Source organism: Sedimentibacter sp., from assembly GCF_038562225.1.
Taxonomy (GTDB): domain Bacteria; phylum Bacillota; class Clostridia; order Tissierellales; family Sedimentibacteraceae; genus Sedimentibacter.
Window position 1 is genome coordinate 403,701 of record NZ_JBCFAS010000003.1, and the last position, 57,671, is coordinate 461,371.

49 protein-coding genes, 1 tRNA gene and 1 pseudogene (2 of these 51 cut by a window edge) are annotated in these 57,671 nt (G+C 41.2%); 46 read left to right on the forward strand and 5 right to left on the reverse strand.

The genetic code is table 11. The features are described 5' to 3' along the window. Positions 1-84: the final stretch of an ABC transporter ATP-binding protein gene (locus tag AAGU76_RS13700; protein ID WP_342486071.1), read on the forward strand. The gene continues 663 nt to the left of window position 1, outside the view; only the last 84 of its 747 coding nucleotides appear in the window; the start codon falls outside the window, past its left edge; its stop codon occupies positions 82-84. Between the two features lie 123 nt (positions 85-207). Here AAGU76_RS13700 and AAGU76_RS13705 read toward each other — a convergent pair whose 3' ends face one another. Then, a complete protein-coding gene (locus tag AAGU76_RS13705) occupies positions 208-1,107 on the reverse strand; it encodes a LysR family transcriptional regulator (RefSeq protein ID WP_342486072.1) in 900 nt (299 codons plus the stop codon). 179 nt (positions 1,108-1,286) lie between these two features. Between AAGU76_RS13705 and AAGU76_RS13710 the strand changes: the two genes are divergently transcribed. From AAGU76_RS13710 to AAGU76_RS13830, 25 genes and pseudogenes are all read left to right on the forward strand, one after another. Further along, positions 1,287-2,519 carry a dicarboxylate/amino acid:cation symporter gene (locus AAGU76_RS13710; RefSeq protein ID WP_342486073.1) on the forward strand — a complete coding sequence of 411 codons (1,233 nt, stop codon included), beginning with the start codon at positions 1,287-1,289 and terminating at the stop codon, positions 2,517-2,519. Between the two features lie 48 nt (positions 2,520-2,567). Beyond that, positions 2,568-3,851 (forward strand): aminotransferase class V-fold PLP-dependent enzyme, encoded by a 1,284-nt coding sequence (locus tag AAGU76_RS13715; protein WP_342486074.1) that lies wholly within the window; start codon positions 2,568-2,570, stop codon positions 3,849-3,851. Between the two features lie 332 nt (positions 3,852-4,183). Beyond that, the gene (locus tag AAGU76_RS13720) at positions 4,184-5,191 is read left to right on the forward strand and encodes a glycosyl hydrolase family 18 protein (RefSeq protein ID WP_342486075.1); all 1,008 of its coding nucleotides are present in this window, start codon (positions 4,184-4,186) and stop codon (positions 5,189-5,191) included. Positions 5,192-5,430: 239 nt separating this feature from the next. Beyond that, positions 5,431-6,162: a redoxin domain-containing protein gene (locus AAGU76_RS13725; protein WP_342486076.1), complete on the forward strand. Its 732-nt coding sequence runs from the start codon at positions 5,431-5,433 to the stop codon at positions 6,160-6,162. Positions 6,163-6,383: 221 nt separating this feature from the next. After that, positions 6,384-7,799 (forward strand): LuxR family transcriptional regulator, encoded by a 1,416-nt coding sequence (locus AAGU76_RS13730; RefSeq protein WP_342486077.1) that lies wholly within the window; start codon positions 6,384-6,386, stop codon positions 7,797-7,799. Positions 7,800-8,040: 241 nt separating this feature from the next. Then, positions 8,041-10,164 carry a hypothetical protein gene (locus AAGU76_RS13735; RefSeq protein ID WP_342486078.1) on the forward strand — a complete coding sequence of 708 codons (2,124 nt, stop codon included), beginning with the start codon at positions 8,041-8,043 and terminating at the stop codon, positions 10,162-10,164. 8 nt (positions 10,165-10,172) lie between these two features. Then, a complete protein-coding gene (locus AAGU76_RS13740; RefSeq protein ID WP_342486079.1) occupies positions 10,173-10,727 on the forward strand; it encodes a hypothetical protein in 555 nt (184 codons plus the stop codon). Then, positions 10,720-11,127 carry a hypothetical protein gene (locus tag AAGU76_RS13745; protein WP_342486080.1) on the forward strand — a complete coding sequence of 136 codons (408 nt, stop codon included), beginning with the start codon at positions 10,720-10,722 and terminating at the stop codon, positions 11,125-11,127. Before AAGU76_RS13740 ends, AAGU76_RS13745 begins: the two co-directional genes overlap by 8 nt. Positions 11,128-11,203: 76 nt before the next feature. Next, entirely contained in the window at positions 11,204-11,875 is a 672-nt protein-coding gene (locus AAGU76_RS13750; RefSeq protein ID WP_342486081.1) for a response regulator transcription factor, read from the forward strand. After that, positions 11,872-12,918 (forward strand): HAMP domain-containing sensor histidine kinase, encoded by a 1,047-nt coding sequence (locus AAGU76_RS13755; RefSeq protein ID WP_342486082.1) that lies wholly within the window; start codon positions 11,872-11,874, stop codon positions 12,916-12,918. Before AAGU76_RS13750 ends, AAGU76_RS13755 begins: the two co-directional genes overlap by 4 nt. A gap of 133 nt (positions 12,919-13,051) precedes the next feature. Then, positions 13,052-14,764, forward strand: coding sequence for an efflux RND transporter periplasmic adaptor subunit (locus tag AAGU76_RS13760; protein WP_342486083.1), 1,713 nt, complete (start codon positions 13,052-13,054; stop codon positions 14,762-14,764). Beyond that, a complete protein-coding gene (locus tag AAGU76_RS13765; RefSeq protein ID WP_342486084.1) occupies positions 14,761-15,489 on the forward strand; it encodes an ABC transporter ATP-binding protein in 729 nt (242 codons plus the stop codon). Before AAGU76_RS13760 ends, AAGU76_RS13765 begins: the two co-directional genes overlap by 4 nt. Beyond that, positions 15,486-16,679: an ABC transporter permease gene (locus tag AAGU76_RS13770; protein ID WP_342486085.1), complete on the forward strand. Its 1,194-nt coding sequence runs from the start codon at positions 15,486-15,488 to the stop codon at positions 16,677-16,679. Before AAGU76_RS13765 ends, AAGU76_RS13770 begins: the two co-directional genes overlap by 4 nt. A gap of 27 nt (positions 16,680-16,706) precedes the next feature. After that, positions 16,707-18,590, forward strand: coding sequence for an S-layer homology domain-containing protein (locus AAGU76_RS13775; RefSeq protein WP_342486086.1), 1,884 nt, complete (start codon positions 16,707-16,709; stop codon positions 18,588-18,590). Positions 18,591-18,816: 226 nt separating this feature from the next. Next, positions 18,817-18,889 (forward strand) — tRNA-Arg (locus tag AAGU76_RS13780). Between the two features lie 338 nt (positions 18,890-19,227). Further along, positions 19,228-19,847, forward strand: a pseudogene (locus AAGU76_RS13785) (integrase core domain-containing protein). Positions 19,848-20,033: 186 nt separating this feature from the next. Beyond that, entirely contained in the window at positions 20,034-20,897 is an 864-nt protein-coding gene (locus tag AAGU76_RS13790; protein ID WP_342486087.1) for a MurR/RpiR family transcriptional regulator, read from the forward strand. 417 nt (positions 20,898-21,314) lie between these two features. Beyond that, a complete protein-coding gene (locus tag AAGU76_RS13795) occupies positions 21,315-22,700 on the forward strand; it encodes a hypothetical protein (RefSeq protein WP_342486088.1) in 1,386 nt (461 codons plus the stop codon). A 213-nt stretch (positions 22,701-22,913) separates the two neighbouring features. Then, positions 22,914-23,780, forward strand: coding sequence for a 4-hydroxy-2-oxovalerate aldolase (locus tag AAGU76_RS13800; RefSeq protein ID WP_342486089.1), 867 nt, complete (start codon positions 22,914-22,916; stop codon positions 23,778-23,780). A 461-nt stretch (positions 23,781-24,241) separates the two neighbouring features. Further along, the gene (locus tag AAGU76_RS13805) at positions 24,242-25,156 is read left to right on the forward strand and encodes a LysR family transcriptional regulator (RefSeq protein WP_342486090.1); all 915 of its coding nucleotides are present in this window, start codon (positions 24,242-24,244) and stop codon (positions 25,154-25,156) included. A gap of 128 nt (positions 25,157-25,284) precedes the next feature. Next, complete coding sequence (locus AAGU76_RS13810; RefSeq protein WP_342486309.1) at positions 25,285-26,655, forward strand: Na+/H+ antiporter NhaC family protein; 1,371 nt, start codon at positions 25,285-25,287, stop codon at positions 26,653-26,655. A 9-nt stretch (positions 26,656-26,664) separates the two neighbouring features. Further along, complete coding sequence (locus AAGU76_RS13815) at positions 26,665-27,828, forward strand: M20 family metallopeptidase (protein ID WP_342486091.1); 1,164 nt, start codon at positions 26,665-26,667, stop codon at positions 27,826-27,828. Between the two features lie 293 nt (positions 27,829-28,121). Then, positions 28,122-29,354, forward strand: coding sequence for a S41 family peptidase (locus AAGU76_RS13820; RefSeq protein ID WP_342486092.1), 1,233 nt, complete (start codon positions 28,122-28,124; stop codon positions 29,352-29,354). A gap of 172 nt (positions 29,355-29,526) precedes the next feature. Further along, on the forward strand, positions 29,527-31,467 hold the full coding sequence (locus AAGU76_RS13825; protein ID WP_342486093.1) for an FAD-dependent oxidoreductase: 1,941 nt from the start codon (positions 29,527-29,529) through the stop codon (positions 31,465-31,467). Positions 31,468-31,540: 73 nt separating this feature from the next. After that, positions 31,541-32,314: a hypothetical protein gene (locus AAGU76_RS13830; protein WP_342486094.1), complete on the forward strand. Its 774-nt coding sequence runs from the start codon at positions 31,541-31,543 to the stop codon at positions 32,312-32,314. A 77-nt stretch (positions 32,315-32,391) separates the two neighbouring features. On the opposite strand, the gene AAGU76_RS13835 is transcribed toward AAGU76_RS13830, so the two are convergent. Both AAGU76_RS13835 and AAGU76_RS13840 read right to left on the reverse strand, forming a co-directional pair. After that, complete coding sequence (locus tag AAGU76_RS13835) at positions 32,392-32,787, reverse strand: DUF2500 domain-containing protein (protein WP_342486095.1); 396 nt, start codon at positions 32,785-32,787, stop codon at positions 32,392-32,394. A 9-nt stretch (positions 32,788-32,796) separates the two neighbouring features. Continuing rightward, the gene (locus AAGU76_RS13840) at positions 32,797-34,515 is read right to left on the reverse strand and encodes a stalk domain-containing protein (RefSeq protein ID WP_342486096.1); all 1,719 of its coding nucleotides are present in this window, start codon (positions 34,513-34,515) and stop codon (positions 32,797-32,799) included. A gap of 190 nt (positions 34,516-34,705) precedes the next feature. Here AAGU76_RS13840 and AAGU76_RS13845 point away from each other — a divergent pair, with 190 nt between their 5' ends. Further along, entirely contained in the window at positions 34,706-35,293 is a 588-nt protein-coding gene (locus AAGU76_RS13845) for an HD domain-containing protein (RefSeq protein WP_342486097.1), read from the forward strand. Positions 35,294-35,300: 7 nt separating this feature from the next. On the opposite strand, the gene AAGU76_RS13850 is transcribed toward AAGU76_RS13845, so the two are convergent. Next, positions 35,301-36,479 (reverse strand): glycoside hydrolase family 3 N-terminal domain-containing protein, encoded by a 1,179-nt coding sequence (locus AAGU76_RS13850; protein WP_342486098.1) that lies wholly within the window; start codon positions 36,477-36,479, stop codon positions 35,301-35,303. Between the two features lie 374 nt (positions 36,480-36,853). Between AAGU76_RS13850 and AAGU76_RS13855 the strand changes: the two genes are divergently transcribed. The 14 genes from AAGU76_RS13855 to AAGU76_RS13920 all read left to right on the forward strand — a co-directional run bounded on the left by AAGU76_RS13855 (position 36,854) and on the right by AAGU76_RS13920 (position 50,345). Then, positions 36,854-37,879 (forward strand): energy-coupling factor ABC transporter permease, encoded by a 1,026-nt coding sequence (locus AAGU76_RS13855; RefSeq protein WP_342486099.1) that lies wholly within the window; start codon positions 36,854-36,856, stop codon positions 37,877-37,879. A gap of 13 nt (positions 37,880-37,892) precedes the next feature. Then, the gene (cbiQ, locus tag AAGU76_RS13860; protein ID WP_342486100.1) at positions 37,893-38,702 is read left to right on the forward strand and encodes a cobalt ECF transporter T component CbiQ; all 810 of its coding nucleotides are present in this window, start codon (positions 37,893-37,895) and stop codon (positions 38,700-38,702) included. Then, positions 38,699-39,457 carry an ABC transporter ATP-binding protein gene (locus AAGU76_RS13865; RefSeq protein WP_342486101.1) on the forward strand — a complete coding sequence of 253 codons (759 nt, stop codon included), beginning with the start codon at positions 38,699-38,701 and terminating at the stop codon, positions 39,455-39,457. Before cbiQ ends, AAGU76_RS13865 begins: the two co-directional genes overlap by 4 nt. Positions 39,458-39,484: 27 nt before the next feature. Further along, positions 39,485-40,297: an ATP-dependent sacrificial sulfur transferase LarE gene (gene larE, locus AAGU76_RS13870; protein ID WP_342486102.1), complete on the forward strand. Its 813-nt coding sequence runs from the start codon at positions 39,485-39,487 to the stop codon at positions 40,295-40,297. 9 nt (positions 40,298-40,306) lie between these two features. Further along, positions 40,307-41,053, forward strand: coding sequence for a nickel pincer cofactor biosynthesis protein LarB (gene larB / locus AAGU76_RS13875; RefSeq protein ID WP_342486103.1), 747 nt, complete (start codon positions 40,307-40,309; stop codon positions 41,051-41,053). Next, a complete protein-coding gene (gene larC, locus AAGU76_RS13880) occupies positions 41,050-42,495 on the forward strand; it encodes a nickel pincer cofactor biosynthesis protein LarC (RefSeq protein WP_342486104.1) in 1,446 nt (481 codons plus the stop codon). Before larB ends, larC begins: the two co-directional genes overlap by 4 nt. Positions 42,496-42,548: 53 nt before the next feature. Further along, the gene (locus AAGU76_RS13885; RefSeq protein ID WP_342486105.1) at positions 42,549-43,145 is read left to right on the forward strand and encodes a TetR/AcrR family transcriptional regulator; all 597 of its coding nucleotides are present in this window, start codon (positions 42,549-42,551) and stop codon (positions 43,143-43,145) included. Positions 43,146-43,397: 252 nt separating this feature from the next. Continuing rightward, positions 43,398-43,868 (forward strand): hypothetical protein, encoded by a 471-nt coding sequence (locus AAGU76_RS13890; protein WP_342486106.1) that lies wholly within the window; start codon positions 43,398-43,400, stop codon positions 43,866-43,868. Further along, complete coding sequence (locus tag AAGU76_RS13895; RefSeq protein WP_342486107.1) at positions 43,852-45,345, forward strand: hypothetical protein; 1,494 nt, start codon at positions 43,852-43,854, stop codon at positions 45,343-45,345. Before AAGU76_RS13890 ends, AAGU76_RS13895 begins: the two co-directional genes overlap by 17 nt. Positions 45,346-45,399: 54 nt before the next feature. After that, on the forward strand, positions 45,400-46,962 hold the full coding sequence (locus AAGU76_RS13900; protein ID WP_342486108.1) for an AMP-binding protein: 1,563 nt from the start codon (positions 45,400-45,402) through the stop codon (positions 46,960-46,962). A 9-nt stretch (positions 46,963-46,971) separates the two neighbouring features. Further along, on the forward strand, positions 46,972-47,973 hold the full coding sequence (locus AAGU76_RS13905; protein ID WP_342486109.1) for a 3-oxoacyl-ACP synthase: 1,002 nt from the start codon (positions 46,972-46,974) through the stop codon (positions 47,971-47,973). Positions 47,974-47,975: 2 nt separating this feature from the next. Further along, positions 47,976-48,611 carry a flavodoxin family protein gene (locus tag AAGU76_RS13910; protein ID WP_342486110.1) on the forward strand — a complete coding sequence of 212 codons (636 nt, stop codon included), beginning with the start codon at positions 47,976-47,978 and terminating at the stop codon, positions 48,609-48,611. Further along, positions 48,598-49,320: a beta-ketoacyl-ACP reductase gene (locus tag AAGU76_RS13915; protein WP_342486111.1), complete on the forward strand. Its 723-nt coding sequence runs from the start codon at positions 48,598-48,600 to the stop codon at positions 49,318-49,320. Before AAGU76_RS13910 ends, AAGU76_RS13915 begins: the two co-directional genes overlap by 14 nt. 113 nt (positions 49,321-49,433) lie before the next feature. After that, positions 49,434-50,345 (forward strand): AEC family transporter, encoded by a 912-nt coding sequence (locus AAGU76_RS13920; protein ID WP_342486112.1) that lies wholly within the window; start codon positions 49,434-49,436, stop codon positions 50,343-50,345. Positions 50,346-50,407: 62 nt separating this feature from the next. Here AAGU76_RS13920 and AAGU76_RS13925 read toward each other — a convergent pair whose 3' ends face one another. Beyond that, complete coding sequence (locus tag AAGU76_RS13925) at positions 50,408-51,718, reverse strand: copper amine oxidase N-terminal domain-containing protein (RefSeq protein WP_342486113.1); 1,311 nt, start codon at positions 51,716-51,718, stop codon at positions 50,408-50,410. A 207-nt stretch (positions 51,719-51,925) separates the two neighbouring features. Between AAGU76_RS13925 and AAGU76_RS13930 the strand changes: the two genes are divergently transcribed. The 5 genes from AAGU76_RS13930 to AAGU76_RS13950 form a co-directional block, all read left to right on the forward strand. Continuing rightward, positions 51,926-52,150, forward strand: a complete 225-nt coding sequence (locus AAGU76_RS13930; RefSeq protein WP_342486114.1) for a DUF1858 domain-containing protein — start codon at positions 51,926-51,928, stop codon at positions 52,148-52,150. A 14-nt stretch (positions 52,151-52,164) separates the two neighbouring features. After that, on the forward strand, positions 52,165-53,364 hold the full coding sequence (locus tag AAGU76_RS13935) for a DUF438 domain-containing protein (RefSeq protein WP_342486115.1): 1,200 nt from the start codon (positions 52,165-52,167) through the stop codon (positions 53,362-53,364). A gap of 115 nt (positions 53,365-53,479) precedes the next feature. Then, entirely contained in the window at positions 53,480-54,982 is a 1,503-nt protein-coding gene (glpK, locus tag AAGU76_RS13940) for a glycerol kinase GlpK (RefSeq protein ID WP_342486116.1), read from the forward strand. A gap of 128 nt (positions 54,983-55,110) precedes the next feature. Beyond that, positions 55,111-56,349 (forward strand): aminopeptidase P family protein, encoded by a 1,239-nt coding sequence (locus AAGU76_RS13945; RefSeq protein ID WP_342486117.1) that lies wholly within the window; start codon positions 55,111-55,113, stop codon positions 56,347-56,349. Positions 56,350-56,396: 47 nt separating this feature from the next. Then, positions 56,397-57,671, forward strand: partial view of an SLC13 family permease gene (locus AAGU76_RS13950; RefSeq protein WP_342486310.1) — the 5' portion only. The gene runs 81 nt beyond the window's last position; 1,275 of the gene's 1,356 nt are visible here — the first part of the coding sequence; the start codon lies at positions 56,397-56,399; its stop codon lies off the right edge, out of view.

Below are 57,671 nucleotides of genomic sequence, written 5' to 3' on the forward strand. Positions count from 1 at the left end.
ATTTTCCTGGGCAGGTACGAAGAAAAAAACACTCAGGAGAGAGAGGAAAAAATGACGCGCTTCCTCCTGAAGCAAGGGTTTTAGTGATAGGATAATTGCACTGGGAATTTTCATTACCTGGTGCTGGTTGAAATTATCTGTAATATGTAAATCAATATCATAGCAGCCGTCTCTTAAATAAGTGTAAAAGAGCCGGCTGTTTTTATGTTATTTTATTATCGCCATGAAATGGTCGCTTTTCAGAAATGATTTCAAGTGCTCATCAAAGATTTCCAAAGGTTTTGTCTTGCTCGGCAGAGGATATTTGTTTGTAATTTGAAAGCATATTCTGTCAGGCGGTGCGTCAAGTATTTCTGATATTTTTATAGGCTTTTTCTTTATGAGGTTTCTTGCAATTGAAATAGGAACTATTGACCAAAATTCCGCCAAATCGAAAAAATCACTTAGCAAGGCAATTGTATCAACAGAAGAATACTCCCTTTTAGTATTGTCCCACCAGTAGTCGTGCCATGATTGGAAGCTGGGACCGCAATAAAGGTAAATTTCATTTTGAGGGTTCAATTCCTTTGGGTGGACCTTGTCAGGAAAATTAGAGGAAATTGATGAAATCAGAACCATTCTTTCACTAAACAAAGGCTTGCTTATAATATTGTTTGACGGTATCTGCCACAGTACAAAACCTACATCCGTTTCGTAATTTTCTATGAACTTGTGTATTGTGACTGTCCAGTGAGTGCCTACATTTAAAATCATGGGGGTGCTGCTTCTAAGCAGTCTCTTGTAAAATTCAGAGAAAATACAAGTATTCAGACTATCGACGCTTCCTATTTTTAACTTGTTGAATGTTTTTTGGGATTTCCATGAATTTGTGTCTTTCAGCAAAGCCATCCACATATGTGCAATGCTAATGAATTCCTCACCCTTTGGAGACAATGTTACAACACTTTTGCCCTGCTCTCTTATAATTAACTGGTTTCCAAGTTCCTGTTCAAGTGATTTTAACCTGTAACTCACAGTAGATTGGGATAAATACAGTTTTTCTGCTGCTTTCGTAAGACTTCTGTTTTCAGCTATTGCCAGAAATGTTTCAATTTCAGAATAATTCATGCATGCCTCCCACATTGAATATCGAATTATTAGATATTATACTGCTAATTAATTCATTTTACAAATGTTTATATCTTGATTATAATACTTATAACGAATTCGTTATAAAGTTGCTTGAAAAGAAAACATTTGCAATTTACTACAGCAATGTAAAAATCATTATGGAAAGGGAACGTCTTATGGAAAAAAACAAAAAAATGAAATTGAGTACCAAGACATTTATCGGTTTTGGACTGGGAATTCTGTTAGGCATAATTTTCAAGGAAAAAATAGTCGTTATAAAGCCTGTTGGAGATTTGTTTTTAAGACTGATAAAAATGATAGTTGTACCACTTGTATTCTTCTCAATAATAAGCGGAGTTGCAAGTATAGGGGATATACAGAAGCTGAGACGAGTTGGCGGCAAGACATTAGTTTACTTTATTCTGACGACTTCAATTTCAGGAGCTGTCGGTATGGTTGTAGGCAGAATCATAAAGCCTGGTCTCGGATTTTCAATGGCTGATTTAGCAGCTGGGCAGTATGAAGCACAGCAAGTGCCGAAGATTACCGATACCATATTAAACATGGTGCCTACAAACATAGTTGAAGCTCTGTCAAAAGGAGATTTGATGCAGATAATTGTATTTGCAGTGTTCTTCGGAATTGCTATGACCATCATAGGCAAAAAGGCTCAGATATTTAAGGATTTCTGCGAAACAGGAGCCGAGATTATGTACAAATTGACATCTATAGTCATGGAGTTCTCTCCTATCGGAGTTACTGCGTTGATGGCAGCTTCTGTAGGACAATACGGAATAGAAATCTTCGGGCCTTTGGGAAAATTGATATTAGCAGATTATATCGGACTTGCCCTGATAGTTATCACATTGTATACATCAATGCTTAAATTTATAGCCAAAATAAGCATAAAAGATTTCTTTAAGCATATTGTAGAGGTTTGGGCTGTTACTGCAAGTACAACGAGCAGTTCAGGGACATTGCCTGTCACAATCAGGGTTACAGAGGAAAAATTCAATGTTAAGGAAGAATTGGCCAGTTTCTCTCTCCCACTAGGTGCAACTATGAACATGAATGGAGCAGCTGTTTATTATGCGGTTGCTGTAATATTTGTATCTCAGATATACGGAGTGGAGTTATCTTTATTCCAGCAAATCATGATTATATTACTTACTACATTAATATCAGTCGGCTCACCAGGCATACCCGGCGGAGGTATTGTAATGACAATAATGCTTCTGACTACCATGGGGCTGCCGATAGACATAGTCGGACCCATAGCAGGCATGTACAGGGTTATAGACATGGGACATACAACGCTCAATGTAACAGGTGATGTTGTCAGTACCTTATGCATAGCAAGAACTGAAAATATGTTTAAAACGGAAGATGAAAATAAGCAATTGATTTAAATATATAAGCTTAAATTGAATGACATAATTTTACCTGGAGGTTTTTAATTGGAAAATATAAAAAATGAGGGATGTCTGTTTGATGAAAAGCTGTCCGAAGATATTAAGGATAGATTTTATCATGTGGATTATGATCCTGTACATAAAACGGAAAGGATCTTCTTTGACAATGCAGGCGGAGCCTTAAGGCTGAAAACAGCAAATGATAAATTCAAGGAAATCGATGAGCTCCCAGATTGTCCTGAACATTCAAATAAAACTGCAAAATGGCTGTTTGAAATTCAAGAAAAGGCAATTGAAGATTTGAAAATAATTTACAATGTGAAATCCGGCTCATTTTTGACTTCTCTGACAGCTTCGATGGTTATGTTTGACATGGTAGGGTCAATCATTGAGAACGTACCCGGTTCTAATGTTGTTACAACGGCATTGGAACATCCATCTTCTTTTGATGCTGTTACTTCATATGCTAAGAAATATGGAAAAGAAATCAGGATTGCAGAAGCAAATCCTGTTACAGGCGGTATCGATACAGAAGAAATTTCTAAGCTTGTTGATGAGAACACATGCGTGCTGAGTGTAATTAATGCTTCAAACATATCAGGCTCGGTAATAGACATTGAAAGTGTAGTAAAGGAAGCCAGAAAAATAAAGCCAGATTTATATATTGTCTGCGATGCTGTTCAACATATGCCGCACAATGCAGTCGATCTTAAAAAAACACCTGTCGATGCAATGAATTTTGCACCCTATAAATTTTTCGGACCAAGAGGATTCGGTATAGGTTATATGTCTGAAAGAGCTTCTAAGCTGCCCCATAATAAATTAATCGCAAAACCTGTTGATGAATGGGAACTTGGAAGTCCAGCAGCCGCACATTTTGCAGCAGTCACTGAAATCGTAGATTATGTCTGCTGGATTGGAAGTAAATTTGCAACATCGTCAGACAGAAGGGAACTCTATGTTGAGGGAATGAAAAGAATCAATCTTCATGAAAGGGCTTTGATGCATAGAATGCTTAACGGTTCAGACAAGATAGAAGGACTCAGGGACATTAAAGGGGTGAAGGTTCATCTTGATTATGACGACCTTTCAACAAGGGACTTGATCATGGCAATAGAATTTGACAATATTGACTTCACAAAAGCCGTGGAAGAGTATGAAACGGAAGGCATCATAGTATTTGAAAGAGTAATTTCAAGTCTTTACTCCGAAAGAATGCTTAAGTCACTAAAAATTGACGGCGCTGTGAGAGTGTCACCTTTGCATTGCCATACTGTGGAGGATATCGATAAGTTTCTGATAGCAACAAAGAAGATAGCAAGTAAGTAGGTACGTCAGACTCTCATTATTATCAGGAGATTCTTCGTTGCCGTTCAGAATAACAATTAGTAATTTATGAATAGTCTGGGAAGAGAATCAATCTCTTCTCTTTTTTTGTAATTAATTATTCAATAATCAATAACTTTTAAATCTTCCTAATCATCAGAAGCAATTTTATTAGTGATGCAAAATTGTGGTTTATTAAAAATGCAGGTGAAATTCAACAGCGAGGATGCAGTATATGTAGCATATGTGAAAAAATTACATATCTTGAATTGAGAAGTTCTGTTGTTTTAACAGCAGTCAGCTTAGTTTATCGTTAGTTTATCAGGAGGAAATTCATGCAATGGTATAATGTTCGTGCTTCACAAAATAGACCCATTATAGTAAATGGATATGCATATCCGTTTATAAATCAATCGGTTTTTCAGCAATGGACAAAAGATTTGACTTACGTATCCTCATTCAGCTATGGGTTTGATGAAAATGGTAATTTAATTCCGCTGTTTGATGAGAGTTTGATACTGGCAGCATACAGAAACGGTGTTGCGCCTCTCATGGTTATAACGCCGCTGGATGCAGCAGGCAACTTCAGCAATGAACTGGCAAGCAAGGTATTGAACAATGAGGTTGCAAGAAACAGACTGGCAAGCAATATTTATGACACAGTTATCAGAAAAGATTATTTTGGTGTGGATTTTGATTTTGAGTTTCTCTTTGCGGATGATGCAGATGAATATGTTCAGTTGGTTTCACAGGTGGAAAGGATGCTTAACTCAATAGGTGCCGTTACTTTGGTTGCGTTGGCGCCTAAGACATATACGGAACAACCCGGGCTTCTGTATGAAGGACACGATTACAAGGGGTTGGGTGAAGCAGCCGACCTGGCGCTTTTAATGACATATGAATGGGGATATACCTATGGCCCGGCAATGGCTGTTGCCCCCATAAACAAAGTCAGGGAAGTTCTGGATTACGGCATAACCCAGATACCGCCTGAAAAGATACTGATGGGCATACCCAACTACGGGTATGATTGGACATTGCCTTTTGTGCAGGGACAATCGGCTGCCGAAAATCTTTCAAACCCCGAGGCTGTTCAAAGAGCGGCAAATGTAGGGGCACAGATACAGTTTGATGAGACGGCTCAAACACCGTTCTACAGGTATACTGACTCCCAAGGACGCCAGCATGAGGTTTGGTTCGAGGACGAGAGAAGTTTAAGGGCGAAGCTTGAACTGGTAGAAGAGTACGGTCTTGCAGGAGTAAGCTTCTGGACAGTAATGAATCCGTTCCCGGCTGCCTCAAGGCTCATAAGTCAGATGTACAATGTTACAAAAGTGATTTAGTTTTAATTTGGAAATATCTTTTCAAAATAGTCAAGACAGTGAGAATTGAAGAGCGGGATATAATTAAAACAAGTACCGGTGAATTAGGAATAGTTGCATCTGTACTTGTTTTATTTTATAATGCTTGGTTGAAGTTGAAGTACTTTGAGTCATTAATCTGATTTCCTATGTTATCTTTTACTTTAACCAAAGATAATCATCCGCATATATATGATAGTATATTGAATTTGGAGGAAATCATGAGTGTCATTAATGAAACCGTCAATAGCGACAAAGTTGAAACAGGCTGCATTACATTGGGAAGAGTAGCTCCGGATTTTACCGCTTTATCAACTGATGGATATATAACATTGTCACAATTTAGGGGAAAGTGGGTAGTCTTAGTAAGTGAACCCGGTGATTTCGCGGCTACATCCACAACATCAATTATAGAATTAACAAAGCATTACGAAGAATTCAGAAAAAGAAATGTTGAGATTCTGGTTGTTACAATAGACAACAATTTTGCAAACATTGAGTGGCTGGTAAATATTTATGAAAATCATGGAATAGTGGTTCCGTTTCCCCTGTTGGAAGATTTGAAGGCAGAGATTGCTCACAAATACGGAATGGTTAATCCGGACAGGGTATATGCCGAAAGTGTAAGAGATCTGTTCATAATAGGGCCTGAAGGAAAAATACGCGCAATATTGACATATCCGGTTTCCTGCGGCAGAAATACATATGAAGTTCTAAGGATTATAGATTCGCTTCAGCTGACAGAAGCCTACAATGTCTATACTCCTTCCAACTGGATGCCTGGAGACCTGGTCATGGTCCCAACAACTCATACATTTAGGGATGCAATGATAAGAAAAGAAAGAGGTTCAAACTTCGGATTGGATTGCGTAACATGGTATAACTGTTACACGGAATACGACTCGCTTAGAGATACCAATCGATTTTTAAATATTATAAATAGAAATAATTGAACTAAATATTTAGATTATCTGCACTTGATATAAGCAAAACCTTCAACAATAATATGCACAAGCATAATCAGAAACTTACCTCAAAGGATGGTAAGTTATTCTGTTACTGGAAACTGATTCGTGGTTTTCAGGAATTCTAATTATCATCAGTTAATTAATATTGTTTTTTTTGTTATTCTAAAGTATAATTTTTTATAATGAATTTAATTACAGGTGGATTTATGTCAGGCGATGAAAAACACAAAATTTATAAATTGAACGAGCGGGACTTGTCAGTTCTTGTCTTTTCATTATTTTTTTCATGGCTGTTGGCATTTCCGTTTGAAGGGCAGGTCTTGTATGCTTATCTTGATAAATATGACATGTATGCCTCAAGAATTATTTTTGAATCAATAATAGCACATTTGATTGGAATGCTGATTTGCTCGTATTTTGTCAGGGACATTGAAGATGCAAGGAAGGTTATCAAGATTTCCATAGCAGTATGTATAGCAGGGACTTTAATTTTTTTTGTGAAGACCATATTTTTGTGGAGGATTTCATTGGTTGTATGTTCCTTTATGGCAGGTTCATCTGTTGCTGCATGGGGATTCTATTACAAGGAGTGGTCCAAATCAAACGAACGTATTTATACGGCAGCAGATATATTGATTTTTTCAAATATCCTTATGATAGCTATCAATGTTACGGCAATCAACTTATCCGTTAACGCCGGAATATTTTTATCCTTGACATTTCTTTCGGCTGCGTATGTTTTGCTGCATAAACTTCCTAAGCATTGTGACAGTATTAAAGAATTCAGCGGAAGTGACTGCAGTAAATTAAAAATTAAAAAGCCTTTAATTTTATTATGTATCTTTATAGTAATAATAACAATCAATGCAGGCTTGATGTATCAGGTTATTAATCCGGAATTTGAACATCTCAAGTTGCTAACAAGCTGGTATTGGGCAGTTCCTTACATTGCTGCCATATATGTAGTTAAAAGACTTCCTGAAAAAACAAGCAGGACTTATGCGTTATATGTTTCCATAGCGATGATAGGCTTGTCATTTATTTCTTTTATGGTCCTTGACCGCTCTGCTGGCAGTTATATTCTGATTGACACTCTTATGATGGGGGCATTCGGTGTTTACGATTTGTTTTGGTGGAGCATAATCGGAGAAATGCTTGATTACACAGTAAATCCTTCAAGAATTGTTGGAATAGGATTGTCAGCCAATGTTCTTGGTGTCCTTGTGGGCGGCATGACCGGAAGTGCCATACGAGGTACAAGCTTCAGCAGCCTTAATTCGTCAATACTTGCGCTCATAATTGTATTTGTCATACTCATCATATTGCCTGTTCTCCATAATCAACTGTCAAGATTGTTGAAAAACCATGCATATTTGACTTCTGTCCAGGAAGGGGAAAACAACCATGAAATTGAGGACAGACAGGCTGTAATGAATGTACTCACGGGCAGGGAGAATGAGATTGTAGACTTGCTTCTGAAAGGCAGGACATACAAAATGATTGCAGAAGAATTGTACCTAAGCGAAAATACAGTTAAGACACACATTAAGAACATATATTCAAAGTTGGGAATAAAAAGCAAGACTGAACTTATCAGGATGTTTGTTGATAAAACAATATGATTTCAAATAACAAGCACTGTCACCCGAAAAAGGTGATGGTGTTTTTTAATTTCACCCTTTAATAATGATTGCAGGCTTGAATCTAAAATATATAATGAAATACGGCATTCTTTGGAGAACATGCGAATGGCAAACGGATATTTTAGCATGAAAAGGCTTATTGCTTTGAAATAAACCTAATATCATGAGTGCTGCAATTTTGCAGGTATGGTTTTTATTATTACATGAACAGGGAGGCATCATGAAACAATTTAAAATATTATTATTGGGTGGAATTTTATTACTCCTGTCCGGATGTGCAAAGCCGGCGAAAAGCATCAATGAAGTAACATCAGCTGAAACATCAAAGTTCATTGAACAAGATGTTAATTCAGGTGAAAAAGCAACAGTAGGTGATGTTGTTGCTGATGGGGCTTCGATTATTCTTTTGGAAAATACCTTTGATGAAGATGTTGTAATGACGCTTGAAGTGCTATCTGATTACCAGGCTGAAGGTTTTCAGTTTTTTGGTCAGCCTGTTTCGTTGACTGTAAAGGGAAAAGAAACGGTTATGCTCAACCAGCCTGCTGCTGTGATTTTCAAAATACCCGAGGACCAGCTGAGCTCCATAGAAAAAGAGGAAAATATATTTGCTGCTTATTACAATGGTGAAAGCTGGGAATATTTCAGACCGGACAGTGTAAACATCGATAGCGGGATTGTGGAGTTTACAACTTATCATTTCAGCGATTATGCTGTTGGCCAGCTGTCACGGGAAGAGCAGCTGAGGTTTTATGCTCAGCAAATGGCTGCCAATACATGGGCCCAACAGGAGCAGGAGAAAAACTTCATAGCAAAGTTTGAAGGGTATCTGAACGATACCCTGACAGAAGCATATGGAATAGAGAACAAGGAAACCACAAGAAAAATTCTTCAGACCATGGTGAAGGAAATACCTTATATGGGAGGTATGCTTGTAAGTGCGGCAAACGGAGATGAGCTTGAATTTGCAGAAAACTTTGCTTCTGCAACAGGCAAGGTCATACTTGATCAAATGGAACTGGACGGAGATTTCATGGGCGACTCGGTAACCATATCAAGCACCTACGGCAAAATAGCCGGTGATATGTCTGAAAATGATTATGAAGAAGCGCTGAAAAATATCACTAAAGGGCTGGCTACAGCAATCATCAGCAAAAATATTGCAGGAAAGATGCTTGTTGCAGGCGCTGAAATCATTGATGTTGCAATAACAGACTGGAAGGATAAAAGTATTGAGGATGCGTATCAGGCATATAAGAACGGATCTTCCGGCGAACACGGTTACGACTTGGATGCAGGAGATTTTGAACAGCTCAGACTCCAAATGAAAGGTATAAATCATAAAATATACTATGACGGCATTGAAGCATACTGCAAAAGAAACAAAATCAGCGCTGCTGACCTAACAAAAGAACAGGAGGAATCCATAAGAAAAAGCATAGATACAAAGCTGAAGCAGGAATTCGACAACAGAATTGCCAAAGAAGGCGATGTAGATAAGCAAAAATCATACCATGAAAAAGTTTTAAAAATGTTTGATGAAAGAGGGCTGCTGAAAGAAGGCTCATTTGGGTATGCTGTAGGCATGACATTGGAAGACAGAATTGAAAAACTGTATCTTGTCATGGGAAAAATTTTAAGCCATACGGACAAGAAATTAACTTTAAGCGCAACAGCAGGCGAAGGTGAAATATCAATTGAAGATGTATGCAAGCTTATGGGCGTTTGGTATTCAGACAGAACTAACGGCAAGACAAAGTATTTTGAGGCACTTAAGGAAATGGGGCATGCCAGGGAGGAAAAGAAAACGACAGGAGATTACGCCTGGGTATTGGTTGAAGTGATTGACGGATCCAATGACAGAGAATGGGATCTACAGAATCAATCAGAAACCTACACGTATTCACCCAGCTATTCAAGAGGGGCATATTCAGTAACAACAACATACATAGGTGAATCAGACGATTATTACGATCCGCCCTATGTTAACGGTGAGTCGTTGACAGTTCAGGCAAACTGGAGCATACCTCCTGAAGTAATCCAAAAAGACGATGTGATTTCGTTAAACGGATCAATAGCAACCACGGCGAATACGCAGTCTGCATATAAGTTTTCAGGCTCAACCGGAGCTTGGTTAGACAACACAAGGCTTGCCACCGAAGATGGCAAGACCACCTTTGAAACAAACTTCGACAACAACTATGAATCTCAAAGCGGAACAGTTACAGCAACATTTGGGGAAGGAAGCGAAGGATCCAAAAAGGTAATCGAAATAAATTTATACAGCAGCAATAAAATGTTTACACAGTTTGTCTATGAGTGGAAGGCAGTCGGTTCTGATTAAGGTGTTATATGGATGAAGATGTGAATGTATTATTAAGGTGGAGAGTCAATGTTCCAATTTTCAAGAGTTCTATAATCATAAAGCAATTGGGAATTGCTGTAGGTATACCATTTGGTCTTGTGCTTGTGTTCATTTTGTTTTCATCTGGAATGAACAAAGATACATTATATGCAGTTGCTCTGATAGTTGCATTGCTGGTTTTGACCTTTTGTTTTGTGGCAGTTGTTTATGGCGGGAAATATAACGTTGAATATAACATTGTTGATGAAGGAATTAAATGTTTTTATGGGGGAAAACATGCTGCCAAGAACAAAGTGGTTAACAATCTGACAGTGTTGGCTGGAATATTGTCTGGTAAGCCGGCTGTAACAGGTGCCGGCTTACTGGCACAATCGAAAGGTGCTATATTTATGCCATGGAAAGGCATAAAAAGTATAAGGTATTTGGAAAATGAAAGGGCAATATTAATTTATGGGGGATTTTCAAAAAGAATTTCATTGTTTTGCACAACAGAAAATTACGAGGAAGTTAAGAAAGTAATTAGAGGAAAAACAAATGCATAGGAAGGCATTAGGAAGGATCATTGTTTCCTTGATCGGTGCTTCATTGATAATGTACTCAGTAAGTACAATTTTACTTGGAATAATAGGTGAAAGTAGTTCTGCAGCAATAACAAACGTGAGAAGAGAAGCAGGAGAATTGAACAGTTCAAGATCAGGTTACTATATGTACAATATAAGCTATTCCTTCACACTTCCAAACGGTGAAACAGTCGAAGGCTATGACAGGAAGTTCAGTGACGGAGCATATGTAAAAAAGCTAGGCACCATAGTCATAGTAAGATACCTTGAGAAGTTCCCTCAAATAAATGCAGTAGAAGAAGATACACAGTTGAACCTGGGAAAAATGGTTTTGGTGTCAGCTGGTTTATGCTTGATATTTATCATAAATAAGAAGGAATGATAATCAGACAAAATTAGTGCAAATTATGGTATAATGGAGTATAATTAAGCATCATGAGGAAATGTCGGAGGCATCTATGTTTAAGATTTTAGTGGTTGAAGATGATAAGCATGCTAGAAAGCTGATGGAAGCAGTCTTAAAGAGGGACGGCTACCAGGTTTTCACTGCCGCAGATGGGGAGAAGGCGCTTGAACTGATGGATTCGGAGCACATTGATCTTATCCTGCTTGATATCATGATGCCTCATATGGACGGATATTCTTTTGCCAAAGAGCTTCGGGGCGCAGGAGATATGACTCCCATACTGATGACTTCCGCAAAGCAGCTGCCTGAGGATAAAAAACTGGGTTTTCTCGTGGGAACGGATGATTATATGACAAAGCCCATCGATACGGAGGAAATGCTCCTAAGAATCAAGGCACTTCTGCGCCGCTCACAGATTGTCAACGAACGTAAACTGGTAATAGGCAGCGTTACCCTGGATTATGATGCATTGACTGTCACTCGCGGTGATGAAAAACATACGCTGCCTCAAAAGGAGTTCTATCTGCTGTACAAGCTGCTTTCCTATCCGGACAAGATATTTACACGAATTCAGATTATGGACGAAATATGGGGAATGGAAACGGAAAGCGGAGATACGACTGTGAATGTACATATAAACAGGCTGCGCAAGAAATTTGAGGGATATCCGGAATTCGAACTGGTATCAGTCAGAGGTCTCGGTTACAAGGCGGTGAAAAAATGAAAAAAATGAGGTTCAACAGAATTGGCTTGACCATTGCGTTTTCGTTTCTGACGTTTTCTATATTTTTAATTACTTCAGCAATTATTTCCTTTATTGTGCTTTTGTCGGTTAAGATGGGGCTCATAGACGTGACCCAGCCCCATAACCGCATTTTTTTCATGATTATTCCACTTCTTTTCAGTGTTGCAATAGGAACAATGGTGTCTTTTATAACGGGACCTGTTTTCCTGAAGCCCATAAGAAAGATAATAGATGCCACAAACAAGCTGGCGAGAGGTGATTTCTCCGTGAGGCTGAATATTACCAAGCCGCCTGAACTTGTGGAGCTCTCTGACAGTTTTAACCAGATGGCGGAGGAACTTGGAGGCATAGAGGTTTTGCGCTCGGATTTCGTCAACAACTTTTCCCATGAGTTCAAGACGCCCATAGTGTCCATAAAGGGTTTCGCAGAAATGCTCAAACACGATGATTTAACACAGGAAGAAAGGGATGAATATCTGGATATCATCATTGATGAATCCGTAAGGCTTGCTTCTCTGGCCACCAATGTGCTGTACATGTCTAAAATCGAAACGCAGTCAATTCTGACAGAAAGAAATGATTTCAATGCAGGAGAACATCTGAGACAATGCATTCTCATTCTTGAAGCGAAGTTTTCCAAGAAAAATGTTGAAATAAATGCAGATATACAGGATTTCAACATGCGTGGCAATAAGGAGATGCTCAGTCAGGTATGGGTTAACCTGCTTGATAACGCCATAAAATTTTCAGATGAAGGCGGAACTGTGGAGGTGGTGCTCAGGCAGGAAGCAAATGAAGCGGTAGCCCTGATCATGGATAACGGATGCGGCATCGATGAAAACTCTAAAAATCATATTTTTGATAAGTTTTATCAGGCCGATAAGTCCCATGCTACTTCCGGCAATGGCATAGGACTGGCTGTTGCCAAGAAGATAGTTGATTTGCATGGAGGAACAATCACCTTTGAAAGTGAGCCTGACAGAGGAACGGTTTTCTGTGTCAGACTTCCTGTGGGCTGTTGAATAAAATAAAAACGCATTGCATTGAAAAATAGTGATGCGTTTATTTTTTTGCCTCAGTTTATTTACAGTTTATTTTTCTGTTGTAATATATGGCGTACAGAATAAGCATGCAAAATATGGAGGAGGTTTTAACATGTCCAAAAATAAATCAGATGACAAGGGCAAAGATGTGTTCAATTCTGCTGTTGATGAAAATAAAGAATATCCGGGTGAAAGCGGTGACGCTGTAAAGAAAAACAAAGCTTTCATCATGAGAAAAATCCGCTTAAGCAACAAGAAAGGTGTGATTTTCATCGCTGCAATCATACTTGTAGGAGCAGTCTGTTTGACTGCATTCGGTTTCGGCAGGGAATCATCTTCCCAGGAGGGCAGCAGCTATGCAAATTATGCGGTGGGCAAAAAGGACATAACTCAGACGCTAAGCGGAACCGGCACACTGAAGCCGGCAGATTCATATACCGTAACGACGCTGCTATCAGGTGAGATACTCAATGCTCCTGTTGAAGAAGGCGACGTGGTTGACAAAAATACAATTCTTTTTGAAATTGACAGTTCAGACATATCCATAAACATTGAACAAAGCAAGCTGTCACTTTCTCAGAGCCAGAGAAATTACAGTCAGAAGCTGAGCTCTCTTGATGACCTGAATGCCAAGGCAGGTGAATCAGGAACGGTCACAGAGCTTCTTGTGGATATAGGAGACAAGGTTACAGCCGGACAGACTGTTGCCCGTGTAAGAAACAGCACCGCAATGAGTCTGGTGATTCCCTTTGGCACCAATGACGCAGTAAATCTTACTGTTGGTCAGACTGCCGTTGTTACGCTTGACAGCACCTTTGAGCAGATAAACGGCAGGGTTGAAGATATAAGTGCTGTGGATGAACGTCTTGACGGCAATATGCTTGTTCGCTATGTCACCATCGAAGTGCAAAATCCCGGAGGAATCTATCCGGATCAGGCAGCCACGGCTATGGTTGGCGACGTTGCCTGCAACGGGAGCGGAACGTTCGCATATAAAAGTGAATCAACTGTTACAGCTGGTGTTTCAGGAGAAGTTAAAGCCATATATTATGAAGAGGGAGACAGTGTTTCCAAGAATCAGACAATTCTCGCCCTGTCAAGCGACAGCCTGGAGACTGACGTTGCCAACAGCGGAGACTCTCTTCAAAGCAGCGAGCTTTCCCTGGAAAACCAATACAGGCAGCTTGAGGATTACACCATAACTTCTCCTATTGCCGGTACGATTATTGAAAAGAACTATAAGACGGGGGATACAATGGAAGCAGGGGAAACCCTGTGCGTAATATTTGATCTTTCATATCTCACCATGACTCTTAATGTGGATGAACTGGATATTGCAAAGGTCAAGGTGGGTCAGCAGGTCAAGGTCACCGCTGAAGCCCTTCCCGGAGAGACATATGAAGGGGTGGTGACAAAGGTAAACATCAACGGTACCACCAGCAATGGAACCACTTCCTATCCTGTAGAGATACGCATTGATGAAAAGGAGAATTTGCTGCCGGGAATGAATGTGCAGGCTGAGATAGTGGTTGCATCGCATTCAAATTCCATTGTGGTTCCGGTGGATGCACTTTCACGGGGAAACAGGATTCTAGTTAAGACAAATGCTGCTTCACAGGAAGAAGGTGTACCTGCAGGCTTTGAATACAGGCAGGTTACCACAGGAATAAGTGACGATGAATACATTGAAATCACCGATGGTCTAAAAGAAGGGGATGTAATTGCATACATGGAAGATTCAGTTCCTGAGACTACCGGTTTTGCATTCCCGCAAAGGGGCGGGCAGGAAACACCGGCAGGACCGGGCGGGGGTAATCTGCAATGAAGCCGCTTATTGAGTTGAACAGACTTTCAAAATTATATCATATGGGAGATACTGTCGTCCGGGCTGCTGATGAAATATCCTTTAAAATTCATGCTGGAGAATTTGTGGCTATCGTGGGGCAGTCAGGTTCCGGAAAGTCCACCTGCATGAATATAATCGGCTGCCTTGACGTACCCACATCCGGCGAATATCTTCTCAACGGAAGAAACGTAGGCAACATGGATGACAGGGAACTGGCCCTCATAAGGAATAAAATGATAGGGTTCATATTTCAGCAGTACAATTTGCTGCCTAAGCTTAATGTAATTGAAAACGTGGAACTGAGCATGTTCTATGCCGGTCTGTCTGATAAGGAAATGCGTGAGCGGGCCTTGAATTCGCTTGAGAGAGTGGGTTTGTCGGGTAAACTGAAAAACTACCCCAATCAGCTGTCCGGCGGTCAGCAGCAGAGGGTCTCCATTGCACGTGCTCTGGCAGGAAACCCATCTGTGATTCTTGCCGATGAGCCTACCGGTGCCCTTGACTCCAAGACGGGTGTAGAGGTACTCGGACTGCTAAAGGAATTGCACAAGGAAGGTAACACTATTGTGCTTATTACCCATGACAATTCCATTGCCATGCAGGCGCAGCGGATAATCCGGCTGCAGGACGGCAGGGTTATCCATGACGGTCAGACATCTGAAGAAAAGACATTTAATGAACCATCGGAGGAAATGACATCATGAAAATAACGCGGACTTTCAAACTTGCCATTCGCAGCATTTTAAGCAGCAAGGCACGGTCTTTTCTTACCATGCTGGGCATCATCATCGGTGTGGCGGCGGTAATCATCATAGTAGGGCTAGGCAACGGCATGGAAAACTACATGGTGGATAACTTCAAGAGCATGGGAACGAACATCCTGACAGTCAACGTGTCCGGAAGAAGCAGCAACAGAAGTATTTCCGTCGATGATATGTATGCTGCGGCTGACGGAAATCCTGAACTTTTCACATCCATGTCACCTACTGTGAATGTAATGGGAACGGTAAAGGTCGGCAGCGAGGAGCTGGAGGACACCAGTGTTTCAGGAGTAAGCGAGGATTACCGCGAAATGAAGATGTTTACCATGGCCACGGGACGCTTCATAAAGTATGCCGATGTGCTGAACCGTACCAGGATGTGCGTCATAGGCAGCTATATTTCTGATGAATGGTTTTCCGGCAATGCGCTGGGGCAGACCATTAAGATCAATAACGACTATTTTATAATAACCGGCGTACTCGATGAGATTGCTGACAGCACGGAAGGAAGCAGCGATGACTGCATTTTCATTCCATATACTACGGCAGCCAAGCTCACAGGAACAGGCACCATAAGCAGTTATTCCTTTGCCATGGTCACAGAGGATAAGGTCAAGGAATCAAAGGATGCCTTGAATGCGGTGCTGTACAAAAAATTCGGCAGCACGGACGCATATTCTCTGATGAGTATGTCTGAGATGCTTGACATGATGACCAGCATGATAGACATTGTCGTAACTGTATTGACTGTGATTGCTGGCATATCACTACTTGTAGGCGGCATAGGAATCATGAACATCATGCTGGTGTCCGTTTCCGAAAGGACAAGGGAAATCGGCATACGCAAGGCTCTGGGTGCCCAGTACGGCAACATTTTACTCCAGTTTGTAATTGAAGCAGGAACAACCAGCGCCATAGGCGGTGTAATAGGCATTGCCATCGGCTACATGCTGTCATCACTGGGGAGTGTTGTCATTTCAAGGATGATGTCGGCTGATCTTGTTATTACGCCGTCCATGTGGTCTGTGCTGCTGGCTTTTGGCGTATCTGTAGGCATTGGCATACTGTTTGGATATCTGCCTGCACGAAAGGCAGCAAGGCTCAATCCCATAGACGCTTTGCGCTATGAGTAACTATAAAACATTAAGGAGAAATGAAATATGAAAAAAATAATTGCAGCTGCCATTTGCCTTTGTTTTGTTTTGTCAGCAGCATCCACTGCATATGCAGCGACAGATTACAAAACAGCGGAGCAAACCGTGATTGCCTTAGGAATAATGACAGGGGACGGAAGCGGAAATCTGAACCTCTCGAATTCTGTTACCCGGGCAGAATTTGCAAAAATGCTGGTATCAGCATCGGTTTACAGGGATACCGTCGAAGACAGCTCCGGATTTTCACCGTTTAAGGACGTTAAGTACAGCCATTGGGCTTCGGATTACATCAGGACTGCAGTAGACGAAGGGTGGATGCTGGGCTATTCGGATGGAACATTCCGTCCCGACAACACTATAACCTATGAGGAAGCTGCTTCTGCAGTTCTGAAGATCCTTGGCTATGAGTCGTCTGATTTAAAAGGAACCTACCCCGGCGCTCAGATTTCAAAGTTCAAATCACTGAAGCTCAATTCAGGAACAGCTCTGGTGCAGGGATGTGTCCTTACCCGAAACGAATGCATGTATATTTTTTACAACCTGATGGGTGCAGTGGACAAAAATGGTGCAGTTTACGGCACAACACTTGGATATACGGTTAATTCCAACGGTGAAATAGACTATTCGGATTTGCTGAAAAAAGACATTGAAGGACCTTATGTCGTCAAGGATATAAATCTATCATTGATACTTCCGTTTGACATTTCTGGAGCTTCTGTCTACCGCAACGGAAAAATATCATCTGACAAATCTGCCGCCCAGTGCGATGTGATTTACTACAATACCAACACCAATACAGTTTGGATATATTCAGAACGAATCGTCGGTACTTATACAGCTGCGTCGCCGGGGACTTTTGCACCCGATACGATTACGGTTGCCGGAAACAGCTACAGCCTTGGTACTTCTGCAGCAAAACTAAAGGTTTCCTCTTCCGGTGAATTTTCCATCGGAGATACTGTAGCCCTGCTCATGGGCATGGACGGCGATGTTGTTGACGTTGTAGAGTACGGAGACGTGGATTCTTCAAATTACGGGGTTGTCGTTTCGGATTCAAGGCTTTCCACTTACAGTCTAAACAGTTCTTCCAGCAAGGCAGATTACGTCGTATCTGTTGCCTGCACAGACGGTGTGGTTCGAGAATACCCGGTGACAAACAATTATTATAAGACAGGAAACGTAGTGACTGTAAGCAATACGAAGGGTGAACTTACCGTGACGAAAACAGGAGCCAAAAGTCTTTCAGGCACCATAAGTTCAACCGGAGCAAAACTCGGAGGATATGCTTTTGCAGATGATATAAAAATATTGGATGTTGCTGATGACGGGGAATGGTCTGTTGTTTATCCATCGAGACTTTACGGAGCAAAAATCCAGTCAGATAATGTATCTTACTACGTATTGAATGATAATAAGGAGATCAGCCATCTCATACTGAAAGACGTCACAGGAGACATGTATTCATATGGTCTGATAACCGATGCAGAAAAATCGGAAACTACTTCACTTGGCGAAGACCTGCTAATGAGCGGAACATACAAATATATTGTTAACGACGTTTCAGGAGTTCTCAGCACAACCAACAAGCTTTACAATGTCAGCAGGGGAGCAGCTGTCTTTTACTATACCAACGGGCAGATAACAGGCATGAGAAATCTTTCAAGCACAGCTCTTAATGAAGTTTCTGCTTTATTGGCATCAGGCGAAAACAGAACTTACAAGGTATCCGAAAATGTTCAGGTATACCTGCGTTCTTCCGAGACAAGTTCGGAGTTCAGCCTGACACAGCTTTCGGCAATCAACACGGGCTCATACACCCTTACAGGATATTACGATACACTTTATCCGGCAGGGGGACGCATAAGGGTCATAGTCGCAGTTGAAAAATAACATAGACTTCGCCGGTATGCAGCAGCTGATTTTGCGAAGTAATATTGTTGTTAGATTCAAGTGTAATTATAGAAGGTAAAATACTGTAAGCGCTGGTATTTTGCCTTTTATATTTTTTATATGACTTTTTTAACAGTATATATTTGAGCAACAATTCAAAACATGAAATATTTATTGCAATAACTATTGAAATTATCATGGCTTTGTAATATAATCTATTAGTCACGGGCCATTAGCTCAGGGGATAGAGTGGCAGACTTCGAATCTGTTCGTCGGGGGTTCGAATCCCTCATGGCTCACTGATTGCAACAAATAGAAGGTGTTAAGTAACATGCAAACATGTTATTTAACACCTATTGTTTTAACGCCTACAGGGAATAGTTTTGAATTTAGTGAAAACTATTAAATTCTAATTAAATTATTTACGATAATAAAAATAATTTTTCAAAACAATTTGATTAGCTAAATAGTTAATACAATGTAACTGATTAGTGATGACGTTTCTTTGTAAATTGTATGTTGGTAATTATATTCATAAACAGTGTGACTTTATTTAATATGGTGTTAGTATATAAGTGTGGACACGAAAAGTTTAACACGATAAAATATAAATACAATGAAAGGTGCGTGTTAAACAATGTCCAAAAATGGTACCCGTTATACGGATGAATTTAAACAACAGATTGTAGATTTGTACAATTCAGGAAGCTCAGTAGCTTACCTGAGCAGTGAGTATGGTGTAGCAACAGTAACGATATATAAATGGATTAAACAATTAACTCCAGTCAAGGTCGCTGATAATGAGGAAATGACCGCTAAGGATTACCAAGCAATGAAAAAACGCATTGTTGAACTTGAGATGGAGAATGAAATCCTAAAAAAAGCTACCGCCATATTCGCAAGAAAACGATAAAAGAAGTCGTTGCTTATAGAACAATACAAATCAAAATATATACAAAAGGCATTATTCTGCACAGCGACTTAGGTACACAGTACACCAGCCGTTTGTTTGAGGACTATTTATCCTCAAAAGAAATTATCCATTCCTTTAGTAGGAAAGGTAACCCCTATGATAATGCATGCATTGAGTCTTTCCATTCCATACTTAAAAAGGAAGAAGTAAACCATCACAGATACTTTGATTTCAATGTTGCCCGCAAGGCAATATTTGAATATATTGAATCCTGGTACAACCGTAAAAGGATTCATGGTGCTATAAATTATATGACTCCACAGGCTGCTCATGAAGCTGCCTGAGTGGTATCAAAAAAGTTAATCTTTTTGTGTCTACTATATTGACACAGATCCAGATTTGAAATATAACAATTTGTGAAGTATTATTTTAATTAGTATAAAAACTTGAATGTATAGAACGTTAAATATAAATTTTCTGTATATAATGAAGGTTTGTTATTTTTTAATCAAAGACAAGGAGGATGATTTATGAACACAAATAAATTAAACAAATTTGATCAATTATGTAATATTAGTGATTCCTTTGACAGTATGCCTAGGACCTATAAAAAAATTGTTACATATTTAAGAACACATGATTCTGAAGTATATAACCTTTCTATTACTCAACTTGCAAGAAAATTGAATATTGACTCAGCAAACATAACGAGATTTTGCCAACAACTTGGATATTCAGGATATTCTGATTTTAGGTTTTCATTAAAGCATAACATAGCTTCAAACCTAGTTAATAGTACTAATATATTTCAAGAAAGTGATAATATTTCAGAAACTTTAAAAAAAACAAAAATAATCTATCAACAAATGATAGGGGATGTTTTTGATTTGCTTGATCCAAAAATAATTGAATATGCAGCTCAAAAAATTTACAAAGCAAAAAAGGTATATGTATACACACAAGATGGAAATATAACCGCAGCTCAATTTGCTCAATTTCTTTTTTGGCAAATTGGAATTCCATGTTATACCTTTTCAGATCCTAATCTTGCTTTGACATCTGCTGCTCATATAAGCCATGAAGATGTTGCTATTGGAATTGCTTTTTCTGGGGACGCTAAACTTACTGTTGACGCAATTGAAATTGCTAAAAGTCATCATGCAGCGATAATAGCTATAACTGGTTTTAATACGTCAAAACTTGCAAAAATATCTGATGTACTTCTTTGCTATAATTCAAGGATTCCAGATGACATTAGATGTATTCCAGTTGCTTTTATTTGTGAAGTCGCAATAATAGGATCTTTACAAGCTTCAATTATTAATTTACATCATGATGAACTCACAAATTATCTTGGTCACTCTGTTTCAATCACACAAAATAATAGATATTAATCTTGCCTAAATTTGGTTTATCCAGATATATCTATTAATCATCTATGCTTTTCGAACACCCAAATTTTGGAGTCTTTACAACACTACCTTATGACTTTTCGTTTAATTAATCCTTTGACTGTTATGTTTAGCGTATGAATATCCAACATATAATACTTCTAGATCTATATAATTCTCTGCTGCAAATCTAACATTCTTTTCTTTAAGGTTTCTATGGACAAATTCTGTTCGAGTTTCTAAATACTATGTTACATGATTCAAATATTTGAATATACAATTGATGTAAAAATCAAACAATTGCAGTATTGCAATGTTTTTATTTACTTATAGTAATGATTTTGATAATATTGGAACATAAAATCATGATTTTATTCAAGCATTTGATTTCTTGTACCTAAAATTTAAGGAGGTTAAAATATGATTGGAGTAGTAGGAACGATTTTTTCATTAGCTTTGCTTATTTTCCTTGTTTACAGAGGATGGGGAGTTATACAGACTTCATTTTTGGCTGCTATTGTTGTAATCATTACAAATAACACAAGTAGTAATTTTTCAAACTTTTTTACAGCTTTCAAAAGCTACTTTTTAGGAATTCCACAGCTTTTAGAAGGTGGAACATATTCTGCTGCTACCGGATTATCTGGTTTTATTTCATCAAATCTATTTATTATCATTACGGGAGCTCTATTTGGTACTATTATGGCTGAATGTGGAGCAGCAAAATCAATTGCTTATGGTGTCAGTAAAAGATTTGGTGCTAAAAATGCAATTATGATTACAATAATTGCCTCAACAGTTTTGACGGCTGGTGGTATCAGTGCTTTTGTTTGTATGTTTACTGTATTTCCTTTAGTAATAAATTTATTTAAAGAAGCAGATATTCCAAGAAAGTATTTAATTGGCGCTTATTTTACAGGAGCTTCCACTTTTACGGTTTGTACATTACCTGGAATACCAACTGTACATAATCTAACACCAACACCGTATTTAGGAACAACAATTATGGCGGCACCTCTTACGGGAATTATTTGCTCCGTATTTACATTTACTGCTTGTTATATATATCTTAAAACGAGTTCTAAAAGAGCAATAGCAAGGGGTGAACATTTTGTTGTAAACAATGATACAGATGCAATTCATTTAAACGATGTAAACAGTACTGAAGAACTCCCGCCTTTTTTTCTATCGCTTATAGCACCTATTATGACCATTGTGTTATCTATTATTTCAAACTATACAGTGGTTGCTAATGGTATTTGTTCTTCGAATGATGCTGTTTCTTTTGCGCTAATTTTGGTAACACTTTACTGCATTGTCGTTTTCAGAAAATTTATACCAGATATAATGGGTACCATAACAAAAGGGATTCAGTCTGGACTTGGTCCAATATTCTTTATTGGTTCTGTTGTAGCATTTGGTACTGTTGTATCCTATACTGAAGCATATAATATATTCAGAAACTTTGCATTAAATTTGAGAATAAGTCCTTACTATTCTACTGTGATATCTGTGAATATTCTTGCAGGTATTACTGCATCAGGGTTGGGTGGCCTAAGGATATTTATGAGTTCTTGTTCAGAACATTTTATTAAGTTAGGACTTGACCCTCAATTGTTTCATCGTGTTGCTTGTATGTCATGCGTAGGATTGGATTCACTACCGCATAATGGTGGACTGGTGACAACTCTAAAAGTTATGGGTAGCGATTATAAAGAAAGTTATTTTGTTACATTTATTGTTACAACGATAATAACTCTTGCTGCCGCATTTTTAGGTGCTACGATTGCTACAATAATTACTTAATTATTTAATTATTATATTTTCTATAAATTGACAGTCTAGATTTATAAAATTCAAATAGAATATATAAAAATTTATATTGATACTAAAAAAGTTATTGTTGGAACATAAAGTTCAAACAAAACAGTATGGTTGGTTATTATTTAAAGGGTAATATTATTAAGTTGGTTGAAGATAAGTAGTCAAATAAATCAAGCAAATAGGAGAATAATTAAAATGAAAATTAAGGTAATAGATACTACATTACGTGATGGAAACCATGCACTCAATGAACAACTTACACCGGGTCAAGTAAAAAATATTTGTTCCCAGCTTGACAATGCTGGACTCTATGCTGTTGAAGTTGGGCTTGGTACAGGGTTAGGAGGTAGTATACCACATAATTGTACAAATACAATTGACCTTTTAAAGGCAGCAAGAGGAGTATTGAAAAAAACTAAATTAGCAACGCTCTTTGTTCCTGGAATAGGTGATCTTAACGATTTAAGACAAGGAGCAGATGTTGGTTTGGACTTGGTTAGAATTGCTGTACTTTGTACAAAAGTTGATAGTGCAATACCATTTATACAAGCTGCAAAAAAAATGAATTTACAGACATGTGTTTTCCTCATGGCTTCTCATATACTCCTTCCGAATGAATTAGCAACACAAGCAAAAATAGTTCAGGATGCGGGTTCCGATTTTATTTACATTGGTGATTCAATAGGAGCTATGACTTCTAAAGATATTTCCGATAGGGTTTGCGCAGTTTCAAAGGCAGTTACTATACCATTAGGGATTCACACTCATAATTCCCTTGGACTAGCTGTATCAAATGCTGTAGAAGGTGTTAATGCAGGATGTAATTATATTGATGGAACGCTTGAAGGGTTAGGCGAAGGAGGTGGAAATGGAAACTTGCAAGCAATCGTTGCGGTTTGTGAAAAATTGGGGATACACACCGGAGTTGATTTTAATTTACTAAACCATATAGCTGAAAAAAGTTTGCGACCTCTTATGCTTAAGCCCCAGGAATTAAGAAGTAATGAAATTGCCGAAGGTTTCTCGGGCGAATTGCCTCAAATATTAAAGAATCTGGAATAAGCTATATTGTCCGATATCATTGGATGTTGTTTCTTAGATAGAGACAGCACTATAGTAATATAGAAAATAATTCAAAAGGTAAAAAATAGATAGTTTTAGGTTGCCGCCGAATATCTCGTCGGCAATTTTTTGTTAGAAATACGATAATTCAAAATGAAGTTGGACATATGTTATAGGCAAATGTATACTTATATATCTTGATTAATTGAGAATTAATGGATTACTTTAACGTAAAATTTATTTGAAGTTTAAAGTCAAATGATACTATCTTTATAAGAATACATATTAGATGCTCTTTAACAAAATTAATTTGTAATGGACGTATTTTGAGTTTTTATGTTATACTAAGTCAAACTTTAATGACCGTTACATAAATTCATTGTATGCGAATGAAGATATATGTTTTATTTATGGCAGCTATAAATTTGCATTATATTTCTATTGAACGAGAAGGTGATGAAATGTATTTGAAGGAACAGACATATGTCTGCACTCTGGCTGAAACGGGAAACATCTCCAAGGCTGCAGACCAGCTGTATATCACACAGCCGGCACTGAGCACGTATATCAGCAACCTGGAGCAGAGTCTAGGGGTTCAGCTTTTTGTTAAGGTAAAAAATAAGCTGGTATTGACATACATGGGCGAAAGGTATGTGGAGAAAGCCAGGGAAATGTTAAGGCTTCAGGATGAGTTCAACCTGGAACTGAGCCTGTACGGCAAAGGGGTTACCGGAAGGATTAGAATAGGAGTTCAATCCAGGAGATCTCCATTTATAGTAGCCGACTTAATATGTTTTTTTAAACAAAACCACCCGAATATTGAAATTGTTTTTGAGGAGGGGGATATTTCAACACTGGAAAAATTGATAGAAGAAAACAGGCTGGATTTAATCATTTATACTTGCCTTGATAGAAAATCTAATCTGGTATACGAACGAATTAAGGAAGATAAGATTCTCGTTGCCATCAACAGCTTAAGCAGCTTAAGGAGCAAAACCATCTGGAATCAAACTGACAAGTATCCATGGATAAACATAGAGGACATAAAGGATGAAACACTGATTCTCCCGCACAAAGGACAAAGCCTGAGAGATATATGCGAGCTGCTCTTTAAAAGTGAAAATTTCAAACCTGAGAAAATTATAGAAATAAAGAACATAGAGACCATTATAACCATGGTTTCAAGAAATCTGGGCGTTGGCTTCAACAGGGAAAGCTATGCGGACAACATGAACGTATATAATGTTATGTACTTAAACATAAAGCAGGACAAAACCCCATCAGAGCTGGTCATTGCTTATACGAAAAACAGCAGCCGGATACCGAATTTCATGAATATCGTGGAATCTATAAAAACATTGCTGCTCAATAAATAAATGTAATAGCAGCTATAAATTTGAAAACATTTACAAAAATTTTTTTCCATTATAGACTGTCAGTAGCTTAGCTAAAACTATTTAAAGGAGTTGTTATATTGGAAAAAATTAAAAAAGGCAGCTTTAAGATGCCGCACTCATTGGTAATTGTTGCAATCGTTGTTATTTTTGCCGCAGCTATGACCTGGATTATACCGGCAGGACAATATGCAAGGGTAGAAAATGCTCAAGGTATGAAGGTAATAGACCCCAATACATTCGAGTACGTTGAAAGCGCACCTGTTAATCCATTAAAAATACCGCAGTTTGCCGTTGAAGGCTACATAAAAACTGCAAGTCTTATTTTCGTAATACTATTTTCCGGTGCAGCTTTTGACGTGATAACCACTTCAGGAGCATTGCAGTCACTGATAGCAATGTTTGCGAAAAAGTATTCAACTAAGGAGTCGGTGTTCATACCGGTATTGGCGCTGGTTTTTGCTTTGATATGCACTACTCAGGGAGTCAATACATTCATAGGATTCGCACCAATCATGGTAATGATCGCCAGGGGGTTTGGCTTTGACTCTATTGTGGGCGCAGGCATAATACTTCTTGGAGGTGCAGTAGGTTTTTCAACCGGAACTCTTAATGTAAGCACAACCATAGTGGCTCAGAAGATTGCTGAAGTACCGCTGTACTCCGGAATAGGATACAGGACTGTGAGCTTTGTGGTATTCTTTATCATAACCAGCATATACCTGGTGAAATATGCAAAGAAAATAAGACTTAACCCTGAACTGAGCCCCATGTATGATCTGGATAAACTGGACAGCAGCCAGAGCAATGCTGAAAGCTTTGATGAACCCATGACCACAAGAAAGTGGATGGTTATACTTACATTGTTTGCTGTCTTAGGAGTTATCGTTTACGGCGGAATCAAGCTGGAGTGGGACCTGGAAGAAACAGCAGCAGCATTTGTATGGATGGCAATCATTGCCGGAATAGCAGCAGGATATGGACCCAGCAAAATTGCCAAATGTTTTGTAAACGGTTCTAAGAGGATGATCGGGGCTGCTTTGATAATCGGTCTTGCAAGGAGTGTATCAAGTGTTCTAACTGCAGGGGTCATAATGGATACGACAATACATGCATTCGCACAGGCTTTGGGATCACTTCCGAAATATCTGCAGGGTCCGTTCCTTTATATAGCAAACATAATTATCAACATGTTCATCACTTCAGGAAGCGGACAGGCAGCTGCTGTAATGCCAATATTTATTCCACTGGCTGACATGATTGGAATGACAAGGCAGACATCCATACTTGCCTTCAACTTCGGTGACGGATTCTGCAACTACATTCTGCCCACATCAACGGCTCTCATGGGAATATTGGGTGCATCAAACATCCCTTACGACAGATGGATGAAATTCATGTGGAAGCTGTTCCTGATTTGGGTTGCAACAGGCAGCGTGCTGATGCTCGGAGCACAGATCATCAATTTAGGTCCAATCTAAGGAGTTTAAATGAAAGAACAATTATTTGAAAGCATACTTGCGCAAAAAGACAGATTAACTGAAATAGCAGATTATATATTTGACAACCCTGAATTGTCCTTCAATGAAGTAAAGGCAAGCAAGGTCCTTGAGGATTACCTGGAAGAAGAAGGATTCCAGGTCGAAAGGGGATTGGGAAGTCTAAGTACCGCTTTCAGGGCAGTGTATGAAAACGGCCAAGGCGGTCCAAACATAGGACTTCTTTGTGAATATGACGCCTTGCCCATGGGGCACGGATGCGGTCACCACATGCAGGGGCCTGCAATATTGGGGGCTGCCTCTGCAATTAAACATTTATGCTGCGGCAAACATTTTAAGCTTACTGTTTACGGAACTCCGGCCGAAGAAGGCGGAGGCGGGAAAATAATTATGCTTAAGGAAGGATTCATCAAGGAGCTGGATGTTGCCCTTATGATGCATGGCGGACCGTCGACCCAGGTGGACGTGAAATCCCTGGCTGCTGAAAGCATCAAGGTCACATACCACGGAACCAGTTCACATGCGGCCTTAAAGCCTGAGCAAGGCAGAAGCGCGCTGGATGCTCTGCTGCTGACATTCAATGCAGTGGAATTTTTAAGGGAACATGTGGCGGAAGATACCAGAATGCACTATACGGTGCTGGATGCAGGAGGATCGGCCAATGTTGTGCCTGGCAAAGCTGTGGGTTCATTCAGCCTCAGGTCCTACAGTTCAAGGTATCTGGATGAAGTTAAGGAAAGATTCAACAAGATTGTTCAGGGAGCTGCTTTAATGACTGAAACTACCTTTGAGATTGAGACTGAAAAAAGGCTGGAAAGCAAAGTACCGTCGTACAAGCTCAATGATCTTATGATGAAAAATGCAGAGCTGATAAATGCTCCTGCAATGAAATCTGCCAGAGAAAAAACCGGTTCCACGGACTTCGGCAATGTTACATACCTGCTGCCCGGAGCTGTCATCAGGATTGCATTTGTGGATGAAAATGCGTCATCTCATTCCCAGGATTTCCTTGATGAGGGGAAGACAAAACGCGGTCACGATGCTATGATAAATGCTTCAAAAATACTGGCTGCAACTGTTTATGACCTGGTAGAAACAGACAATTTAGTAAATGAAATAAAAGAAGAATTCAGTAAAACCAAATCCATGATGTGATCACCGGGTCATATGGCGGAATGCAACATTCATAGTCATGGTAGATTTGGTTACGTAGTTTAAAAGAAAAAGGTGTTAATTATATTATAGTATGATTGACACCCTTTTTATTTTAAGAAGAGGTGAAATTAAATGAATTTAAAATACTGTTTTACTTATTTTTAAACTATGCTATAATTACAATTATGTTGTTTTGCATTGTTCCAATTATCTATGATAAAAAAGCGCAGTGCGGCATATAAATAAGTATAAGCGCAAAAATGGGCTTAACATTAATTGTCGGGAGTGAGTATATGGTATCTAGAAAAAAATATATTCTTACTATTATCGTGGTTGTTCTTGTCACTTCCTTTCTGACTATGACTCTGGGGAATGTGTTCCTGGTTGAAATAGGACAAAAGGTTGTTTTATCAAAAGATGCTTACACTGAATTGAAGGGTATGTATGACAAGTATGCGAAGCAGGAAAGCATAATGCAGATTGCTAAAAATGATTTCTTGTATGAGGCTGATGAGGACGTGATGCTTGAAGGGGCTCTTGAGGGTACTCTGCAGGCTTTGAAAGATCCTTACACGCAGTTTTTGTCCAAGGAGGAGTTTGCTGCCTTGATGCAGGACACAGAAGGGTCATACGAAGGAATAGGTGTTTACATAACAGCAAGTGATGACAATAAGATAGTTATTGTATCTCCGATAGAAGATACACCTGCAGAAAAGGCGGGTCTTAAGACAGGAGACAAAATCATCAGAATAAACGGCACTGAATACACCGCCGAGCAAATTGACGATGCGGTGAAAGTGATGAAGGGAGAGCCGGGAACCAGCGTCACCATTACAGTTCAAAGAGAAAATTCCGACGGCGGACAGCAGGTTTTCGACATTCAAATCAACAGGGAAAAAATAAGGATCAAGACTATAAAGCCGGCAATGCTGGAAGACGGAGTGGGTTACATAAGAATAACCACCTTTGACATGCAGACTGCGGAAGATTTCAAGGTTGCATACCAGGATTTGAAGAATAAGGGAATGAAGAGCCTTGTAATAGACTTAAGATACAACCCCGGAGGAATCATTGACGCAACTGTTGACATTTCTAACATGTTCATGGGTGAAGGCGTTGTGACATACACGAAGACCAAGGCCGGCGAAATGGAGTATTTCAAGTCTGATAAGGAAGCAGAAGACCTTCCTATAGTGCTTCTCATCAACGAAGGAAGCGCCAGCGCTTCGGAAATAATGGCAGGAGCTTTGAAGGATACAAAAAGAGCAACGCTTATCGGAACAAAGTCTTTCGGAAAGGGAATAGTTCAAAGGGTTCAAAGGTTCGGCAGCGATGGGGAAGGAATCAAGATGACCGTGTCTGAATACTTCACTCCCAACGGAGTCAACATCCACGGCATAGGAATTGAACCGGATATTGAAATCAAGCTTCCGGAGGATGCAAAGGGATACGGTTACGAGTTTTACTCCACCGACAACCAGCTCCAAAAGGCAGTTGAAGTTTTAAAAGGAAAAGTAAGTCAATAACATTTAATGAGCATCTGTAAAGGGTGCTCAATTTTTTTGATAATGTCTGAGCTAGATTTATTTTGTCTAAACCAGACCGGTGCATGCTTACCTAGAAGAAAATAGATAAGCTGATTGTGATAAAATTATCACTGCATAAGACTTGCGAATTTTATTTTTAGGGAGGATTATAGTGAAAAAAATATTGAAGAGAATTGGCGTTGTTTCGCTGTGCATGGCAATGGCACTTTCATTTGCAGCATGCACAAAACAGGAAAGCAAATCCGTTTACAAGGAAGGCACTTATACATCAAGTGCAATTGGGAAGAACGGAGATGTCAAAGTAGAAGTTGTATTCACAGGAGAAAAAATCGATGCGGTAAAAATACTTGAACATAAGGAAACCGCTGGAATAGCAGATGCTCCTGTTAAGGTTATTCCGGAAAAAATAGTTTTAAATCAGTCGCTGGCAATTGATGCTGTCAGCGGCGCAACAGTAACGAGCCAAGCAATTTTATCAGCTGTGGAGGATTGCGTGAAACAGGCTGGAGGAGACGTGGAGTCACTGAAGGCAGCAAAAGTGAGTGCAGCATCAGACAAGGTGGAAGAAGTATCCTATGATGTGGTGGTCATAGGTGCAGGCGCTGCCGGCAGTTCAGCAGCACTGGCTGCAAGCGAAGGATCAAACAGTGTATTGCTGCTGGAAAAGACGGCCAGCCCAATGGGAGCAGGCACACTGGCAGGCGGAATGTTTGCAGCTGAAAGTTCGCTGCAGCAAGAAGCCGGCAAGACTGTAGACAAGCAATGGCTTTTTAACGAATATATGAAGGCTTCTGCCGGCTACATGAACTCTGTCCTGGTTCGAACAATTATTGATGAATCCAGCGAGACCGTTGACTGGCTCATAGAAAACGGAATGCAGCTAAACCTGGTGGATGCAGGAAGCGGATTCAGTTTTGCCAACATAGGCAGGCCTTCTACCCTTCACGGATACAATGAAGGAGGAATAACAGCCATCACGAAGCTCATAAAACAGTTTGAAAACAACAATGGCACTGTAATGTTCTCCACTCCTGCATCTGAGCTAATTACAGACGCAGACGGAAAAGTAACGGGAGTAATTGCGACAAAAGAGGACGGCAGCAAACTAAAGATAAACGCAAAAGCTGTTATAATAGCAACCGGCGGTTTCGGCGGAAACGTGGATATGCTGAAAGAACAGTTCGGTGACAAGTATACTATCGGTGAAGTGGCTTCATGCACAGGCGATGGCATAAAAATGGCTTGGAGTGCAGGAGCCGCAGAGTACGGCACCGCAACAGCCCATTACTTCTGGGAGACATTTACCGGCGAAGAGTTTGGAGCTTTAATAAGCGCATTGGGCGATGATTTCTTTTCAGTGACGGATTTTACGTTTTATCCGCATTTGAGGGTCAACAAGCTTGGTCAGAGATTCTGTGATGAAACCACGGTTACTGATTTTGCAACCCACGGTGCACAGGTGCATATGCAGCCAAATCAAACTGAGTACCTGGTTTTGGATACAGGCGTACTGGAACAGATTGCTGAAAAGGGCTATGTTTCTGTGGAAGATCACTTCGGATCATTCAAGGGTAACAGAAATTTCTACATGGAGTTTAACGAGCCAAATGATACGGACCAGCTGATTGAAAAAGAAAATACACCGAAGGATTATGCTCCTCTGCTGGAGGCAGCAACAGGCACAGGGGTTGTTTTCAAGGGAAACACATTGGAAGAGCTGGCTCAGAACATGGGAATTGATGAAGGCACTTTTGCTGAAAGTGTGGAACAATACAACACAGCAATCAGGTCAGGCAAAGATGACATGTTCTTTTCAGACACAAACAGTTTTATTCCTGTGCAGAAAGGACCATATTATGCAGTAAAGTATGTGGCGCGTAACTTAAGCACTTTAGGCGGTGTTGCCATCAATGAAAAAATAGAAGCAGTTGATGAAAACGGAGCTGCAATTTTGGGGCTGTATGTAGCAGGAGCAGATGCAGGCGGAATGTACGGAAAATCCTATGTGAACTTCGAGGGAGGAACTTTAGGATTTGCATATACTTCGGGAAGACTGGCAGGTCAGAACGCAATAGCTTATCTGAACAAATAATTTCTTTGATTGTTTTATCATGAAATGATATAATGTTAAAAATTTTAATCAGTTATTTTTTCCGGAGGAACAGATGATAAACTTGCTGGGACTTATACAAATGTACAACACTTATGACCACAAAAGCATTTTTCACAGTGTGGCAAAATGCCTTGTGAAAAACTACAGGCTGCTGGACGCGATGACATCCGCAGAAATAGCGGATTTATGCAACGTCTCGCTGTCTACCTTAAACCGTTTCTTCAGGATGATGTCGTATCCCATGACAGTGTCAAAGCTGCCGCTGCTGGCAAGCCAGACCAAGGACAACTATATGTTTGACGGCAATTACATTCCTGTGCATGCATCAAGAAACAGTACAGGGTGCAGCATAGATTATTATATGGACAGCCTGCAGGAGAGAATAACATCTTTGCATGAATCAATCGACAAGGAGCAAATCAAAAAATTGGCCGAGGACATCAATTCGTGCAGGAAGGTTGTGTTTTTAGGATGTCCCATACCTCAGGGCGTCTGGAGGCTTCAGATGGATTTGACCTTGCGAGGAATAGAAAACAGCGCATTCATGGATCCCAACTACCAGTATGAAGAGCTGGACTGTCTTGAAGACGGCACAATTGTTTTCTATACGCAGTATTGCAGGATCGGGGACAATGTGTACAAGAAGGGAATAATTTCCGGAAAAGATAAGATTAAAAAAGTAGTCCTGCTTACGAACAGTACCGTTCATCCATTGTCATCGCTAGCTGATTATTCATTTTGCTTTGAGGGGAACGGTACAGAGCAGGACAACATTCTAATGAACATCTATATCAATTTGATTGCCCTGACATTTCGCCAGAGCTAGTTTTCTGTATACGTGAATTTACATTAAGCATAATAAAAGGTACAGCCGGGCTGTACCTTTATTTTGTCGTTTTATCATTACATCCTTGCAAAGCTCACAAATCTGGTTCCCTGGAAGGAAAGTGTTCCGTAGTCCCCTTCGGCCAGCATTCCAAATTCGTTTGAAGGAATCTGAAATTCAAGCCTTTCACCGTTGTTAAGCTCAAAGGTTGCGTAGTAGCTGGTGCTGCTGGTATGAAATCCCGGTGATGCAGCATCCGCTGTTGTGTGCTGGTGGTGAGTTGATACATTGTATCTTTTCGATACTATTTTTGCTTCAACCGGGATGACAGGCTGCCTGCTGTTGTGCATGCTGACTGAAATGTTCCTGATGATGGTAAATATTATGACGCCAAACACTATCATGAACATTATTGGGAAAAAGGCGAACATGAGTCCGAATCCAGAACCAAAGGGACTGTAAAAATCTGTCATTATTTCCTCCTAATATATCAGCACTGTTCTGGCATCATTGTCCCAGATAACTGTCTTGTGGATTGCTTCGCTTATGAAACGAAGAGGAACCATTATGCGGTCATTGACCATCTTTGCAGGCGCATCTAGGCTTTTTGCAATTCCGTTCACATAGGCCGTGCTGCTGTTGGCAGGAATGAGTATCTTGGTGGAATCATTCTTAACCACCGCGGTTCCTGTTTCCTGGTCCCATTCCACGCTGCAGTCCAAAACCTCAAACACTGCTCTTAAGGGCACCATGGTTCTTCCGTTTTCTATGAAAGGCCATTGGTTTATGGAACTGAAGTCTATGTACTGGTTGTAAATCTTTACATTTACTGCGTTGTCAGCCCTCTTGTCAGTGATGTACTCAAAGGCATTTGAGCTAAGTGCTGTAATGTTTGCGGTTTTCTGTATTCCCTGGAATTCGAACATCAGCTCGTAGCTTCCCGCCTGTTTGAACGTAAGAGTGCTGCCTGAAACCTTCAATCCATCCTCATCATAGGGATAAAGAAGAACCTTGTCGGTTATGTTTACCTTCCTGCTTCCATACATGGCGTAAACGCTGAAGTTAACCTTTGTTGCCGTGTTATAAACCTTGTTTGAAAAATCAAAATCTATGCTGTCCGGCGTATCCTTGTATTTCAGGTAAAGATTCAGCACGTTGCACTGGCATGTTGCATCGCTGTTAAGCTGCCCGTATGCTATCTCCGATACAAAGTCATGCTTGAACAAATCAGACATGGCAGCATTGACGCTTTCCTGGGTCAGGCTTTTGCTAATTCTCACCGATATTTTCAGGGGGCGGTACTGAATTTTCCTTTCAAGTATTGTCTTGAGGGCATTTGCGTCTGCGGCCGTATTTTCTTCGTCATATATGTCAAGGCCGGTTTCCATCATTAGCCTTTTGTACCCAAGTTCCTTAAGGTAATCGTAGTATCTCATCTTTGAGGCAGGAATAGACTGACCGTCTTCAATCAGGTGATCCCTGGAAATTTCATTGTCCGTCAGCATGTAGTAGCTGTAAGAAATTCCCCCGGTATCCGGCAGGGGGTCATCCCATGTGGCGTCCAGATGGAACCAGTAATCACCAAGCTTAACCATGTTCCATATGTGAGCCTGGCTGCCGTTTACGGTTCCGGATACAAGCTTCACAGGTATGCCGAGGCTTTCAAGCATGTTGTATGTGAGAAGAGCGTAGCCGTTGCATACGGACGTCCCTTCAAACAAAAGGTCGTAGTCGGAATAATACTGCAGAGATTCATCATACCTGCCGCTTTTTACTATGTAGTCATGAACAGCCTTAACCTTTTCGTGATCATTCATGTCGGGTTTTATTATCGCTGACAGAATTTCTTCTATTTCTCTGTCGGCTTCAAGCCTCTTTGATTCGGTTATAATGTAGTGAACTTCCAGACTTATGCTGCTAGAACGCGCATACTTGGTTACGGTCCACTTAGCTGACTGGATGTTGGAATTCACATATATGTCCTTGTTAACAGCATTTTGAAGGATTTCTTCTATGTTCTCAAGTGTTCCTGTATACTTAATATCAATATCCTGATTGTACTTGCTCATTTGTTCGAATAAAACATTTTCCAGGTCCTGAACATTGCCCGCTTCGTAAGTAATGCCGTATGCCTGGCCCGTGTATGAGGCCAAGAGAATCAGGACAGCACCGACAGCTGATTTTAGAATGGTTCTTTTCATTTTAATCACCTTCCGTTCTTCATTAACTAATTATATACTATTTTTCGGAATATTTAAAGAAATAAAATTTTCTCATTGTCATTGAAAGAAAACATATTTTATTGTATTATGGTTTTATTCGATATAGTACAGCATCCGCTATTTATTAGACGTGTTCAATATAGAAAAAGTTTCAAGCAAAGGTGAATTTATGTACAAAAATATTCTTAACAACATTTTAATGGATGATAAACCATCAGAGGGTATATATAACCTCATGGAATCAGGGGAAATGGACAAAATCATTCCGGAGCTCAACAAGCTCAAGGGTTTTGAGCAGCACACGCCGTATCACGATAAGGATGTACTGGAACATACCATGGCTGTGGTGGACAGCATCAAGCCTAACCTCAACCTTAGGATGGCTGCTCTTCTTCATGACATATCAAAGCCGGACTGTTTCACCATGGATGAAAAAGGAAGGGGACACTTTTACGGCCACCACATAAGGTCTGCAGAAGAAAGTGAAGCCATACTTAAGAGACTTGATTACGACTTTGATTTCACCATGGATGTCAAGATACTCATCAGGTACCACTACATCAAGGAAATAGTGTCAAACGTAAAGGAAAAAGGGATTAAGAAGTTCATTGATTCCGTTGGAGAGGGGCGCCTTGAAGACATGCTGGAGCTCGTCAGGGCCGACATGGCCGGAAAGCCCAATCCGGAAAACATTGAAGTGGTCAACAGGCTGAAAATCATGTGCAGGGAATACCAGCAAAAAAAAGATGCTAAGTGAGCATCTTTTACATTATTTTCATGTATAATTTCCATTTAAGGATTCTCAGGACGGATTCGTCTATTCTATCAACTGAAATCTCGTCTTTTTCAACGGCGTCCATAAGGGCGTTGAAGCTTTTTTCATAGTCAGTTACAATGAGCATGTCGTTTCCCGCAAGCACTGCCGAGGCTTCCACGGAATGTTCAAGCTTAAGATCCGCCACAGCGCCCATGGACAAGTCATCGGTCATTATTATCCCGGTAAACTCCAGATTGTTTCTTAAAATATCAATTGCCTTTTTAGACAGAGAAGCAGGCAGATCATTATCGATAGATTCCACCACATTGTGTGAGACAAGCACGCTCTGTACCCCTGACCGGATTCCTGCCATGAAGGGCAAAAAGTCGCTGTTTTCAAACTGTTCGTAGGGCCTGGTGTCATATGCGGAGCCTGTGTGGGTGTCCAGGTTGTTTCCGTATCCGGGGAAATGCTTAAGCGTTGATGACATGTTGTTTTCTTTCATGGCTTCAACCACGGTGCCGACATATTGAGCTGTTTCTTCGGCATTTTTTCCGAAGGACCTTTCATAGATGAAGTCAGCTTCATCCGTTGAAACATCCGCAACCGGGGCAAGATTTAAGTTTATTCCGAGGCTTAACAGCAGTTTTGACTTTTCGGCTGCATCCTTTCTTATTTCATCAAGCCCTCCCAGTTCGAAAAGTTCCTGGGGTGATTTGAATCTCTCATCCGAAAGAAGAGGATTTGAACTGACTCTCACAACAGTGCCTCCTTCCTCGTCAACACCCATGATCATGGGTATGGTGCTCTTTGTTTGATAATATTCGATGTCGCTGATTACCTGCTCTCTTGTTTTTTTTGCAAAGTCTCTTCCAAACAATATAAATCCTCCTGGCTTCAAAGACAGATATAAATCGAGGTTAACTTCATCAGGGCACCTTACCAGAAACATCTGTCCGATTTTTTCTTCCAGTGTCATTTTTTCAAGGTACTTCATGGCTTCCTGGGTGTATTCATGAAACAGGCTGGTGTTCTGCGGTTTCGTTGACGGTTCAGGTTCCGGGCTTTCATTAACAGGTGGATTGTAGCCGGTATCAGAATCCGGGTTTTCTTCATCCATGTCTATTATGAAGGCGCATCCTGAAAGCAAGAGGACAGCTGTCAATAAAACAAATATTTTCTTCACTTTAGTCTCCTTTTGTTATGTCAGTATAGCTTATCATATTTTTGCCATACTATTAAGACGGAAAATAGTTTTTTTAGTTCATATCTCGTGGGATAAACTAAAAGCTTCATACCCTTGGAATGAGCGACAACCTATCAACTAACATATATTGCCAGATTAATTATTGGAACATGTGTTGACAGGAAAAGTATATTTTGTTAAAATTACAGATGTCGTTTGAAAACGATAAAACATTTTGGAAAGACCATAATGATGACAATAAACCACGAAGGTTTAATTGCTTGAGAACAAGCGGTTACTTTGTGGTTTTTTTAATTTGATAACTTGAAACTCCGGCAAATGAGTTTGTCGGGTTGTTGAAAGGAGCTGGTTTTATGCATATGGCTGATGCACTTATATCGGCTGCGACAGGAGGAGTGATGTGGGCTGCATCTGCAGGCACTGCATCATATTCTGTAAGAAAGGTTCAGACAGGACTTGATGAAAGTGAAAATAAGATTCCCTTGATGGGAGTTACGGGAGCTTTTGTATTTGCTGCCCAGATGATAAACTTTACGATACCCGGAACAGGCTCCAGCGGACACATTGGAGGAGGGCTGCTCTTAGCGGTCATGCTTGGTCCGCATGCCGGATTTTTGACGATGATTTCAATATTGGCAATTCAGGCTCTTTTTTTTGCAGACGGAGGGCTTCTTGCTCTTGGGTGCAACATATTCAACATGGGCTTCTTCACATGTTTTGTTGCATATCCTCTAGTTTACAGAAAAATTACACGTGGCAGATTATCAAAGAAAACCATTTTAGCAGGGTCGGTGCTTGCAGCCGTAGTTGGACTTCAGCTGGGTTCACTAGCCGTTGTTCTTGAAACGGTTCTCTCCGGAAAGACTGAACTTCCTTTTAGCACATTTTTATTGATGATGCAGCCCATACACCTGGCAATAGGTGTAATAGAAGGATTAGTGACAGCTTCGGCGCTTACGTTTCTTTGGAACGCCCGCCCCGAACTTCTTGAAATCGATGGCTCACGCAAGGAAATTATAAACAGTTCCAATAAAAGAATTATCGCTTTTATTCTTTGTGCAGCGCTGATTGTAGGAGGTGCTGTTTCATGGTATGCATCTGATAATCCCGACGGACTTGAATGGTCAATAGAAAAAACAATTGGCAGCAGCGAGGTTGAAGGAAGCAGTATCATCCATGAATTTTTTGGAAACATTCAGGACAGGATTTCCTTTCTTCCTGATTACAGCTTTAAATCTGATGCGAAAACGCAAACTCCTGAAAACCTTGGAACTTCAGTTTCAGGAATAGCCGGCAGCATCCTGACACTGGCCCTTGCAGCAATGGTGGGAGCAGTATCAAAAAAACACAGAAGAAATAATAAAAAAATAAAAGAGTAAACGGAACAGTCAAATGACGAAAATAACAAAATCAATGTACGAATTAAGGTACTTCGATGAAGCAGCTCAAAAAGACACGGTGATTCATCGGCTGAATTCGCTGGTAAAATTAACAGTCAGCATTTTCTATGTTTTAGCGGTTGTTTCATACGGCAAGTATGAAATTGTGTCCATGTTACCGATGGTGATTTATCCCGTACTGGTGTTCAATCTTGGAGACCTTGAATTTCTCCAGGTGTTTAAACGGTTGCTGCCGATGCTGCCGGTTATTTTGCTTCTTGGAGTTTCAAATCCCATACTTGACAGAGAAACAGTGACAGTCATTGGAAATATAGTTGTATCAAGAGGTCTTTTGTCATTCATAAGCCTCATAATAAAAGGCACATTGACAGTCATATGCGGAATGCTGTTAATTGCAACGACTTCTGTGGACGACCTGGCAAAGGCTCTTGGCAGATTGCATGTGCCTAAAATTTTCATAATCATTTTTTTGCTTACATACCGCTACACATATGTGCTGATTGAAGAATTTTCAAACATAAACACGTCTTATTCCCTGAGGGCTCCGTGTCAGAAAGGAATACACCACAGGCTGTGGGGGCCGCTTCTGGGGCAGCTGCTCATGCGGACGTACGACAGGGCCCAGGCGGTTTACAGCGCAATGTCGCTTAGAGGATACAGGGGAGAATATCATAGGGGAGAAAATTTTACTGAACTTAGCGATTATGCGTACCTGATTTTATGGATTGCATTTTTTACTATGGTCAGATTCAACAACGTGCCGGTTATGCTTGGCAATATAATGACAGGAGTATTTCAATGAGTCATCACAAAGTGATTTTAGACAATGTCTGCTACACATATCCTGACGGAAAAGAAGCGGTAAACGGCATAAGCTTTGAAATTCATCACGGAGAATCAGTGGCGGTTGTGGGAAGCAATGGGGCAGGAAAGTCAACTCTTCTTTTGTCAATGGTCGGGATTATGTTTCCTGACAGCGGTGAAATAAGAATAGGGGACATACCACTGACAAAAAACACTCTTCCTGCAATAAGGCAGAAAGTCGGTTTTACATTTCAGAATCCTGATCATCAGCTGTTCAGCACCACAGTTTATGATGATGTGGCTTTCGGACCCAGGAATTACGGATTATCAGAAAATGAAGTCAAAATAAGAGTTGAAAAATCTCTGGAAGCTGTGGGGGCGCTGCACTTGTCACACAGACCTCCATACAAGCTTTCAGGCGGAGAAAAGCGCTCTGTTTCAATAGCGTGCGTATTGTCGATGGAGCCTGACATACTGCTCATGGATGAACCTTCATCCAATCTTGATCCAAAATCAAGAAGGAGGCTCATAAACATTCTGAAGGAATTCACACATACAAAAATAATTGCAACTCACGACCTGGACATGGTGCTTGATGTATGCGAAAGAACAATTGTAATAGGTGATGGCAGAGTCACGGCCGACGGAAAATCTGAAGAAATATTAAGAGATGAAGAACTTCTTGACAGATGCGGACTGGAAAAACCCTTTGTGCTTCAGGGTTGTCCAATCTGTTCACAAAACATGCAATGACATTAAATTCTATCGGAGGATAGATACATGGAAAATGTACTTTTTAGATTAGAAGAAAAAATATACAAGCTCGTTGAAGGAGGAGTGTGCATTGCCTTTTCAGGCGGGGTGGACAGCAGCCTCATACTTAAACTGGCTTGTGAAGGTGGAAGAAAGCTGAACAGGAATGTTTATGCCGTAACGTTTGAAACAAGGCTGCATCCTGTTTCTGACGTGTCGGTTTCAAGAAGGGTGGCCGGGGAAATGGGAGCCATCCATAAAATAATTCAGGTAAATGAATTTGAAAACAAAGATATTTTAAAAAATCCCGTAAACAGATGCTACCTATGCAAAAAATCACTGTTTGTAAACTTAACGGATTTTGCGAAGAACAACAATCTTAAGTATGTGGTGGACGGCACCAATGCAGATGACCTTAAGGTCTACAGACCTGGCGTAAAAGCACTGAAGGAACTGGGAGTTGTAAGCCCCCTGGCAGAGCTTGGCATATCAAAGCAGGAAGTAAGGGAAATGGCTAAAAATTTAAACATTTCTGTGGCTTCAAGACCATCGGCGCCATGCATGGCTACAAGACTTCCCTACAATACCGAATTGAATTTTGAGCTGTTGGAAAAAATAGATAAAGCGGAGGATTTCATAAAGACACTTGGTTTTGATGTGGTGAGGGTGAGGGTTCACAATGACATAGCAAGGATTGAGGTTGCTAAGGAAAATATGATTAAACTGGTTGAAAAAAGTCAGGCAATCATTGATTATATGAAAAGTTCAGGCTTTGTATATATAACATTGGATATTGAGGGTTTCCGTTCAGGAAGCATGGATATTAACTTGGAAAAATAAGAGGTGAAGATGGACATTCGCGAATTGCTGTTAAAGGTTAAAAATAATGAAATTGAATTGAGTGAAGCTGAAAATACTCTTAAAAAGCTGCCTTACGAGGACCTGGGATTTGCAAAGCTTGACCACCACAGGATGCTTCGTTCGGGATTCGGCGAGGTTGTTTACTGCAGCGGAAAATCAACTGAGCACCTCGTGAGGATTTTTCAGTCATTCAATGAAAAAAACTTAAATATAATGGGCACCAGAGCTTCAAAATCTCAGTTTGAAGCAATAAAAGCACTGATGCCAGAAGCGGAATACGATGAAATGTCGCGCATTGTAAAAATTATCAGAAATGACGTGGAAAAAACAGGTTTGATTGCAGTTTGCACCGGAGGAACATCAGACATTCCGGTAGCGGAGGAAGCTGCACAGACAGCAGAATTTTTCGGAAGCAGGGTAATGAGAGTATACGATGTGGGAGTTGCGGGAATACACAGGCTTCTTTCAAAAATTGAAGAAATAAACAAAGCCAACTGCATCGTGGCAGTTGCCGGTATGGAAGGAGCTTTGCCGGGAGTAGTGGCAGGGATGTCGGACAAACCGGTGATAGCGGTGCCAACATCCATAGGATACGGTGCCAATTTCAACGGCCTTTCTTCACTTCTCACAATGCTCAATTCATGTGCGGAAGGGATTGCCGTAGTAAACATTGACAACGGATTTGGAGCAGGTTACATGAGCACACAAATAAACAGATTGGCGGTACAAAAATGAGCAAGAGAATTTTGTATTTGGAATGCTATTCAGGAATCAGCGGCGATATGACCGTTGCGTCGCTCCTTGACCTTGGCGGGGACAGGGAAGTCATGCTGGAAGGATTGAAAAGTTTAAACGTAAGCGGGTACAGTATTGAAATAGGAAGAACAAAGAAGTGCGGCATAGACGCCTGCGATTTCAATGTTGTTTTGGAACAGGAACACCACTGTCATGAGCATGATCACGGCGATCATCACGACCATGAAACAGAACACAGCCATGTTCATACACATGAGCACAGTCATGAATGCCATCACGACCATGAACACGACCACGACCACGGACACAACCATGAACATGAAACTGCCCATGGCCATTGCCATTCTCATGAACATGAGCATAGACATAATGAAGAGGCAGATGAAAGCCATGATCATCACAATGAACAGCATAACCACAGCCATGAACACAGAAATATAAACGATATCATTAAAATTATTGATGGCTCGAAAATTTCGGAAAAGGCAAAAGCAATTTCCAAAAGAATATTTGAAGTCGTGGCAGAGGCTGAGGCAAAAGCCCACGGTATTCATGCGGCTGAAGTTCATTTTCATGAGGTGGGGGCGGTGGATTCCATTGTGGATATTGTTGCTGCAGCCATACTCATAGACAACCTTAACATCGATGAGGTAGCAGTGTCGGAATTGTATGAGGGAAAAGGCCATGTAAAATGCCAGCACGGCATAATTCCTGTTCCTGTTCCTGCGGTTGTAAACATAGCTGCAGCACATTCTCTGACCTTAAAAATCACCGAAGCGAGGGGAGAAATGATAACGCCTACGGGTGCAGCCATAGCAGCTGCTCTGAAGACCATTGACTGTATTCCTTCTTCCTGCATCATAAGGAATACAGGAACAGGCGCAGGCAAAAAAGATTTTGCGAAAGCAAATGTGCTCAGAGCTTATATTGTGGAAGAACAGACATCGAGTGAGCAATCATCCAGGGATAATAATGCATGCCATAAAAATAAGCATATGTGGGTGCTTGAAACAAATATAGATGATTCCACAGGAGAAAACCTGTCATTTACAATGGAGAAACTTTTGGAAAACGGAGCCAGCGATGTTTTCTTCACTCCGATTTACATGAAAAAAAGCAGACCGGCTCACAGGCTGACGGTCATATGCAAAGAAGATGACATAAAGAAAATGGAGTCTGTGATATTCAACAACACGACAACAATAGGTATCAGGAGATACAGGACAGAACGAACTGTTCTTCACAGAGAAATAATTGAAATAACAACGAAGTACGGCCCTGTCAGAGTAAAAGTCAGCAGCTTTGAAGACAAGAAGTTTTACAAGCCGGAATATGAAGATATAAAAAACATATGCAGCATAACGGGTAAGAGCTTCAAGGAAGTAAGCGATGAAATCAGGTCTGTTGCAGTAATAAATTGACGGGAACAGTTATAAATGCTATAATTACAATTAATAAAAAAGCAGGTGATAGCATGGAACTGGTGAACGAACCCAAAACAAAACGCGGAATGGAGACTCTGGAGAAAATAAGCAAGGCAGCGGAGGAACTGTTCAGCGAACGAGGATATTATGATACGGGAATAGTTGATATTGTATTGAAGGCAGGCATTGCCCAGGGTACATTTTACATATATTTCAACGACAAGAAAAGTCTGTTTGTTTATCTTATCAACAAGCTCGGAAAAGAACTGAGAGACAGCATCAGATTGAACACAAAGGTGAGCAGGGACAGGTATGACGAAGAATACATGGGTATCAAGACATTCCTGAATTTCGTGGGGGAGCACATAGGGCTGTTTAAGATAGTCTGGCAGGCTCAGTTTGTTGATGCGGAGCTTTTCAAGGAATACTATGAATCCTTTTCCAAGGGATATGTTAAGGGAATTAAAAAGGCACAGGAAAAAGGAGAGATGGCTGACATCGACCCTGTCATACTTTCATACTGCCTCATAGGAATTGCCAACTTCACAGCTCTGAAGTCAATCGAATTCGACGGAAGAAACGACGATTACGACACAGTTGTGGAGGAAGTGATGAAATTCATCAAAAACGGAGCTTTTAAAAAGTAATTTTTGTTATAAAGGAGCTGTTGCATTAAGTACATTTCTGTCATCCTGAGCGCTAGCGAAGGATCTCATATGTTAAAATGATGAGATTCTTCGGCTAAAGCCCTCAGAATGACAAGATAATAATTGCTAATGCAACAGCTCCTTATTATTTACATAAAGTCGAAAAGAAAACGTTGACAAAAACAAAAACCGCTTATATAATGAAGTTGAAACATGAATCATGTGTCATATTCAAAAATATAGGAGGTTAAAATGGATTTATCAGGCAGAAAGACAGCTATAATTGTAGCTACATCAGCGTTATGGCTGGTAATCAATTACTTGGGCTGGAAAGATCAATACTTGGTTTCTATGTATCTCGGTGTGGTTTTAATGTTGCTTTACATGATGCTTGGACTTGCAAAACAAGGCACGCTATCAAAAAAACTGCTCAGCTTCTGCTTAATCCCATGGGCGGTTTTGTGGTCGGTCAGCTTTTACCTGGCTGATTACTTTGCTGCCATGTTTGCCGGAACAATGCCTTCTTTCACAATCTTAGGTTTTCATCCATCTTTTGCAGCAACAGTTGTGGGATACTGGATAGGCGGAATGTTAACGTTAACATTCATGTATAATTCATTGAAGGACGAATGGCTTTCGCAAAAAGACTGGGACAATTTTAAAGCAAAAATTAAAAGCATCGATGAAAAGAAAAAGGAGGAGCAATATGAGCGCAACTGCTAAAACCTTAATCATGGCTTTTTCATTCTTAATGATTGCCGCTTCGTTCCTTATAGGCTGGTGGGCAAAAAAGAAAATCACTTCATCAGAGGCTTACTTCGGCAGCACCGGTATGTTCGGGCCGTTTACGGTTGGACTGTCAAGCACGGCGGCCGTAGCAAGCGCATTTGCACTTGTAGGTGTTCCAGGACTTTTATACTCCGCAGGCAATGCAATGACATTCTGGATGCTTTCATCTGCTGCATTTGCCATGGCTTACATGATTCTTGGCAAGAAGGTCAGAGCAATGGCTGAAATCGGAAAGGTTGCAAGCCTTGGAGACCTTTCGGACTTAAGATATAACAATAATAAGGTAATAAAAATAACCATGTCGCTGACTTTGTTCCTGGGATGCGTAGCATATCTGGCAGCGCAGATAAAGGCAGGGTCCGAGCTTTTTGGCCATTTGCTGGGATGGGATCCTCTTCTGGCAGGATTTGTAATATTTGGAGTGCTTGCTGTATATATGTCTATAAGCGGGGAAGTTGGCGGACTGTTGACTCAGGCCTTCCAGGGACTTGTAATGGTAATTGCGGGCGTAGCCATAGTAATTGCATTCTTCAGCATTACCGGAGGTTTCGGTGAAGTAATGAAAGTGGCTTCACAGGCAGGAAGCATTACTGCCGGAAATGTTACGAAGGAATTCAGTCCCGATATGTTCAATGCGTGGGGCAAAATGCCAAGAACCGTCGCCATGACCTGGATGCTCATCCCCATACTGGGAACCGTGGGTCAGCCTCAGGTAATCACCAGAATGTATGCCCTCAAGGACCCGAGAGACATGCCCAAGATGGGGCTGTATACAGCATTGTCGCACACCATGGTAGGACTATTGACCATAGTTGTTTCAAGCGGCGCGTTGTACCTGGTGGCAACAGGAAAAATCGACCCCCTGGTAAGCGGAGACAGAGCCATATATGCATTTGCTGATTATTCGGGAATAGTTGTACAGTTGTTTGTATATGCAGGAGTGCTGGCTGCTGCCATGTCTTCGGCAAGTCTTTTCCTTTCCATTTGTTCCACTGTGGTTTCAAGGGATATACCAAGCGCTCTGGGTTACAAGGTTGACCCTAAGAAGCAGATTCAGATTTCAAGAGTATCAATGCTGGTTTTAGGAGTTGCCTCAATACTATTCTCGGTAACACAGGGAGAAATGGTAGGAATTTTGGGAACTTTCGGCTGGGGTACGCTTATGTCTGCCACATTCCCGGTATTTATCCTTGGGCTTTTGTGGAAAAGGGCTAATGAAAAAGGTGTAATGTGCGGAAGCATCGTAGGTCTCGTTTTAAACATTGCATCATTTGCAGGCTTCAAATGGCCGGGAGTTCTTCCGTGGTACTTCAACGTAATTTCCATAAGCATAGCAGTTACGGTGGCAGTTTCGCTGCTTACAAAGGAACAGGAGCTTAATGGGAAACTTCAGGCAGTCATAGATTTATAGAAAAACCTCCGGAGGTGATTTCACCTCCGGGGAACAATAAATGGAGGTATTGTGATGATCAACAACGGATGGATAGGAAACTATTCATATTTCAGGGCAAGAATCAACGGCACCAGTGAAGCCGTATACGACTTGGATAACAATGTGCGTTATACCTACAATGATTTGGAAGACAGGGCAAACAGACTGGCCAATTACATGAAGGAAAAACTTGGAGTGGTGAAGGGAGACAGGGTTGCTTTCATTTCCAGAAACAGAATAGAACTGATTGATGCTTACTACGCCACTGCAAAGCTTGGAGCAATACTTATACCCTACAACGCCAGATTGTCGTCCAAGGAGTTTGAGAAACTTTTAAACAGCGAGACGCCAAAAATCCTGTTCTATGAGGATGTATTTGCGGAAACCGTCAATGAGTTTCGTGAAAAGACAGGCATAGAAAAATACATTGTGCTCCCGGATAAGGGAAATGTCACAGATGAGACGCAGTACGGGGAAATTATGGACTACGGCAACAACAGCATGATCAGCTGCAGCGACCTGGTTCTTGACGACATTCACCTCATAATACATACAGGAGGAACCACGGGACTTCCGAAGGGAGGCATGATATCTCATCACTCGCTGGTTTTCAACTCCATGAATGAAATATGCACCTGGGGCTTGAACTTTCAGGACAGCGCGTTCATAATACTGCCTCTGTTCCACACAGGCGGATGGAACCTTCTGACCCTTCCATTGCTGCACTGCGGCGGAAGAATAATCATAAACAGGCAGTTTGATCCTAAGCTGACGCTGGAAGTAATAGAAAAGGAAAATACCACGCTTTTATTCGGCGCAGCAACAATATTCAGAATGATGTCCGATCTGCCGGAATTTAAAAATGCGGATCTTTCAAGTCTCAAATGGGTCATGGCAGGAGCTGCCCCAACGCCAATAAACATCATGGAGAGGTTTTGGAACAAAGGTCTCAAGTTTGTGCTCGGTTACGGCATGACCGAGGCAGGACCCAACAATCTGTCAAGCACTCCCCAGTTCATGACGGATGAAATTATAAGGTCCAAGTATGCATCCGTAGGCAAGCCCATGTACATGACAATGACCAGGGTTGTGGACGACGAAGGCAATGACGTTGGACCAAATGAAGTGGGAGAGCTTCTGTGGAGCGGACCTCAGATATTTTCAGGATACTGGAACAACAGGGAAGAAACCGATAAAACACTGTCGGGCGGATGGATATACACCGGTGATATGGCAACCGTCGACGAGGACGGGTACTACTACATTGTGGGCAGGAAGAAAAATATGTTCATAAGCGGAGGAGAAAATGTATTTCCTCCTGAAATCGAAAGTGCCATTTATGAAATTCACCAGATACACGAGGTTTGCGTGTTCGGTGTGCCCGATGAAAAATGGGGCGAAGTGGGCAAGGCAGTTGTTTCCCTTAAGCCGGGCGCTGAAATTACTAAATCCGAAATTCAAGCCTTGTTAAGGGGCAGGCTGGCTGGTTACAAGATACCGAAATATGTTCAGTTTGTAAGCGATATTCCAAAAAACAATGTGGGCAAGATCGTTGTATCTAAAATTACGGAGCTGTACGGAAGCTTAAGTGACTAGGAGGTTCAAATGGACACTGTAGGCATTAGGAATATAGGAATTTATGTGCCTCCTGAAATAAAGGACAGCGCAAGGATTGCAAAACTCTCGGGCATACCCGAAGACGTTATAAGGGATAAGTTTGGAATTGTGCATGTTCACGAGGCACGTCAGTATGAAACGGTATCATACATGGGAATTGAAGCAGCCAGAAAGGCTCTTGACGGTTTTGACCCGAAAAATCTGGACCTGGTTGTTTACTGCGGCAGCGAGTTTAAGGACTACTACCTGTTTAACTGCGCTGCAAGTATACAGCATGAGATAGGTGCTGTAAATGCCAACGCCTTTGAAATTCATTCCCTGTGCTCGGCGGGGGTTTATTCACTGAAGGTTCTGAAAAGCATGATGCTCTGCGACGACAGCATAAATCATGTTCTTTTGGTTTCATCATCAAAGGAGACACAGATAATAAATTACAAAAACCACAATTCCAGGTTCATGTTCAACTTTGGAGACGGGGCTGCCGCTGTGCTTCTGGAGAAGGGTATGGATAAAAATGTGATTCTTGAGACGCACATGATTAGCGACGGGCAATTTTCAGAGGATGTTGCCGTGTTCGGGGTTGGGTGCAGGAATTTCAAGGAAGGCGAAGACATAAAGTGCAGCGACAAGTACCTTGACGTTCCGAATATCAATTCCATGAAGGAACGGCTTGATCCCGTCACCCTCAACAACTTCAATGAGGTGATTGCCGAGTCGGTCAAAAAAAGCGGATACGAGAACAAGGACATAGGGTTCATTGCTCCTATATTCATGAAAAGGTCAATACTTGAAAATATTCTTGGCAGATACAACCTTACGGAAGAAAATTCTTTTGTACTTGAGGAGTTCGGTCACTGCCAGTCGGCTGACGCATTTATTTCACTCAGTGAGGGCAGGAAAAAGGGAAGGCTTAAAGACGGTGACATTGCAGTCCTGCTTGGTGCAGGCACAGGATATACATGGGCAGCAACGGCTGTGAGATGGGGGTAAATATGAAAATATTAGGAATTTGTTCAAGTCCGAGACTTGAAGGCAACACGTACTATTATCTTAAGACGGCTCTAAACGAGGCTCAGAAACTTGGAGCCGAGGTTGAGCTTGTGCAGCTTTCCGGAAAGAATATTTCCGGCTGCAGAGCCTGTTACGGATGCGTTGACGCCAAAAAATGCGTCCATGAGGATGATTTTCAGGAAATCTTTGAAAAGATTGTCCAGGCAGATGGCTTATTGCTGGCATCTCCTGTGTATCATTCCTGCATAACGCCTGAAATGAAGTGCGTCTTGGACAGGGCTGGATTTTCCGGAAGATGGGCAAAAAATGAAATGAAGTCCACCAAATCAAGCTATGAATGGAAGGGGTCGGCGCTGTCAGGCAAAATAGTTGCACCTGTGACTGTGGCCAGAAGAGCGGGACAAAATTTCGCATTTGCAGAAATACTTCTTTGGGCAGCGGCCAATGACTGCATCATAGTGGGAAACACATACTGGAATGTGGGAGTTGCCGGAAAAGGAGGAGCTTACAATGCAACGGAAGACGAGGAGGGAGTCGGAATAATGAAGAGGCTTGCCTCAAATATGGTTGATATAATCAAAAAACTAAACGCAGAGGTTGAATATGAACAGGCTTAAGGATAAGGTTGCAGTGGTCACCGGAGGAGCAAGAGGCATCGGCAAGTGCATATGCGAACTTTTTGTCGATGAAGGTGCAAGGGTGGTTGCCATCGACATAATGGCTTTGAACTATGAAAAGGAAAACGTGGAAGGTTACGCTGCCGATTTATGCTCACCGGGAGAAGTAGACAAATTTGTGGATTATGTTCTGAAAAAGTACGGCAAAATTGATATTCTCATCAACAATGCAGGCATTACAAGGGATGCACTGATAGAAAAAATGTCAGATGAAATGTGGGACGCTGTAATCAATGTAAACCTGAAGGCTGTATTCAACTTGACAAGAAGAGTTTACCCCTCCATGAGGGAAAATAAAAGCGGATCAATCGTCAACATATCATCTGTTGTGGGTGAATACGGAAACATAGGGCAGTCCAACTATGCCGCATCAAAGGCGGGCATCATAGGGCTTACCAAGTCATGGGCAAAGGAATTTTCCAGGAAAGGTGATGCAATCAGGGTCAATGCAGTTGCTCCCGGTTATGCCAATACTGAGATGATGGCCACTGTTCCTGAGACTGTCCTGGAATCCATAAGGGAAAAGACTATGCTGAAAAGGCTGGCAGAACCGTCCGAAATAGCATATGCTGTTTTGTTTCTGGCAAGCGGTGAATCTTCGTATGTTACAGGCCATGTCCTTTCGGTAAATGGCGGTTTGAGGCTTTAAATTTAAGAGAAAATGGCGCTGCAGGTAGTGGATTTTTCTTGACTTGACAAAGGATAAAGGGTATACTTAAGCCGTTTATTGTATTTTTTACCAAGTCGGGAAGGACCCATATTATGAGCGCCATTTTGGTTAAGGTGTGCGGATTTATGCTTATCATAGTATCTGCATATATTTTTAAGAAAATTGGAATATTTAAGGCTGAAGACAGCAGAGTCATCTCAAGGATCATCTTGTACGTAACTTTGCCGGCAGCCGTCATAGTGAGCTTTCAGGAAACAGAAGTTACAGCTTCGCTTTTGACAGCCATTGTCCTGGGGGTAGGTCTTAATTTTACCATGCTGTTTGCTGCGCGTTTTGCGGCAAGGAAAAGGGACGGAAAAACAAAGGCTCTGTATATGCTGCATGCGGCCGGTTACAATATAGGCAATTTTATTGTTCCGGTCACACAAACTTTTTTGTCCGCCGCTTCGGTTGTGACCATCTGTATATATGACATCGGAAATGCGGCCATGACATTGGGGGTAAACTACAGCCTTGCATCCAATGAAGCAGAGGGCGGCAGCCGCATAAGCATATCATCCGTATTTAAAAAGATGGTAAGGTCGGTTCCGCTTGATACATACATCATCATGTTTGTGCTGTCTGTTCTGAAAATCAGGCTGCCTGAGACGGTTGTAACCATTGCATCTATGTTTGGAAATGCCAATGCGTTTTTGGGAATGTTCATGATAGGACTGGCCTTCGAACTGAATCTGAACACGAAGGATGCCAGGGACGCGCTGTCAATTATAGCCCTGCGCTACGGTTCTGCGGTTATTTTCGCACTGATAATATACTTTTTACTGCCGCTGCCGTTTTTCATGAAGCAGGCTCTGACACTGGTTGTATTTGCTCCGGTCCCAAGCGTTGCGGTTGTGTTTGCAGCGCAGTGCGGCTGTGATTTGCGCCTTTCAGGCGTTGTATCATCCCTGTGCATACCCATAAGCATGGCTTTTATTACCGTGCTGCTGCTTTTGGTTGCATAGGACATAAATTAAGACGAAAGAAAAAATCACCTGCAGAACAGGTGATTTTTTGTATGTTTTGATTATTGAGCTTCAGTTTCTAGAGCCTCTGTCATTTCGGGAGCATTAAGCGCTTCTTCCGGAATTACAAAGTCTGCAGCCTTGTTTACATTGGATATTTCCATAAACATTGTTACCTTCATGCTGTTGAGCATTTCCTTGTCAGACTCGGTCATTTCGCCCATCATTCCTGTCATTGCATTCATCATGCCTGACATCATGGAGCTTAAATCCATTTCGTACTTGACGATTTCTTTTGTGCTCTCATCTATATATGCTATGAATGTCAGGTCTCCCAGGCTTCCGTCTGTAAGCATTCCAAAAACCTGTGATGTCATGGCATCCTGCTCGTTTCCGGAAGCAGACAGAGTGTCTGTATACTCTCCCAGCATATCCTTGTAAATGTCTGTTGACATTGTGTACTGCATTCTGATAAGCGTTCTGCCTTTATCGTCAGAATACTTTCCGAAGTACTTCACGTCCTTCAGATATTTCTCCATAAGTTCCTTGTTTGCCTGAACTGTTGCCTTGTCATAGTTTATAAACTTGGCAAACATCTCGTCTTTCATTGAAGATTTCATCCATGTGAGATTACCGTCGTTGCCGGTCATTCCCATGTATGTAGTGTATGTTGTGTCGTCCATGGACAGATACATTTCCATTACAGGCTGTGAAATTTCCTGACCCATTACGTTCATCACCATGTCTGCGCTTACCTTTGCCTTCATAGGATTCATGAATATGGTCATGAACATTTTCATCTTCATGTTCATTTCCTGAACGCTGCCTGCATCGTCAGGCACATTCATGGACATGTTCATTTCTATGTTTGCATCGTAATTTTTCCAGTCATAGGATTTGCTGCTTGCTTCTGCTAAAATTGCTTTTGCATCTACAGGTGAAGTTGTGATTACAACTGTCTTAAGTCCCTGGTCCCATTGAACATCTGAACCGAAGGCTTCAAGGACAGCTCTGATGGGAAGGTAAGTCCTTCCGTTTACAATTTTTGCAGCAGTGTCAGTAGCAATCTGTTCTCCGTTTTTCGTTATGTAAAGCTGATCTACGGGAACTGTAATGGTGATGCCGTCTTTTACGGCAACTGCACTTCTGATTTCCTCGTTCCACTCCACAGATGCACCGAATTTTTCAAGCACTGCCCTGAACGGAACCAGTGTCCTGTTGTTTGTGTCAACAAACGGATAACCAAGGTCGTTGTTGAACTCAATCTTGTTTGAATCAATGGTTATTATGATTTCATCCGCAGCGGCAAATACATTTACTGACGAAAAGATCATTATTAAAACCAAACTAAGCACGAATACTATTTTTTTCATTGTTTCCCCTCCAATTATATGTTATTCGTCTAATACATGATATTATATTATCAAACCAAAATCAAGGTTTTATTATAATTATTTGCAGAATTTGTATTTATTTCAATTTATTTATTCAACAAAATCCTTAAATGGCATACAAATCTAATGTTTAAATCTTTCAGATATTGGTATAATTTTAGTATAATTAATACAAGGAAGGATTATATGAATAAAGTGATTGATTTGAGCAGGACGGTGTACGAATTGTGCAAAGAGTACCCTGAAATAAAGGACATACTTGCAGGAATAGGTTTTTCAGATATAATGAAAAAAGGAATGATTGAAACCGCCGGCAGGTTCATGACCATACAGAAGGGCTCAAAGGCAAGGGGAATTGATTTGGGAAAAATCAAGCAGGAATTTATAAAAAACGGATTTGAAATTAAATAATTCAAGGAGACAATATGAGCGAACAAATCAATAACAGAGAGTACCGAAAGCAGGTAATCAAGCAGGTTATTTCGGAGCTCCACGAGGGGAAAAGCGTTGAAGAGGTAAAAAAGAAGTTCGAGGATGCATTTGCGGGAGTTTCAGCCACGGAAATATCGGAAGCAGAGCAGGCTTTGATATCAGAGGGGCTTCCAATCACTGAGGTTCAAAGGCTGTGTGATGTGCACTCGGCAGTTTTCAAGGGATCTATAGAGGAAATTCACCGTGAAACCGATCCGGCAAAGATACCTGGACATCCTGTGAATGTACTGATGCTTGAAAACAGAAAAATTGAAGACATAATTGAACATAAAGTCAAACCCTTCATCCATGAAAGCGCTGCAGGAGCTGCTGATAATCTCAGGGAAGGGCTGGAGGAATTGTCCAAAATAAATGTTCACTATTCAAAAAAGGAAAACCTTCTGTTTCCGTACATGGAGAAATACGGGATCACTGCACCGCCAAAGGTTATGTGGGGTGTTGACGATGAAATAAGAGATGATTTGAAGATGCTCATATCCGATCTTTCATACGGGGTTCTTAACGATGAGCTTAAAAGCGGCATTGAAAGCCTCATAACAAGAATAGGCGAAATGATTTTCAAGGAAGAAAACATAATGATTCCGATGCTTCTTGACACCATTACGGAAGACGAGTGGAAAAAGGCTGCCGACGACAGCAAGGAAATAGGCCACATGATTGATTTTGTTCCGGTTTGGAAGCCGGACACAAAATATAAAGAAGAAATAAGGGAAGAAGCAGCAGAGCCCGGTTCTATTACCCTTCCAACGGGCGTATTCAAAAAAGAGGAGCTTGTTGCAATGCTCAACACACTTCCCTTTGACATTACCTTTGTAGGCAGTGACGACACCGTCAAATATTTCTCCCAGAGCAGCGAAAGAATTTTTCCGCGCACTAAGACCATAATAGGGCGAAACGTTTCAAACTGCCATCCGCCGGCAAGCGTGCACATAGTCGAAGGGATTGTGGAAGACTTAAAGTCAGGCAAGAAGGACCATGAAGACTTTTGGATCAAGATGGGTGACAGGTATGTTTATATACGCTACTTTGCGGTTCGCGACAATGATGGCAGATTTTTGGGCGTTGTTGAAGTTACTCAGGACATAAAGTCCATACAGGAAATAACAGGCGAAAAACGTCTGGTAACCGAATAGATTATAAAGAAAGAAGCTCTATGAGTTTCTTTTTTTGTCTCATTGAATATTTAAAATTATGAGTATATAATGATATCAGTTATTGTTATGCAAATATCACTTTAAGGGGTTATCTATGTATAAAAAATATGTTCTTGCACTTGATCAGGGCACCACAAGCTCCAGGGCGATTATTTTTGACAGAAACGGCAGCATTGTGAACTTGTGTCAGAAGGAATTCAAGCAGATATATCCTAAGGCCGGCTGGATTGAACACGACCCTATGGAAATATGGGAAACGCAGCTAAGCTCAGCAAGAGAAGCCTTAAAGGCTGTGAACGTGGAAGAGGTAGCATGTATCGGAATAACAAACCAAAGGGAAACCACAGTGCTTTGGGACAAAAATACGGGAAAGCCTGTATACAATGCCATAGTGTGGCAGAGCAGGCAGACGTCTGAAATATGCGACCAGCTTAAGAAATCCGGGTTGGAGCCTTACATAAGGGAAAACACGGGACTGGTCATCGATGCATACTTTTCAGGAACAAAAATCAAATGGATTCTTGACAATGTGCCCGGTGTAAGGGAGAAGGCAGAAAAAGGGGAAATTCTGTTCGGAACCATCGACACATGGCTTGTGTGGAACCTTACAGGCGGACGGTCACACATTACGGATTATTCCAACGCATCAAGGACCATGATATACAACATACGAAATCTTCAGTGGGACGAAAGTCTGTTGAGTGAGCTTGGCATACCGCGTATTATCCTTCCGGAGGTTAAACCGTCCTCAGAAATTTATGGAAATACCGTAAGCGGAATTTTCGGCATTGAAATTCCCATTTCAGGCATGGCAGGGGACCAGCAGTCAGCGCTTTTCGGTCAGCTGTGCTTCCAGGAAGGCATGATGAAAAATACATATGGAACAGGCTGTTTCATGCTTATGAACACCGGTCAGAAACCTGTCATGTCTAACAAGGGCCTGTTAACCACAATTGCATGGGGTGTGGACGGCAAGGTCGAGTATGCTCTGGAAGGCTCCATATTTGTGGCAGGAGCTGCAATCCAATGGCTAAGGGACGAACTGAAAATAATCCATGATGCAGCTGATTCCGAATATTTTGCTCAGAAGGTAAAGGACAGCAACGGCGTCTACGTTGTTCCGGCATTCACTGGGCTTGGAGCTCCCCACTGGGATATGTATGCAAGAGGTGCCATTGTGGGTCTTACCAGAGGAACCGGCAGAAACCACATCATAAGGGCCACTCTTGAATCCATTGCATACCAGACCAAGGATGTAATAGAAGCCATGATAGATGATTCCGGAATCAACCTGACGGCTTTGAAGGTCGACGGAGGTGCAACAGCCAACAACTTCCTCATGCAGTTTCAGTCAGACATCCTCAATGTTAATATTGAGCGTCCGGAGGTTACTGAAACAACAGCGCTGGGAGCAGCATACCTGGCAGGGCTGGCCGTTGGATTCTGGAAATCCAAGGGTGAAATTTCACAGTACTGGAGCATCAACAGGAAGTTTAAGCCTCAGATGGACGAAAAAAGGAGAAATGACCTTTACAAAGGATGGAAAAAGGCTGTTGGAAGGTCCATGGACTGGCAAGAAAAAGCAATTAAGAATTAAGAGTTAAGAATTATTAGTTAGAAAGTGGATGAATAATGTCATTATGAACAGCTAAGCATCTATGAGTGAAGGATGCTCACTATCGGATGACTATAATAAAACAATTGTAATGAACAATGGAGGGTTAGATGAATACTGATTTTTTTGTTAACAACAGGGCAAGATTTGCTCAGAAAATGGAGGACTACTCAACAGCCGTGTTCTTTTCCGGAAAGGCTCCCAGGGAAAGCGCCGACCAGGAATATGAATTTTCCGTAGACAGGAATTTTTTCTATCTGACAGGCATTGACAGGGAGGACATGGTGCTTGTCATAAACAAGATTGCAGGCATTGTAACCGAATCTTTGTACATACCTCCTGTTGACGAATATTTTGAAAAGTGGTATGGAATTCTCATGCGAAAGGAAGAGGCTCAGGAAGCATCAGGAATAAAGACAGTTGAAAACAGGGATGATTTTCTTGCTCAGTTTGCAAAGAAGCTTTCATCCTCGGACAGGCCTGACAGCGTGTACATTTTTTCATACATAGCCGACAAGGACGAATCCTACGACAGCTACAGAAGTCTGGCATGCTGGATTAGAAATCAGTATCCTGCCGTGAACATAAAAAGCTCCCTGGACATAATGATTGAACTAAGAAGTTCAAAGACTTCAGAGGAAGTAGATGAAATCAGGACCGCAATAGGTTATACAAAGGAAGCTCTGGAATTTGTGATGAAGAATCTGAAACCGGGAAGGTTCGAGTACCAGGTTAAGGCTGATTTTGAATACCAGCTCATGCTTCGCGGTTCAGGGCCAAGCTTCAAGACAATAGGAGCTTCAGGCAAAAATGCCGTAATTCTTCACTACATAGACCTGAAGCAAAAAATCGAAGACGGAAGCATGATTCTTTTGGATCTGGGCGCCTTGTCAAACAATTACGCTTCGGACATAACGAGGACATATCCTGCAAACGGAAGGTTTACAACCAGGCAGAGAGACATCTACAACATAGTGCTGGAAGCGCAGGACGTGGCCATGGATGCAATGCATGTGGGAGCATCAGAAATAGAGGTGAACAACAAGGTCAAATCTCATTTTGCCAGGGGTCTTAAAAGCCTTAACATCATAAAAGATGATGCTGACGTGGAAAAATACTACTATCACAGTATAGGACACCCGCTTGGTCTGGATGTTCACGACCTTAGAAGAAGGGACAAGACTATGCAGGAAAACAATGTTTACACGGTTGAGCCCGGCATTTACATCAAGGAGGAAGGAATCGGCATCAGGATAGAAGATGACGTATGGGTTACAAAAAACGGTATAGTAAACCTTTCGCAGGATATCATAAAGACTGTGAACGACATTGAAAATTTCATGAAATGAACATGCTGAACATGATGGACATGGTTAAAAATAAAAATTTGTTTGGAATGATCTTTGGCGCTGCAGTTGCGGTGACAATCAATTTGCTGCCTTTGGAAGGGCTGACTTACCAGGGGAAAATGTGTCTGGGCCTCACGCTTATGACGGTTGTGTTCTGGGCGTTTCAGGTGGTGCAGTCAGGATATTCATCAGGGCTTTACCTGGTGCTTCTTGTGATTTTTAAGGTTGCAGAACCATCAGCTGTATTTTCACCATGGCTGGGAAGCACAATGTACATGGTGGTGGGAGCTTACCTTATTGCTTCTGCCGTCAAGGCTTCGGGACTTGGAGAAAGAATAGCCTACAAATTCATAATCAGGTATGTAAGCTCCTATAAAAGCATCATAATTTCCATATTCATGCTTACCCTCGTTCTATCTGTGCTGATACCTCATCCCTGGCCCAGAGCGTTTATCATAATGTCGGTTATGGCTGTAGTAATAAAAAACGCAAGAATACCAAGGGAAGATGCATCAAAGATAGGCTTTGCGGTGTTTGCTGCGGCAGTGTCCGTATCCATGATATTCCTTACGGGTGACAGCGTCATAAATCCGCTGGCTGCCCAGGCATCAGGTGAATCCATAAGCTGGATTAAGTGGTTTGTGTACATGGGACCTCCGAACATCATAGCCAGCATTATCACATGCGCCCTCATCCTGGTGCTGTTCAAACCAACAGCAGAAGTCAGAATAAACAAGGACGAAATAAGGGAAAAGCTCATAGCCATGGGGCCTGTTTCAGCAAAGGAAAAAAGAACCGCGGTCTGGCTTGCTGCAGCCGTAGTTTTATGGATGACCGATTCTGTCCACGGCATCAACATAGGATGGATTACGCTATTGATTGCCATGCTGATGAGTTTTCCTGTTGTTGGTGAGATACTGACAGCAAAACAATGGGGAGAGGTTCCGGTTCATGTGCTGTTGTTCCTGTCGGCTGCCATGGCGATAGGCAGGATAGGAGGAATCACGGGTATGAATGATTGGATTGCTGATACCATTCTGCCGTCTTCAATACCTTCAAATCCATTTGTGCTGGCAATCCTTATTTCGGTAATCTCAATGGTGATCCACATGTTCCTTGGAAGCGTAATCACCGTTATAGGAATAGCCATACCTGCGCTTCTTTTGTTTACGCAGCCCAGCGGAATAAGTCCCGTTGTGACATCGCTGCTGGTTTACACCGCAGCAGGAATTCATTACATTCTGCCTTTTCACCATTTGAACATCCTTGTGGGTATGGGCGAGGAAAATGGAATGTACACCCAGAAGGAAGTAGCGCGGCTG

Bases quoted from the DNA above. Each gene is read 5' to 3' on its own strand.
- AAGU76_RS13915 (WP_342486111.1), top strand. From the start codon at position 48,598: ATGAACAGGCTTAAGGATAAGGTTGCAGTGGTCACCGGAGGAGCAAGA.
- larE (WP_342486102.1), top strand. From the start codon at position 39,485: ATGGAAAATGTACTTTTTAGATTAGAAGAAAAAATATACAAGCTCGTT.
- AAGU76_RS13730 (WP_342486077.1), top strand. From the start codon at position 6,384: ATGTCAGGCGATGAAAAACACAAAATTTATAAATTGAACGAGCGGGAC.
- AAGU76_RS13910 (WP_342486110.1), top strand. From the start codon at position 47,976: ATGAAAATATTAGGAATTTGTTCAAGTCCGAGACTTGAAGGCAACACG.
- AAGU76_RS13720 (WP_342486075.1), top strand. From the start codon at position 4,184: ATGCAATGGTATAATGTTCGTGCTTCACAAAATAGACCCATTATAGTA.
- AAGU76_RS13890 (WP_342486106.1), top strand. From the start codon at position 43,398: ATGGATTTATCAGGCAGAAAGACAGCTATAATTGTAGCTACATCAGCG.
- AAGU76_RS13945 (WP_342486117.1), top strand. From the start codon at position 55,111: ATGAATACTGATTTTTTTGTTAACAACAGGGCAAGATTTGCTCAGAAA.
- AAGU76_RS13750 (WP_342486081.1), top strand. From the start codon at position 11,204: ATGTTTAAGATTTTAGTGGTTGAAGATGATAAGCATGCTAGAAAGCTG.
- AAGU76_RS13810 (WP_342486309.1), top strand. From the start codon at position 25,285: ATGCCGCACTCATTGGTAATTGTTGCAATCGTTGTTATTTTTGCCGCA.
- AAGU76_RS13935 (WP_342486115.1), top strand. From the start codon at position 52,165: ATGAGCGAACAAATCAATAACAGAGAGTACCGAAAGCAGGTAATCAAG.
- AAGU76_RS13900 (WP_342486108.1), top strand. From the start codon at position 45,400: ATGATCAACAACGGATGGATAGGAAACTATTCATATTTCAGGGCAAGA.
- AAGU76_RS13755 (WP_342486082.1), top strand. From the start codon at position 11,872: ATGAAAAAAATGAGGTTCAACAGAATTGGCTTGACCATTGCGTTTTCG.
- AAGU76_RS13705 (WP_342486072.1), bottom strand. From the start codon at position 1,107: ATGAATTATTCTGAAATTGAAACATTTCTGGCAATAGCTGAAAACAGA.
- AAGU76_RS13865 (WP_342486101.1), top strand. From the start codon at position 38,699: ATGAGTCATCACAAAGTGATTTTAGACAATGTCTGCTACACATATCCT.
- AAGU76_RS13775 (WP_342486086.1), top strand. From the start codon at position 16,707: ATGAAAAAAATAATTGCAGCTGCCATTTGCCTTTGTTTTGTTTTGTCA.
- AAGU76_RS13920 (WP_342486112.1), top strand. From the start codon at position 49,434: ATGAGCGCCATTTTGGTTAAGGTGTGCGGATTTATGCTTATCATAGTA.
- AAGU76_RS13740 (WP_342486079.1), top strand. From the start codon at position 10,173: ATGGATGAAGATGTGAATGTATTATTAAGGTGGAGAGTCAATGTTCCA.
- larC (WP_342486104.1), top strand. From the start codon at position 41,050: ATGAGCAAGAGAATTTTGTATTTGGAATGCTATTCAGGAATCAGCGGC.
- AAGU76_RS13735 (WP_342486078.1), top strand. From the start codon at position 8,041: ATGAAACAATTTAAAATATTATTATTGGGTGGAATTTTATTACTCCTG.
- cbiQ (WP_342486100.1), top strand. From the start codon at position 37,893: ATGACGAAAATAACAAAATCAATGTACGAATTAAGGTACTTCGATGAA.
- AAGU76_RS13830 (WP_342486094.1), top strand. From the start codon at position 31,541: ATGATAAACTTGCTGGGACTTATACAAATGTACAACACTTATGACCAC.
- AAGU76_RS13800 (WP_342486089.1), top strand. From the start codon at position 22,914: ATGAAAATTAAGGTAATAGATACTACATTACGTGATGGAAACCATGCA.
- AAGU76_RS13930 (WP_342486114.1), top strand. From the start codon at position 51,926: ATGAATAAAGTGATTGATTTGAGCAGGACGGTGTACGAATTGTGCAAA.
- AAGU76_RS13925 (WP_342486113.1), bottom strand. From the start codon at position 51,718: ATGAAAAAAATAGTATTCGTGCTTAGTTTGGTTTTAATAATGATCTTT.
- AAGU76_RS13805 (WP_342486090.1), top strand. From the start codon at position 24,242: ATGTATTTGAAGGAACAGACATATGTCTGCACTCTGGCTGAAACGGGA.
- larB (WP_342486103.1), top strand. From the start codon at position 40,307: ATGGACATTCGCGAATTGCTGTTAAAGGTTAAAAATAATGAAATTGAA.
- AAGU76_RS13725 (WP_342486076.1), top strand. From the start codon at position 5,431: ATGAGTGTCATTAATGAAACCGTCAATAGCGACAAAGTTGAAACAGGC.
- AAGU76_RS13710 (WP_342486073.1), top strand. From the start codon at position 1,287: ATGGAAAAAAACAAAAAAATGAAATTGAGTACCAAGACATTTATCGGT.
- AAGU76_RS13885 (WP_342486105.1), top strand. From the start codon at position 42,549: ATGGAACTGGTGAACGAACCCAAAACAAAACGCGGAATGGAGACTCTG.
- AAGU76_RS13760 (WP_342486083.1), top strand. From the start codon at position 13,052: ATGTCCAAAAATAAATCAGATGACAAGGGCAAAGATGTGTTCAATTCT.
- AAGU76_RS13835 (WP_342486095.1), bottom strand. From the start codon at position 32,787: ATGACAGATTTTTACAGTCCCTTTGGTTCTGGATTCGGACTCATGTTC.
- glpK (WP_342486116.1), top strand. From the start codon at position 53,480: ATGTATAAAAAATATGTTCTTGCACTTGATCAGGGCACCACAAGCTCC.
- AAGU76_RS13770 (WP_342486085.1), top strand. From the start codon at position 15,486: ATGAAAATAACGCGGACTTTCAAACTTGCCATTCGCAGCATTTTAAGC.
- AAGU76_RS13815 (WP_342486091.1), top strand. From the start codon at position 26,665: ATGAAAGAACAATTATTTGAAAGCATACTTGCGCAAAAAGACAGATTA.
- AAGU76_RS13895 (WP_342486107.1), top strand. From the start codon at position 43,852: ATGAGCGCAACTGCTAAAACCTTAATCATGGCTTTTTCATTCTTAATG.
- AAGU76_RS13795 (WP_342486088.1), top strand. From the start codon at position 21,315: ATGATTGGAGTAGTAGGAACGATTTTTTCATTAGCTTTGCTTATTTTC.
- AAGU76_RS13845 (WP_342486097.1), top strand. From the start codon at position 34,706: ATGTACAAAAATATTCTTAACAACATTTTAATGGATGATAAACCATCA.
- AAGU76_RS13765 (WP_342486084.1), top strand. From the start codon at position 14,761: ATGAAGCCGCTTATTGAGTTGAACAGACTTTCAAAATTATATCATATG.
- AAGU76_RS13820 (WP_342486092.1), top strand. From the start codon at position 28,122: ATGGTATCTAGAAAAAAATATATTCTTACTATTATCGTGGTTGTTCTT.
- AAGU76_RS13855 (WP_342486099.1), top strand. From the start codon at position 36,854: ATGCATATGGCTGATGCACTTATATCGGCTGCGACAGGAGGAGTGATG.
- AAGU76_RS13790 (WP_342486087.1), top strand. From the start codon at position 20,034: ATGAACACAAATAAATTAAACAAATTTGATCAATTATGTAATATTAGT.
- AAGU76_RS13745 (WP_342486080.1), top strand. From the start codon at position 10,720: ATGCATAGGAAGGCATTAGGAAGGATCATTGTTTCCTTGATCGGTGCT.
- AAGU76_RS13905 (WP_342486109.1), top strand. From the start codon at position 46,972: ATGGACACTGTAGGCATTAGGAATATAGGAATTTATGTGCCTCCTGAA.
- AAGU76_RS13840 (WP_342486096.1), bottom strand. From the start codon at position 34,515: ATGAAAAGAACCATTCTAAAATCAGCTGTCGGTGCTGTCCTGATTCTC.